Annotated in this window: 54 protein-coding genes (2 of these 54 only partly in view); 22 read left to right on the plus strand and 32 right to left on the minus strand. The window is 30.9% G+C overall.

Annotated features, from left to right (window positions below; translation table 11 throughout):
• The 3 genes from tsaB to HUW60_RS05035 form a co-directional block, all read right to left on the minus strand.
• A protein-coding gene (gene tsaB, locus HUW60_RS03060; protein WP_190600078.1) for a tRNA (adenosine(37)-N6)-threonylcarbamoyltransferase complex dimerization subunit type 1 TsaB crosses the window boundary here: on the minus strand, positions 1-273 show its start. Its footprint begins 387 nt before the window's first position; only the first 273 of its 660 coding nucleotides appear in the window; the start codon lies at positions 271-273; the stop codon falls past the left edge of the window.
• Positions 274-430: 157 nt separating this feature from the next.
• Complete coding sequence (locus tag HUW60_RS03065) at positions 431-574, minus strand: hypothetical protein (protein WP_190600079.1); 144 nt, start codon at positions 572-574, stop codon at positions 431-433.
• A gap of 347 nt (positions 575-921) precedes the next feature.
• Complete coding sequence (locus HUW60_RS05035; RefSeq protein WP_255501573.1) at positions 922-1,044, minus strand: hypothetical protein; 123 nt, start codon at positions 1,042-1,044, stop codon at positions 922-924.
• 480 nt (positions 1,045-1,524) lie between these two features.
• On the opposite strand from HUW60_RS05035, the gene rpsF reads away from it, so the two are divergent.
• From rpsF to HUW60_RS03105, 8 genes are all read left to right on the plus strand, one after another.
• Complete coding sequence (rpsF, locus tag HUW60_RS03070; RefSeq protein WP_190600080.1) at positions 1,525-1,884, plus strand: 30S ribosomal protein S6; 360 nt, start codon at positions 1,525-1,527, stop codon at positions 1,882-1,884.
• Positions 1,884-2,138 (plus strand): 30S ribosomal protein S18, encoded by a 255-nt coding sequence (gene rpsR, locus HUW60_RS03075; RefSeq protein WP_011929993.1) that lies wholly within the window; start codon positions 1,884-1,886, stop codon positions 2,136-2,138. The genes rpsF and rpsR overlap by 1 nt, the downstream gene beginning before the upstream one ends.
• Before the next feature lie 9 nt (positions 2,139-2,147).
• On the plus strand, positions 2,148-2,600 hold the full coding sequence (gene rplI / locus HUW60_RS03080; RefSeq protein ID WP_190600081.1) for a 50S ribosomal protein L9: 453 nt from the start codon (positions 2,148-2,150) through the stop codon (positions 2,598-2,600).
• A gap of 85 nt (positions 2,601-2,685) precedes the next feature.
• Entirely contained in the window at positions 2,686-4,131 is a 1,446-nt protein-coding gene (dnaB, locus tag HUW60_RS03085) for a replicative DNA helicase (protein ID WP_190600082.1), read from the plus strand.
• 14 nt (positions 4,132-4,145) lie between these two features.
• Positions 4,146-5,195, plus strand: a complete 1,050-nt coding sequence (gene alr, locus HUW60_RS03090) for an alanine racemase (RefSeq protein ID WP_238924437.1) — start codon at positions 4,146-4,148, stop codon at positions 5,193-5,195.
• Positions 5,192-5,893: a metallophosphoesterase family protein gene (locus tag HUW60_RS03095; protein ID WP_190600084.1), complete on the plus strand. Its 702-nt coding sequence runs from the start codon at positions 5,192-5,194 to the stop codon at positions 5,891-5,893. The genes alr and HUW60_RS03095 overlap by 4 nt, the downstream gene beginning before the upstream one ends.
• A gap of 195 nt (positions 5,894-6,088) precedes the next feature.
• On the plus strand, positions 6,089-7,006 hold the full coding sequence (locus HUW60_RS03100) for a 5'-nucleotidase (RefSeq protein WP_190600085.1): 918 nt from the start codon (positions 6,089-6,091) through the stop codon (positions 7,004-7,006).
• A gap of 147 nt (positions 7,007-7,153) precedes the next feature.
• The gene (locus HUW60_RS03105; RefSeq protein ID WP_190600086.1) at positions 7,154-8,092 is read left to right on the plus strand and encodes a TPR end-of-group domain-containing protein; all 939 of its coding nucleotides are present in this window, start codon (positions 7,154-7,156) and stop codon (positions 8,090-8,092) included.
• 383 nt (positions 8,093-8,475) lie between these two features.
• Here HUW60_RS03105 and HUW60_RS03110 read toward each other — a convergent pair whose 3' ends face one another.
• Positions 8,476-8,835, minus strand: coding sequence for a gamma-butyrobetaine hydroxylase family protein (locus HUW60_RS03110; protein ID WP_190600087.1), 360 nt, complete (start codon positions 8,833-8,835; stop codon positions 8,476-8,478).
• A gap of 481 nt (positions 8,836-9,316) precedes the next feature.
• Between HUW60_RS03110 and hisS the strand changes: the two genes are divergently transcribed.
• The 3 genes from hisS to der are packed head-to-tail and all read left to right on the plus strand — an operon-like array spanning position 9,317 to position 12,594.
• On the plus strand, positions 9,317-10,585 hold the full coding sequence (gene hisS / locus HUW60_RS03115; protein ID WP_190600088.1) for a histidine--tRNA ligase: 1,269 nt from the start codon (positions 9,317-9,319) through the stop codon (positions 10,583-10,585).
• Positions 10,582-11,190 carry a YfgM family protein gene (locus HUW60_RS03120; RefSeq protein WP_190600089.1) on the plus strand — a complete coding sequence of 203 codons (609 nt, stop codon included), beginning with the start codon at positions 10,582-10,584 and terminating at the stop codon, positions 11,188-11,190. The genes hisS and HUW60_RS03120 overlap by 4 nt, the downstream gene beginning before the upstream one ends.
• 6 nt (positions 11,191-11,196) lie before the next feature.
• Positions 11,197-12,594, plus strand: coding sequence for a ribosome biogenesis GTPase Der (gene der / locus HUW60_RS03125; RefSeq protein ID WP_190600090.1), 1,398 nt, complete (start codon positions 11,197-11,199; stop codon positions 12,592-12,594).
• Between the two features lie 705 nt (positions 12,595-13,299).
• On the opposite strand, the gene HUW60_RS03130 is transcribed toward der, so the two are convergent.
• Complete coding sequence (locus HUW60_RS03130) at positions 13,300-14,937, minus strand: CTP synthase (protein ID WP_190600091.1); 1,638 nt, start codon at positions 14,935-14,937, stop codon at positions 13,300-13,302.
• 80 nt (positions 14,938-15,017) lie between these two features.
• On the opposite strand from HUW60_RS03130, the gene HUW60_RS03135 reads away from it, so the two are divergent.
• Positions 15,018-16,739 carry an ABC transporter ATP-binding protein gene (locus HUW60_RS03135; RefSeq protein WP_190600092.1) on the plus strand — a complete coding sequence of 574 codons (1,722 nt, stop codon included), beginning with the start codon at positions 15,018-15,020 and terminating at the stop codon, positions 16,737-16,739.
• Positions 16,740-17,775: 1,036 nt separating this feature from the next.
• Here HUW60_RS03135 and HUW60_RS03140 read toward each other — a convergent pair.
• The 10 genes from HUW60_RS03140 to HUW60_RS03185 all read right to left on the minus strand — a co-directional run bounded on the left by HUW60_RS03140 (position 17,776) and on the right by HUW60_RS03185 (position 24,692).
• Positions 17,776-18,165 (minus strand): VTT domain-containing protein, encoded by a 390-nt coding sequence (locus HUW60_RS03140; protein ID WP_238924438.1) that lies wholly within the window; start codon positions 18,163-18,165, stop codon positions 17,776-17,778.
• 166 nt (positions 18,166-18,331) lie between these two features.
• Positions 18,332-19,231 (minus strand): cyanophycin synthetase, encoded by a 900-nt coding sequence (locus HUW60_RS03145; protein ID WP_190600094.1) that lies wholly within the window; start codon positions 19,229-19,231, stop codon positions 18,332-18,334.
• Positions 19,228-20,037 (minus strand): ATP-grasp domain-containing protein, encoded by an 810-nt coding sequence (locus tag HUW60_RS03150; protein ID WP_190600095.1) that lies wholly within the window; start codon positions 20,035-20,037, stop codon positions 19,228-19,230. Before HUW60_RS03150 ends, HUW60_RS03145 begins: the two co-directional genes overlap by 4 nt.
• On the minus strand, positions 20,027-20,515 hold the full coding sequence (locus HUW60_RS03155) for a cupin domain-containing protein (protein WP_190600096.1): 489 nt from the start codon (positions 20,513-20,515) through the stop codon (positions 20,027-20,029). The genes HUW60_RS03150 and HUW60_RS03155 overlap by 11 nt, the downstream gene beginning before the upstream one ends.
• On the minus strand, positions 20,508-21,896 hold the full coding sequence (locus HUW60_RS03160; RefSeq protein ID WP_190600097.1) for a pyridoxal phosphate-dependent decarboxylase family protein: 1,389 nt from the start codon (positions 21,894-21,896) through the stop codon (positions 20,508-20,510). Before HUW60_RS03160 ends, HUW60_RS03155 begins: the two co-directional genes overlap by 8 nt.
• A 4-nt stretch (positions 21,897-21,900) precedes the next feature.
• Complete coding sequence (locus tag HUW60_RS03165) at positions 21,901-22,365, minus strand: hypothetical protein (protein WP_190600098.1); 465 nt, start codon at positions 22,363-22,365, stop codon at positions 21,901-21,903.
• A 44-nt stretch (positions 22,366-22,409) separates the two neighbouring features.
• Positions 22,410-23,474 (minus strand): anthranilate phosphoribosyltransferase, encoded by a 1,065-nt coding sequence (locus HUW60_RS03170; protein ID WP_190600099.1) that lies wholly within the window; start codon positions 23,472-23,474, stop codon positions 22,410-22,412.
• A complete protein-coding gene (locus HUW60_RS03175; protein ID WP_190600100.1) occupies positions 23,471-23,767 on the minus strand; it encodes a Rieske (2Fe-2S) protein in 297 nt (98 codons plus the stop codon). Before HUW60_RS03175 ends, HUW60_RS03170 begins: the two co-directional genes overlap by 4 nt.
• A gap of 5 nt (positions 23,768-23,772) precedes the next feature.
• Complete coding sequence (locus tag HUW60_RS03180; protein WP_238924439.1) at positions 23,773-24,378, minus strand: transglycosylase SLT domain-containing protein; 606 nt, start codon at positions 24,376-24,378, stop codon at positions 23,773-23,775.
• Positions 24,375-24,692, minus strand: coding sequence for a cold-shock protein (locus HUW60_RS03185; RefSeq protein WP_190600102.1), 318 nt, complete (start codon positions 24,690-24,692; stop codon positions 24,375-24,377). The genes HUW60_RS03180 and HUW60_RS03185 overlap by 4 nt, the downstream gene beginning before the upstream one ends.
• 538 nt (positions 24,693-25,230) lie before the next feature.
• On the opposite strand from HUW60_RS03185, the gene HUW60_RS03190 reads away from it, so the two are divergent.
• Genes HUW60_RS03190 through HUW60_RS03200 form a run of 3 tightly spaced genes read left to right on the plus strand, consistent with a single transcriptional unit; the run spans position 25,231 to position 27,415 of the window.
• Complete coding sequence (locus HUW60_RS03190) at positions 25,231-25,722, plus strand: redoxin family protein (protein ID WP_190600103.1); 492 nt, start codon at positions 25,231-25,233, stop codon at positions 25,720-25,722.
• The gene (gene ung / locus HUW60_RS03195) at positions 25,719-26,378 is read left to right on the plus strand and encodes a uracil-DNA glycosylase (RefSeq protein ID WP_238924440.1); all 660 of its coding nucleotides are present in this window, start codon (positions 25,719-25,721) and stop codon (positions 26,376-26,378) included. Before HUW60_RS03190 ends, ung begins: the two co-directional genes overlap by 4 nt.
• Entirely contained in the window at positions 26,378-27,415 is a 1,038-nt protein-coding gene (locus HUW60_RS03200) for a 4-phosphoerythronate dehydrogenase (protein ID WP_190600105.1), read from the plus strand. Before ung ends, HUW60_RS03200 begins: the two co-directional genes overlap by 1 nt.
• 304 nt (positions 27,416-27,719) lie before the next feature.
• Here the strand turns inward: HUW60_RS03200 and HUW60_RS03205 are convergent, their stop codons facing one another.
• Genes HUW60_RS03205 through nirB form a run of 3 tightly spaced genes read right to left on the minus strand, consistent with a single transcriptional unit; the run spans position 27,720 to position 33,252 of the window.
• Positions 27,720-29,420, minus strand: a complete 1,701-nt coding sequence (locus HUW60_RS03205; protein ID WP_190600106.1) for a bifunctional protein-serine/threonine kinase/phosphatase — start codon at positions 29,418-29,420, stop codon at positions 27,720-27,722.
• Between the two features lie 2 nt (positions 29,421-29,422).
• Complete coding sequence (locus HUW60_RS03210; protein ID WP_190600107.1) at positions 29,423-30,889, minus strand: MFS transporter; 1,467 nt, start codon at positions 30,887-30,889, stop codon at positions 29,423-29,425.
• A gap of 8 nt (positions 30,890-30,897) precedes the next feature.
• A complete protein-coding gene (gene nirB, locus HUW60_RS03215; RefSeq protein ID WP_190600108.1) occupies positions 30,898-33,252 on the minus strand; it encodes a nitrite reductase large subunit NirB in 2,355 nt (784 codons plus the stop codon).
• Positions 33,253-33,554: 302 nt separating this feature from the next.
• On the opposite strand from nirB, the gene HUW60_RS03220 reads away from it, so the two are divergent.
• Complete coding sequence (locus tag HUW60_RS03220) at positions 33,555-34,004, plus strand: molybdenum cofactor biosynthesis protein MoaE (protein ID WP_190600109.1); 450 nt, start codon at positions 33,555-33,557, stop codon at positions 34,002-34,004.
• 2 nt (positions 34,005-34,006) lie between these two features.
• Here HUW60_RS03220 and mobA read toward each other — a convergent pair whose 3' ends face one another.
• Complete coding sequence (gene mobA, locus HUW60_RS03225; RefSeq protein WP_190600110.1) at positions 34,007-34,591, minus strand: molybdenum cofactor guanylyltransferase MobA; 585 nt, start codon at positions 34,589-34,591, stop codon at positions 34,007-34,009.
• Between the two features lie 78 nt (positions 34,592-34,669).
• Between mobA and HUW60_RS03230 the strand changes: the two genes are divergently transcribed.
• The 4 genes from HUW60_RS03230 to moaD are packed head-to-tail and all read left to right on the plus strand — an operon-like array spanning position 34,670 to position 37,687.
• Positions 34,670-35,941 (plus strand): molybdopterin molybdotransferase MoeA, encoded by a 1,272-nt coding sequence (locus HUW60_RS03230; protein WP_190600111.1) that lies wholly within the window; start codon positions 34,670-34,672, stop codon positions 35,939-35,941.
• On the plus strand, positions 35,938-36,444 hold the full coding sequence (moaC, locus tag HUW60_RS03235; RefSeq protein WP_190600112.1) for a cyclic pyranopterin monophosphate synthase MoaC: 507 nt from the start codon (positions 35,938-35,940) through the stop codon (positions 36,442-36,444). The genes HUW60_RS03230 and moaC overlap by 4 nt, the downstream gene beginning before the upstream one ends.
• Positions 36,437-37,432 carry a GTP 3',8-cyclase MoaA gene (gene moaA, locus HUW60_RS03240; RefSeq protein ID WP_190600113.1) on the plus strand — a complete coding sequence of 332 codons (996 nt, stop codon included), beginning with the start codon at positions 36,437-36,439 and terminating at the stop codon, positions 37,430-37,432. Before moaC ends, moaA begins: the two co-directional genes overlap by 8 nt.
• Positions 37,433-37,450: 18 nt before the next feature.
• Positions 37,451-37,687, plus strand: coding sequence for a molybdopterin converting factor subunit 1 (gene moaD / locus HUW60_RS03245; RefSeq protein ID WP_190600114.1), 237 nt, complete (start codon positions 37,451-37,453; stop codon positions 37,685-37,687).
• A 711-nt stretch (positions 37,688-38,398) separates the two neighbouring features.
• On the opposite strand, the gene HUW60_RS03250 is transcribed toward moaD, so the two are convergent.
• Genes HUW60_RS03250 through HUW60_RS03270 form a run of 5 tightly spaced genes read right to left on the minus strand, consistent with a single transcriptional unit; the run spans position 38,399 to position 45,480 of the window.
• Entirely contained in the window at positions 38,399-38,851 is a 453-nt protein-coding gene (locus HUW60_RS03250) for a hypothetical protein (protein ID WP_190600115.1), read from the minus strand.
• A gap of 6 nt (positions 38,852-38,857) precedes the next feature.
• Positions 38,858-39,538, minus strand: coding sequence for a respiratory nitrate reductase subunit gamma (narI, locus tag HUW60_RS03255; protein ID WP_190600116.1), 681 nt, complete (start codon positions 39,536-39,538; stop codon positions 38,858-38,860).
• A gap of 15 nt (positions 39,539-39,553) precedes the next feature.
• The gene (gene narJ, locus HUW60_RS03260; RefSeq protein WP_190600117.1) at positions 39,554-40,210 is read right to left on the minus strand and encodes a nitrate reductase molybdenum cofactor assembly chaperone; all 657 of its coding nucleotides are present in this window, start codon (positions 40,208-40,210) and stop codon (positions 39,554-39,556) included.
• Positions 40,207-41,748, minus strand: a complete 1,542-nt coding sequence (narH, locus tag HUW60_RS03265; protein ID WP_190600118.1) for a nitrate reductase subunit beta — start codon at positions 41,746-41,748, stop codon at positions 40,207-40,209. The genes narJ and narH overlap by 4 nt, the downstream gene beginning before the upstream one ends.
• Before the next feature lie 3 nt (positions 41,749-41,751).
• On the minus strand, positions 41,752-45,480 hold the full coding sequence (locus HUW60_RS03270; protein ID WP_190600119.1) for a nitrate reductase subunit alpha: 3,729 nt from the start codon (positions 45,478-45,480) through the stop codon (positions 41,752-41,754).
• A gap of 774 nt (positions 45,481-46,254) precedes the next feature.
• On the opposite strand from HUW60_RS03270, the gene mog reads away from it, so the two are divergent.
• The gene (mog, locus tag HUW60_RS03275; protein ID WP_190600120.1) at positions 46,255-46,773 is read left to right on the plus strand and encodes a molybdopterin adenylyltransferase; all 519 of its coding nucleotides are present in this window, start codon (positions 46,255-46,257) and stop codon (positions 46,771-46,773) included.
• 16 nt (positions 46,774-46,789) lie between these two features.
• Here mog and HUW60_RS03280 read toward each other — a convergent pair whose 3' ends face one another.
• The 4 genes from HUW60_RS03280 to HUW60_RS03295 all read right to left on the minus strand — a co-directional run bounded on the left by HUW60_RS03280 (position 46,790) and on the right by HUW60_RS03295 (position 51,721).
• Entirely contained in the window at positions 46,790-47,182 is a 393-nt protein-coding gene (locus tag HUW60_RS03280; protein ID WP_190600121.1) for a hypothetical protein, read from the minus strand.
• Positions 47,182-49,428 (minus strand): nitric oxide reductase activation protein NorD, encoded by a 2,247-nt coding sequence (locus HUW60_RS03285; protein ID WP_190600122.1) that lies wholly within the window; start codon positions 49,426-49,428, stop codon positions 47,182-47,184. The genes HUW60_RS03280 and HUW60_RS03285 overlap by 1 nt, the downstream gene beginning before the upstream one ends.
• A gap of 14 nt (positions 49,429-49,442) precedes the next feature.
• Complete coding sequence (locus HUW60_RS03290; protein ID WP_190600123.1) at positions 49,443-50,252, minus strand: CbbQ/NirQ/NorQ/GpvN family protein; 810 nt, start codon at positions 50,250-50,252, stop codon at positions 49,443-49,445.
• A gap of 86 nt (positions 50,253-50,338) precedes the next feature.
• Positions 50,339-51,721 carry a ribulose-bisphosphate carboxylase gene (locus tag HUW60_RS03295; RefSeq protein WP_190600124.1) on the minus strand — a complete coding sequence of 461 codons (1,383 nt, stop codon included), beginning with the start codon at positions 51,719-51,721 and terminating at the stop codon, positions 50,339-50,341.
• A gap of 101 nt (positions 51,722-51,822) precedes the next feature.
• Here HUW60_RS03295 and HUW60_RS03300 point away from each other — a divergent pair, with 101 nt between their 5' ends.
• On the plus strand, positions 51,823-52,113 hold the full coding sequence (locus HUW60_RS03300) for a LysR family transcriptional regulator (RefSeq protein ID WP_190600125.1): 291 nt from the start codon (positions 51,823-51,825) through the stop codon (positions 52,111-52,113).
• Between the two features lie 892 nt (positions 52,114-53,005).
• Here the strand turns inward: HUW60_RS03300 and argJ are convergent.
• The 4 genes from argJ to HUW60_RS03320 all read right to left on the minus strand — a co-directional run.
• The gene (gene argJ, locus HUW60_RS03305) at positions 53,006-54,223 is read right to left on the minus strand and encodes a bifunctional glutamate N-acetyltransferase/amino-acid acetyltransferase ArgJ (RefSeq protein ID WP_190600126.1); all 1,218 of its coding nucleotides are present in this window, start codon (positions 54,221-54,223) and stop codon (positions 53,006-53,008) included.
• Between the two features lie 102 nt (positions 54,224-54,325).
• Positions 54,326-55,921: an ABC transporter permease gene (locus tag HUW60_RS03310; RefSeq protein WP_190600127.1), complete on the minus strand. Its 1,596-nt coding sequence runs from the start codon at positions 55,919-55,921 to the stop codon at positions 54,326-54,328.
• Between the two features lie 89 nt (positions 55,922-56,010).
• On the minus strand, positions 56,011-57,021 hold the full coding sequence (locus tag HUW60_RS03315; RefSeq protein ID WP_190600128.1) for an extracellular solute-binding protein: 1,011 nt from the start codon (positions 57,019-57,021) through the stop codon (positions 56,011-56,013).
• A 56-nt stretch (positions 57,022-57,077) separates the two neighbouring features.
• Positions 57,078-57,671 carry the 3' portion of an ABC transporter ATP-binding protein gene (locus HUW60_RS03320; RefSeq protein ID WP_190600129.1) on the minus strand. 57 nt of this gene lie beyond the right edge of the window, so the window shows 594 of its 651 coding nt (coding positions 58-651); its start codon lies beyond the right edge, outside the window; the stop codon is at positions 57,078-57,080.

A 57,671-nucleotide genomic window follows, 5' to 3' on the forward strand; every position in this document is an offset into this window, starting at 1 on the left:
TACTGTAGGAATATTATATGCCAACGATATACCTTGAACTACACTAACACACATTCTAACACCTGTAAAAGATCCAGGACCTTTAGTGTAGATAATACCATCTAAGGCAGAAGGTAGCAATTGACCAGCTTTAAAAATCTCATCGCAAAGTGATAATATTAAACCTGAACTTTTATTCACATCTTGAACAAAACGAGAAAAGATTTCACCTTGAGTATAAAGACTTACCGAACACGTATTAGTACAAGTATCAATTGCTAATAAATTTATCATTTTCTTAAACTTATTATATATAAAACAAAATATTTGTATTTAAATAGTTTTAATAAATAACTAGTTGAATCATAATAATCAAGGACTTTCACTACAGCTATAAGCTTAGCCATTTCTTTTAAATTACAATCATACCATGATCTCTATTAAAGTAAAATCAAATAGGTAACTGGTCTTTTACTTCTTCAGGCGCATCAGAAGTCTCATTTTTATCCAAATTTTCTTCATAATTTAGTATGTTGTCTTCATTATTTTCTGTATCAAGCTCCCTATGCAAGAAATAATCTTTATAATCATTCATAACCTTACCTCTTTCAGAAGACGGCAGATTTTCCCATTAAGATTTAAAATCTGCAACAATATTAAGAGATTTTTGAAAATTGACTTTATCCAAAGATCTATTTTCAGGAAGATTTTCAGAATTATAAGTAAGAGTTAAAAAAGAATTATCTGTATGCAGAATTGACTCATGAAAACATCGAACGGGGCCCACTGCCGGGAGCGGCTCTAGACGGCACCCGAAACATTAGACCACATGGAAGGGTTAAAGGAACAGTTTCACCACTTTCACCACGTTCATCAAAGATTACAGAATTTGTAATAAGATCCCTGTAAGCTTGTAAAGGATGATAACAGGACATTAAAGTCTTATACCACCCCTAGGGGGAAAATAGAAGCCACACTAAAGTTGTTTTTACGGTGTGTTTTCTTAGCATTTTTAGAAGAAATACGTTTAGAATATCTTTTCCGTAATTTAAAAGGTTTTCTCATATTATTTTTCCTTTTTTAGTCTTAATTTTATTAATTGGTATCACCTAGCCCAGTTACATCAAGTAACTTTTTGGTAAAGTCATTAATTACTCGTATTGTTTAACCCCAAATACAAAATATTTATATACACAAAAATTACAGAACTATTAAGCATGCATTCTTTAATTAAACGAATATACCAATAATAACCCCTCATCAATGCTTCTTTAACTTTTTATCTCAAAACTTCTCTTTCTATTTGATAAGGTATTTTTAATTAAATACATCTTATGATATTAGTCATAAGAAATGACTTGTTATAGAATATGTAATATAATAAATTATCTAAATTTTAACAAAATCTATCCCCAAAATATTTTTTTATACAATATATAGAATTAAGTGATTGTTAAAAACAAATAATTAGTATAAAATTCTTTCTTCCTTGCTTGAGAGCACTATTTCCAAGCTATTTAAAACATAACCATAAGGAGAAAACTCATGAGACATTATGAGATTACACTTATTGTCCATCCTGATCAATCAGCTCAGGTAGGTACAATGATGGACAAATACAAAGAAATCATTACTGCTGATGGTGGTAAGATTCATAAAGAAGAGGATTGGGGGCGTAAGCATTTAGCCTATCCAATCAAGAAAATTTATAAAGCACATTACTTGATGATGAATATTGAGTGTGACCAAGAGATGCTTGATAAACTCAATTATAATTTTCGCTTTAATGATGCTATTCTTAGAAATTTAATTATTTCTAAGAATAAGGCAATTACCACACCATCAATCATGATGGTTAATAAAGATAAAGATAAAGAAAAAGAAAAAGAAAAAGGGAAGTCATAATGGCTAAGCAAATAAAAAGAAAACGTAGACCTCAAATTAAAATTAACACTTTTTGCCGTTTTACAGCAGCAGGAGTAACAAAAATTGATTATAAAGATATTGATATATTACTTAAAAATATTGATGAAAGTGGAAAAATTACACCATCAAGAATGACTGGAACCAGTGCTAAATTTCAGCGTAAACTGACAACTGCCATTAAAAGAGCTAGATTCTTAGCCCTTATTCCTTATACTGACAAACACAAGAAATAGGAGTATATCATGCAAGTAATTTTATTAGAAAATATTCAAAAATTAGGAAATTTGGGTGATGTAATTAATGTTAAGGCTGGCTATACTCGTAACTTTTTAATTCCCAAAGGTAAAGCCAAACTTGCAACTAAAACAAACTTAGCTGAATTTGAATTGATTAGAGCTAAACTACAAGTTGCTGAAGCTAAAACACTTAAAAATGCAAAAGCTATTGAAACTAAGATGACTAATACTATTTGTATTATCCAAGCTAATGCAAGTGAAGAAGGTAAATTATTTGGTTCCATCAACACCACTGATATTCAAACAAGTCTTATAAAAAATGGTTTTAAAATTGAAAAACGTAATATTAATATACCTGAAACAATTCGTCATACAGGTGAATATAAAATTAACATTAATTTACATACAAATATTACAGCAAGTGTTAAAATTGTTATTAAATCCTTCCAAAAAGCATAAAAAACTAATTCATTGTACGTTAAAATTAAAAACCCTATAATTAGGGTTTTTAATTTTTTAAAAGGTTCTTTAAAAAGAAAAGCCAATGAATATCAAAAACACCAAAATACCACCAAATTCAATCGAATCAGAACAATCTGTTTTAGGTGGTTTATTATTACATAATGAAGCATGGGATCGTGTTGCAGATATCTTAACTCAAGTAGACTTTTACAATGCCTCACATAAAATTATTTTTAATGCTATTAGCACTCTATTGCAGCACGACCAGCCTGCTGATATTCTCACTGTAAAAGAACAAGTTAAAAAAACAGATTCTGAAGAAGTTATTGGTGGCTTTTTCTATTTAGCCCAAATTGCTGAAAATACCCCTAGTATTTCTAACATTGAATCTTATGCTAAACATGTAAGAGAACTATCAGTTTATCGTCAACTAATTATTGTTAGTCACCAAATTGCCGATGCTGCATACCACCCAAAAGAAGTTGAAGTTCAAGAATTAATTGATCTTTCTGAGAAAAAAATATTTGAAATTGCCGAACAAATGACTAGGGGAAAACAAGATATTACTAATATAAAAGATATTATTAAAGATGTTGTTAATCGTGTACAAGAAATGCAAGAATATAGTGGTATAAATGGTTTAGAGACTGGCTTTATTGAATTAGATAAGTTAACTTCTGGCTTACAAAATGGCGATCTAATTATTATTGCCGGACGCCCATCTATGGGTAAAACCGCTTTTTCAATGAATATTATTGAACACATTGCTATTACTGCTAAAGAACCCAAACCAGTTGTAATATTTAGTTTAGAAATGCCAACTGAACAATTAGTAATGCGTATGATTTCATCATTTGGTCATATTGAAGGCTCAAAATTACGCAACACCATGACTGAAACTGACTGGAATAGTTTTAATCATGCTGTATTAGCTCTGGAAAAATCTACCGTTCTTATTGACGAAACCCCTTCTATTACCCCAATAGAAATTCGTGCAAAATGTCGACGATTAAAACGTCAATACCCTGACTTAGCACTAATTATGGTAGACTACTTGCAACTCATGACTGTACACGGAAAGAATGAAAACAGGGTCCAAGAAATCTCTGAAATTTCCCGTTCACTAAAAGCACTAGCTAAAGAAATTAACGTACCAGTTCTTGCCTTATCGCAACTTAATCGTGGAGTTGAATCACGCCTTAAAGCTAACAAAGGTCGTATGCCACAAATGGTTGATTTACGAGAATCTGGCTCAATTGAACAAGATGCTGATATTATTGGCTTTATCTATCGAGACCAACAATATCATGATGATACCTATTCAAACCCAGAAGAAATTGGTAAGGCAGATTTAAAGATTGTCAAACATAGAAATGGCCCCACTGGGATAATCAAACTTGCCTTTATCGGAGAATATGCACGATTTGAAGACTTGGCTAACGAGGACCAATTCCACGATATGAACGATGAACAAATAGATACAACTTATGCACATACTATAGCTAATTTTAACCAAGAACCTTTTTAATAAAAACCTTGTCTATGTGTACCATTGTTTCAATTTCACAATCAGCATTAAAGCACAATCTCTTAATTGTAAAAAAAAATTCGCCTAATTCCAAAATAGTTTCTATGGTAAAGGCAAATGCTTATGGGCACCAGATTAATTTAATCAATCCAATTATTAACCATTCTGATTTATTAGCTGTCAGCGAAATCTCGGAAGCAAGAAAGTTACGTAAAATAACAAAAAAGCCAATTTTACTTCTATCAGGTGTTATTGAAGACCAAGAACTACAACAAGCCATTAAATTAAATTGCCAAATTGTTGTACATGATAAAACCCAAATTACCACTATCAACAACACCAAACAACCAATCAATATTTGGATAAAAATTAACACAGGCATGCACCGACTAGGCTTGTCTACCCATGAATACCTTGATTTCGTAAAATTATTAGAGAACAACCCATTAATTAATACCCAATGCGTTATGAGTCATTTTGCTTGTGCTGATGAAATTAACCACCCAATGAACCAGTCTCAACTATTTGAATTTAAAAAATCAACATATCACACCACTAAACGTTCAATGGCAAATTCTGCTGCGATTTTGTCAAATCCAGCCTCACACTTTGATTATGTTCGTCCTGGTATTATGTTATACGGGGTTTCTCCTTTTGAAATTATTAATAATAATCTTAAGCCTGTTATGCAACTATCAGCACCAATTATGTCAATTAAAACCATCAAAACTGGTGATTCAGTAGGTTATGGCGCTACTTGGATAGCTAAAAAATCAACAACCATAGCGACTATCGGTATCGGTTATGGTGATGGCTATCCACGCCATGCTAAAAATGGTACTCCTGTGCTAATTAATAACAATTTATGTCCACTTGTTGGACGTGTATCTATGGATTTAATTTGCGTTGATATAAGTAATGTTAAAGCCTCTGTCGGAGATAATGTCATTCTTTGGGGGACTCAGAAATTACGCATTGAAACTATTGCAAAACACAGCAATACCATTGCTTATGAACTACTTACAGGTGTTAGTTCTCGGGTTGCTTTTATTAGTACTATATGAACCATAGTCTTATTCAGATTAGTGATTGTCACATTGATGATAATGAGTACTCTATGGGTGTTAATACACATATTAATCTAAAAAAAATTATTAGCAGAATTAGCCATATTAATATTGATGTACTATTAATTACTGGTGATCTTACTCACAAAGGCTCAATTACTTCTTACAAAACTTTACAACAGATACTATACCCCATTCAAACAAAACTACTGATCATACCTGGTAATCATGATAACAAAAACAATTTGAGCACTACTTTTTCTAAAAATTTATTTAGCCAATACACGCTTGGAAAGTGGGAAATTATTAATATAAATTCAGTGCAAGTATCAAAAATCAGTGGGTTCCTAACAAAAGATGAACTAATAAAACTAGAGCTTAATTTAGCGAAATCAATTGTTCAATATATACTCATTGCATTACACCACCCCACTGTACCAATGAACAGTACTTGGGATGATTCATTGTCTTTAAAAAACCCAGAAGCATTGTTTAACGTACTTGATAAATACCATAAAATACAAGCTATACTATTTGGTCATGCACATCAAGCGGCTGAATTTAGAAGATTAGGGGTAAAAATTATTTCATGTCCATCAACTGCCTTACAATTTAACAATGAAACTAGAATTGGCTTTAACTATTACACACTGTATGATAATGGACAACTAACAATTAACACAAAATGGATATAGAGCAATACTTATTAACATTTTTATATAATCAAAAAAGTCAAAAACTTACAGTAAAATTTCTCAAATATTTGAAATTTATTCCACTGTTAAAAGCAAATTACTCACTATTTGTACTAATTAAATACAAATAGTTAAAATTAAATACCTTTATCAAAAAATAGTTGAATTATTTCTTAAGTAAATATCAAGGAAATCATGGAAAATACTGTAAAAAAAAATCAAGAAAAAAATAAATTGGTCATTACCATTTCATCAAGAGCCTTATTTAATCTTGATGAATCTCACAAAATCTTTAAAGAACAAGGAGTTAAAGCTTATACTAAACATCAAGAAGAAAACGAAAAAGTTATTTTACAACCAGGAGTTGGTTTTTCACTAGTCAAAAAATTACTAGCACTAAATACTTCACAAAACCCCATTGATGTTATTTTACTTTCACGCAATAGCGCTGATACAAGCTTGCGTATTTTTAATTCTATTGAAAATTATGGCTTAAATATTTCAAAAGCAGCATTTACCCGTGGCGAAAGTACGCATAATCTTGTAGGTGCGTTTGGAGCAGATTTATTCTTATCAAGTAATTACCTAGATGTACAAAAAGCCTTAGAATTAGGTTTTGCAGCAGCATCAATTGTCGGTTCTGGCTCACAAAAACAACACAAAACCCAATTACGAATTGCTTTTGATGGTGATGCAGTTATTTTCTCAGATGAATCAGAACGAATTTTTCAAGAAAAAGGCTTAAAAGCCTTTATAGAAAACGAAAAAAATTCAGCTAATATTGCATTAAAAGCTGGTCCATTTAAATACTTTATAATGTCGTTACAAAAAATACAATCTTCTTTTCCGACGACAAATAACCCAATCAGAACCGCTCTAATAACCGCACGTTCTGCACCATCACATAAACGCGTTATTCACACCATGCGTAAATGGGGTATTCGTATTGATGAATCTTTCTTCCTAGGCGGGTTAGAAAAAGGTATATTTTTAAAAGAATTTAGTGCTGACATCTTTTTTGACGATCAACATCACCACTGCCAATCAGCCTCTAAATACGTACCTACAGGGCATGTTCCTAATAACATTAGCAGTCAAAAAAATCATGCTTGATAAATAATTATAACTTAACCTAATTTACGAAGAAAATAACTATCAAAAATATCTATCTAAATTAAAAACGTTAATAGTTAAAAAATTTAATATTAATTTCTTTTTTTAATCCTCCTCTGCTTTAATTTATCTTTCAGAAGTGAACTCATGGGCTTACAAAGTGTTAGAATAATACTTTTACAAATGCTTAAAATCCAAGTGAAAATATATATTTTAATACTTTCTATTATAATTTTAAATATCTTAAATCCTGTAAAAGCTGAATATACATACAATAAAAATCTAGATTTAACAGAAATACCTATTAAAAAAGCATTATACAAACCTTTTATAGAACGATATATTTTAGATGAACTTAAACTATTGCGCCAAGAACAACAACAATTAAAGGTTGATTTTGCCGAAAAAGTCGCAAACGCAAGATTAGATGTTTCTGATAGAGCAATCAGATATACAGCAGATACTACCACTAATATTTTCTACATCATTACCATTGCTGCTACCTTACTTGTATTATTAGGATGGCGTTCATTACAAGATGTTAGAGATAACATTAAAACCATTACTTCGAAACAAGTATCAGAGTTAACACAAAAATATGAGAAAAGACTAAGTATAATAGAAGATAAAGCTAGAATACGCTCTGAACAAATTATCAGTACACAACAAGATATTGCCAATACCAACCTAATTCATTCATTATGGGTACGCTCAGGCATTGCCAAAAGTGAACAAGAAAAAATTAATATTTTTGATGAAATCTTAGATCTAGCGCCAGATGATATTGAAGCATTAACCTATAAAGCCGATACTTTATTAGATATTGATGAAGACACTTGGTCACTATCTTTATCCAATCGTGCTATAGAAATAGACGATAAATATGCACTAGCTTACTGGCAAAGAGCTTGTGCAAAAGCTAAATTAAAACAACATGATGATGCAGTAGCAGACATAAAATTAGCCACTGATTTAACAGAATCACTAAAAACAGAAGTTATGAATGAAGTCTATTTCGAGAATTTAAAGGATAACAAGAAATACCAAATTTTAATTGGTAAATTTGGTAACATTAAAAATAATTAAGATATTATTAATTTTTTATAAATAATATCTTAACGAGTATCAATATAATTAACACTTGATCTAAAAAGTCTAATATTATAAATTTAAACTAATTAATACTTATAAATTTCAATATATACACTAGTTGCATAAATTTTCTTCCTAATGAATCAAGAACTAATACTTAACTAAAATTGACTTTTAGTGTAATACTTCTTTGTAGAAATCGATTTTATTAAACTATAATAAAAGACTTGCTATATATATGACCTAATTTTGTAATAATAGCACTTATTACAAAAACTACAACTGCTATAAAGTTGAAGATAATATATCCGCTTGATATATTTATTGATACTCTTAACTCTATCCGTTAACAAAACCAATAACATCATCTAATATTTTTATATATTTAACCGTGAATGAGTATGTCCAATATCTTTGAGTTTTTGTAAATATTCATGCCAAAGCTTATCGTGATTAGAAGCAAGTTTATACAAGTGTGACCAAGAATAAATACCGCTATCGTGTTTATCACTAAAAAATAAAATTACAGCGTAATTTCCTGTTGGCTGAATACGTAAAATAGTAACATTTTCTTTATTGAGTTGCAATATTTCTTGTCCTGAAGCATGACCAACTACTTCAGCTGAAGGTGAATAAATTCTTAAATATTCAGCACTAAGCAAATAATTGATCTCATCAAAGGTAATAGTTAATAAAGTTTTTTCTTTGTTTAGGCTAATATTAGTTGGTGTTTGCATTAGTTATCTTTGATATATACCATCCAATAATATTCTATCATAAATAAATTAATCAAACCTTGATAATTATAAGTGAGCAATATCATAAGATATGTTGATTTATTTTAATAAATACATAAGATTTAATAACGACTTCATGGTAATTAATCATCTTTCTAGTTTTAGTCAATATATGATACTCAATTTCTAATATTGAAATAAAATACGCATTAATCAAATTAAATTGAGATATATAACAAGAAAACTAATGAAGCTAATACTATTATCTTGAAAGATTATTTCAGTAAGAAAATGATAATAACAATAGCAAAAATAGTAATACTAAAGGATAGATGACAAACAGGTATGAATATTTCTAAATATATTGGACAAACTCCAATGATTTCATCATATAAATAAATACTGTATTTTGTTTCTTATTCTTCTAACTCTTAAGAGATAAATTGGTAAAATCTTTAGAACTTCTAACATTTATAAAAAAATGAGTAAAAAAATCCAAGCTATTCGTGGTATGAACGACTTATTGCCGAAAAACTCTGCACTCTGGTTATCGTTAGAAAAAACAATTTTTGATTTATTTATTACTTATGGGTATCAAAATATTCGCACTCCAATCGTTGAGAAAACAGATACTTTTTGTCGTGCCATTGGTGGTGATACAGATATTGTTGAAAAAGAAATGTATTCATGGAAGGAAGCAAGTGGTGAATCATTAAGCTTAAGACCAGAAGGCACAGCTGGTTGTGCACGTATGATGATTGAGCATAATTTACCTAGAGAAAACATCCAAAAAGTCTTTTACCAAGGAGCAATGTTTCGGCATGAACGTCCGCAAAAAGGACGTTATCGTCAATTTCATCAAGTAGGACTTGAGATATTTGGTGTATTTAATGCCAAAGCAGATGCTGAGCTTATAATGATAATACATGCTTTGTGGCAGATTATTGGTTTAAAAAATATTGTATTAGAGGTTAACACTTTAGGATCTAATGAGGTGAGAAGTGCTTATAGAAAAATATTAGTTGCATATTTTAATCAGTATAGAAACCAGCTAAATGAAGACGGTTTAAACCAATTAAAAACTAACCCATTCCGCATCTTGGATAGTAAAAATAAAGCAATGTATTCTTTAATTAGCAATGCACCTAAGTTAATAGATTACTTAGATAAAAAATCTACACAGCATTTTGAACAGTTTAAATCTTATTTAGACGCTTTAAATATTACTTATGTAATTAATACTAGCTTGGTTCGTGGGTTAGATTATTACAACCGTACTGTCTTTGAGTGGACAACAACTGATTTAGGTACCCAAAGTACAATTTGTGCTGGTGGCAGATATGATGGTTTAATTGAGAAGATGGGTGGTACACCCACACCAGCAGTTGGTTTAGCAATTGGCTTAGAACGTCTAGTATTATTATTAGAAGCACAAAGCTTAATATCAACTAAATCTACTTTATCTATTTATTTAATCGCATTCGGCAAAAAGGAACAAATTAAATCAATGCAAATAGCAAATGTTTTACATGATGAATTACCTAGTTTAATCCTTTATAATGACTTAACTTTAGGTAGTTTTAAGAGTCAATTTAAAAAAGCAAACAAAGCAAAAGCTCATTTTGCATTAATCTTAGGTGAACAAGAGCTAAATAATAATCAAATTAGTATCAAACCTCTAAGAAATCAAGGAACGCAACAAACTATGAATTTAGAAGAAGCCGTGAAATATTTTAAGGAAAACCAATGAGAAGTTTTATTGAAGTAAGTAGAACTGAAGAAGAACAAATTCAACAGTGGATTAAAAAAAATACACTACAAATTGTTATTGCTATTACTGTGAGTTTGAGTGGTATTTGGGGTTTTAATGCTTATAAAAAATATCAACACTCACAAACTATTAAGGCACGAAGTATTTACTTAACATTTAGATCTGAGCCTCACAATATACAAGTCTATGAACAACTAAAAAATAACCATAAAAATAGTATCTACCTTGATCATGCAATATTAATTCTAGCTAAAAACGCAGTAACTAATAAAAATTATATGCAAGCACTTGAATATCTTATTCCATTAAATAATACAAGCAATCCTTCCATTGCTAAAGTTATTAATATGAGAATAGCTAGCTTACATTTAGAAATGGGTAATTATAAAAAAGCACTTGATGCATTAAATACTGTTCCTAACAGTACATTTAATGGGTTGTATAATCAACTTAAAGGGGATATTTATTTAGCTAATAACCACATTGATAATGCTAAAAAACATTATAAATTAGCCTTAAATCAAATCTCTAAAAATTCTGAGTTACAAAATTTGATTAAAATTAAATTAAACGATCTTAACTAATAACCTATGGAGTTACCTATTATTTGCCTTGTTGGACGACCTAATGTTGGTAAATCAACGTTATTTAATCGCCTAAGTCATTCACGACAAGCATTAGTGTCTGATTTTGCAGGACTGACTCGCGATCGTCAATACGCAAAAGTGCTTTTAGATAATGAAACACAAACTTTTACCACAATTATTGACACAGGTGGATTTACCAATAAAGACAATCTAGTTGACAGCGGCATACAGGATCAAATACTAAATGCACTAGAAGAATCAGATGTTATTTATTTTATGCTTAATAGCCGAGACGGTGTAATCAGTCTTGATTTAGAAATAGCTTCACAGCTTAGAAAGCTTAAAAAAAATATCATACTAGTTTGTAATAAAGCTGAAGGTTTAAACCCAACCTTAACCACTGAATTCTTTGAACTTGGACTTGGAAAACCTATTCTTATTTCAGCTGAACATGGTCAAGGTATTGATAATTTAATTAATACTACCCTACCTTTACTACCTAAAGTAACTGTTAATGAGGAAGTAATAGAAGGCATTACTATAGCTGTACTTGGTAAACCTAATGTAGGTAAATCAACTTTAATTAACCATATTTTAGGGGAAGAACGAGTAATAGCAATTAATTTATCAGGCACTACACGCGATAGTATTTACATTCCTTTTAAACGTAAAGGACAGCAATATACACTTGTCGACACAGCAGGCATTCGTCGTAAACATTTAACCCATGAAAAAATTGAAATATTTTCTATTATTAAAACCATTAATGCTCTGGAAAGAGCTCATGTTGTTATTCTTGTATTAGACGCACAAACTGGAGTAACTAAACAAGATGCAAGCCTATTAGGCATGATTCTAGATAAAGGTAAGGCACTGCTAATTGTTATTAACAAATGGGATGGTTTAGATGACTATCAAAAACAAGAAGTTAAACGCAAGTTGGAAGTTAAACTTTCTTTTATAAATTATACTAGCATACATTATATTTCTGCGCTACATGGATCTGGTGTGGGTAAATTATTTACACCTATTAACCAATCTTATCAAGATGCTTGTAAACAACATTCAACTTCAATATTGAATAAAATTTTAGAGAAAGCCAATAAAGGTCATCAACCACCGCTTGTTAAAGGTAGAAGATTAAAAATTAAATATGTTAATCAAACTAATATATTTCCTCTAACTCTTGCTTTTCATGGAAATCATTTACAAAATGTACCAAATGCCTATGAACGTTATTTAAAAAATTTTTTTATTAACTCTTTAAAACTAACCAACATCCCTATCAAAATTGAATACAAAAGTGGTAATAACCCTTTTAAAAATAAAAAAAATATATTAAATGCCAATCAAATTGCTAAAAAACGTCGTCTAATGAAATTTATTAAAAAAAAACATTAAGACGTTACAAACATTGAACTAAATACTACAATCATACTGTTTTTATCATGCTTTTAGGGCATTAAAAAAAATTCCAAATAGAAATAAACGACTATTCTAGATTGTTTTAAGAGTTATCAATCCTTGATAAAAATATAACATTATTTACTGATAGCGTTTTATAGTTCTTATGTGTCTTACAATCTATAAGATTACCTAACTAACTTTACGCTTTTCACTAGTAGCACTAAGTTGATTGTCATATAATCTGTCTTTTGAATCTTTACACAGTTGCTTATATATACTCGCTCATATTTTATGAATCTCCATTTAAGTTACAACCTGCCAATACTAAATAAATAACTGAATATTTATTTAGTAAACTGTTAACTTCATAGACTACAATTATAAACTTCTTATTAATTTATTTTATTTTTTATTGTTGTTATATTTAGAATTTATATATGTAATAGTAGATACTACACCCCTATCATTACGATACACTAATAACTTTCCATCAAACAAAAAAATTTACTTTGCATATGTACACGTTAAATCTGTTGCACTTGAGATCCAAATTTTATTTCACTTTTTCTTATAATTAGATAAATAAAACTAATGATGTTATTAACTGATATAAGTTCCTTATCAATCAATTAATAGACATAAAATTAACAATAATTCACAAAATAAAGGAACGATTTAGTCAATATTTTTGTAAATAAATTAAAACAAAATAAGGTTATTAGCTTTATTGGAAGCTTTGATAAAACTTTCGAATAATGGATGTCCATCACGTGGATTTGAAGTAAATTCTGGATGAAATTGGCAAGCTACAAACCAAGGATGGTCTCTAATTTCAATCATTTCAATTAAAGTACCATCAATAGATCGCCCAGAAACTATCAAGCCCGCTACCTCTAGTTGTTTAATTAATAAATTATTGACTTCATAACGATGTCTATGTCTCTCAATAATAACCGACTTGCTATAAATTTCTTGTGAATTAGTTCCTTCAACTAGAACACATTTTTGTCCTCCAAGACGCATAGTGCCTCCTAAATATGAATCTTTATTTAGAGAGTGTTTATATCCATCAACATCTTTCCACTTTGTTATTAAGTGAATAACAGGGTAAGCTGTTTTTTTATTAAATTCTGTACTATTAGCATTAATCATATTTGCCATATTACGTGCGCATTCAATCACAGCAACTTGCATACCAAGGCAAATACCTAAATAAGGTACATTGTTTTCACGAGCAAATTTAACTGTAGCAATTTTACCCTCAACACCACGATTACCAAAACCACCTGGTACTAAAATTGCACTCATCTCAGATAAGCAATCAGTACCGTTTTCTTCAATCTTCTCAGAATCAAAATAATGGATATTAACTTTAGTCTGTGTGTGTATACTAGCATGAATTAAAGCTTCAGATAAAGACTTATAAGACTCTGTCAAATCTATATATTTTCCCACCATCGCAATATCAACACTAGATTTAGGATGTTGTAATCTTTTAATCACATTATCCCATTCACACAAATCAGTTGGATTACAATTTAATGATAGTTTTTTCACTACTACATTATCCAACCCTTGTTCATGCAAAGCTCTTGGTACTTTATAAATCGTATCAACATCTAATGAAGTAAATACAGAGTCTTGAGAAACATTGGTAAACAATGCAATTTTAGCTCTCTCAATATCTGACATCGGGTATTCAGATCGACAAATTAATATATCAGGTTGAATACCAATACCTCTTAATTCCTTAACAGAATGTTGAGTTGGCTTAGTTTTTAATTCACCCACAACTTTAATATAAGGCAATAAAGTGAGATGAATAAACAGAACATTATCACGACCTAGCTCAAGGCTCATTTGCCTAATAGCCTCCATAAATGGAAGCGATTCAATATCACCTGCTGTTCCTCCAATTTCAACTAAAGTAACATCAGCCCCTTTCGCACCTATATGAGTTAAACGCTTAATTTCATTCGTAATATGTGGAATAACTTGTACAGTATCACCCAAATACTTACCAAGACGTTCACGCTCAATGACATTCTTATATACACGACCTGCTGTAAAATTATTTTCCTTACCTAGTTGAATACGAATAAAACGCTCATAATGTCCCAAGTCAAGATCTGTTTCAGCACCATCATTAGTTACAAAAACCTCACCATGCTGAAATGGGCTCATAGTACCAGGATCAACATTGATATAAGGATCAAGTTTAAGCATAGTAATGTTTAAACCACGTGATTCTAAAATTGAAGCTAAGGATGCACTAACAATACCTTTTCCTAGAGAAGAAACCACACCACCAGTAATAAAAATATATTTTGTTGACACAGAAAAAGTAACAAAGTTGAAAGGGCTATGATACCCAAAACTGGGTAGAATATGAGGTTACTAAGATTAGTTATTTACAAATGCAATACAAACAATTTATTTCTCATTTATTTATTCATTTAAAGCCACACATTGGAAAATTTATTTTTATTTCAACTATGATGATAATAGCAACAGTGCTGGAAAGTTCTGTACCAGAAATCACAGGTAGAATTGTTGATGAATTATTTGCAACTGAGCGTCAATCAGGAACTGCATTTATTTATGCCCTTATTTTATTAGGTGCTATTGTTCTTAGTTCATTGTTTGCACTTACTTCTACTGCAGTTAGTTCTTGGGTATCCAATAAAGTTATTATGGATTTGCGCGTTATTATGTTTACTAAATTGCTAAAATTACCTAAGTCTTATCTTGATCAACACCCTACAGGAAAAACACTATCTATACTAACCTTTGATGTTGAACAAATTGCAGGTAGTGCTTCAACTATTTGGTTGGATTTTATTAAGTCGTCAATTACTGTTGTTATTCTAATTGGATATTTATTTTATAAAAACTGGCAGTTGAGTTTAACTCTTTTAATACTTTTACCACTAGTATATCTAGCGGTAAAATTTTCCTCTAATCGTATGCGTCATTCGAATGTTAATGTACAAAAATCAATGGGTGATATGACACATTTACTTAATGAAAATATCTCTGGTAATACCTTAGTTAAAATTTATCATGCCCAATCTCAAATAAATGATAAATTTAATAGTTTGATTAAAAATATCCGTCAACAACGTTTTAAAGTTGATATGACCAGTAGTTTTAATACCGCTTTTGTTAATATTTTAATTGGTTTGTCTTTAAGTAGTGTAGTGTATTTTTCCTCTACTTTACTACAAATGAGTGCAGGTGAATTTTTGTCCTTTTTTACTGCAATGGGTATGTTACTTAAACCTGCTAAAAGTTTAGTTAATATTAACAAGCCTTTACAAAATGCAATTGCAGCAGGTGAAAGTGTATTCGGACTTATTAACGAAAAAGAAGAATCTAATATTGGAACCAAGGAACTAATAAATCCAAAAGGTTTTGTTCAATTTAATGATGTGTCATTTAGTTATAACAACAATACAACCATACTTAAACATATTAATCTAGATATTAAAGCAGGTGAAACTATTGCATTTGTTGGTGCAACAGGTAGTGGTAAGACTACTATTATCCAATTATTAATGCGTTTTTATTCCCCTAAACAAGGAGTCATTACTATCGATGGGGTGGATATTAACCACTTTGAAATTGATTCATTACGCTCAAATATTTCCTTTGTTGATCAAAATATACAACTATTTAACGACTCTATTAAAGGTAATATTGCCTTAGGTCAACTAGACACTATATCAGATAAACAAATCAAACAATCAGCAATTATTGCCAACGCTGATGAATTTATTCAACAACTAGAATATAAATTTGATACACAAATTGGTGAAAATGGTATATCACTATCAGGAGGGCAACGTCAACGACTTGCTATTGCAAGAGCAATTGCCAAAGATAGTCCTATTTTAATTTTAGATGAAGCCACTTCAGCATTAGACAGTGCGACCGAAAAAAAAGTACAAAATGCCATTCATAAAATGCAAAAAAACAGAACAACCATTATTATTGCCCATCGACTAAGTACTATTCAAAAAGCTAATCGAATTATTGTACTACGCCATGGCTATATCATTGAACAAGGAACACATCAAGAATTACTAGATTATCAAGGTGAATATGCTCAATTGTATAAGCACCAATTTAAGTATTAATACTAAAAGAATAAGCGTGTATAGCATGGGTTAATATTACCAATACTAGTAATACTGAAGTATGTAGATTAGATGGATGAATTTCAAATATGATTAAAGATAGGTATTTATATTAGTACAACAACTATTTACACCTATGGTATATGTCTATAGTTTTCATAACATTAGTGAAAAGATTTAAATGGTTAACCATTTTAGAGAGTTCCGTATTAAGTATTATTTTAGCGATTATATCTATATAATATTTATAATAGATTGAAATCCCTTCTTTTACCATACCCATATTAAAAATAATCTAGATAATACTACTTGCTAGTTTTCTAACAAACATAGTATATTTGTTAGAAGCTGGGATTTAAGTATTCAACCTACTTGTACAAAACTAATAAAAAATACTATTCTTGAATCAGTAATTAATTTTCACTATTAATCACTATCACTTAAAAATACTCTTCTAATAAACCTACCATAATTACCAATTAAGCAAAACGCAATATTTGTTATTCCTAACTTATTGTTCAGTAATATACTTAGTAAATTCTAAATATAGTGCAATAAAATGTTATAATAACCGAAGTTTGCCAACCATATATGATTTAATTAAAATTTTTAGTCAGTATAGGTATTTTATACACACATATATTAATAATTTAGAACTTGCATTAATAAGTTTTTATTCTGTAATGAATGCCATTATCTAATTAGACATAAACATCAGCAATAACTAATCTAGTTATTGCTGAATTTAGCGTCACTAACTATATTTACTGTAAAATTAGTAGCTTATTCGTGTCGAATAAATACAAATATTTTTAAGCGATTATACAAATAAATCAAGTATCCTAATCTTTTTATTTTCCTATTCTGATTGAAATTAATAAATATAATTTATAGCAACAAAGAGACTACTATTTAGAAAAAATCTAACATAATATTTGTTAAGCCGATCATAGCTTTTTGTGCTATAAAAATGGATAATAATACCAGTAATACAAGTATTTTTATAATTCAAACCTTACTTTTATGGAAACCTATTTTATTTAAAAGAACTATAAAAATAATAACTTGAGTTAAAAATACCTGTAATAATTGAAATATAAATAATTGAAGTGATAGAGGTTCCAGCAATAACACCTATCAGAATATGTTTGAGTTTAATATCAATAACTGATAAAAAATAAATCAATATATTAATTGAAATACCAGGAATAAAACATAATATAAAAATAATGGAAATTTCTTTGCTTTTAATTTTCTGTTCAAACTGAAGTATTCTTTCTGGTACTTTGAAATTAAGTTTATGAGAAAAATTATAAATAATTAAACAATAACTTACAATCGCTATTTGAATAGCAAAAAATACCTGTATAAAAGAAAAAAGATAAATACCTGCTAATAAGAATATAGCTCCAGGTAAAAATGTCAAACCCCTAATAATCAATATTAAAATATACACTAAATAAGAAGTTAAAAAATTTTTTCCACTTAAAAAGTCTTTAAACATAGCTGGATTAATCTTATACTCACTTAAGTAAAAATAAACTACTAAAGAAACATTAAGCAAGATAAAACTGTAAAAGAGATATTTTTTGTTAATACTCCCCATGATCAAAAATTTGTATTTTATCTAATTGATGATAAAAAATTGATAAATCTTCACTTTTTCCATATCTGGGCTTGTTATGCATTGCTAAAAATGGACGTGAATTAAGTTCTAAAAAAATACACGATTGTGCATTAAAGTCAATCTCAATCCCTTGCTTACAAATCACGTCAATACCTAAAATATTAGCATCAAAAAAATTGAGTATCTTTTCCAAGTCTTGTCTATTTTTTTCGGTTAATATTTTCTTATCAATAATTTCAACACTAGAACCTAATTTTAATGATATCTTATGATGTAAATACACCTTCTGTGCAACATTGGGAATACTAGATAAATTCATTTGTTGTTTCTTTAAATATTGTTTAATGGCTAAATTTTTAGGGATAGGCTTAATAATTGGCGATAAATCCATCTTTTTTCTAACAAGATTCTCGTTATCAATCAACTTGGCTATATCACTCACATCATCACCAATAACAAAAGGAGGGTAACGTCTAAGTATCGACATTACCCCAAACTTAGTCATAACTATACGATAATTTTTACCCAGTAAATATTTCTCAACAATACTCACTAACCACCATTTTTTAACGCTTAAACTAGCTTTTGCTAATTGTATATAAGTGTTAATAGGAAAATACGCTCCTCTGGAAAACCCACCAACATTAGGTTTAACAACTAAAGGAAAACCATTTTTTTTAGCAAATTCAAATACACTAATAGGATTAATAAATATTTTACCCTGGGCATAAGGAAAATTATTTTCCTTAAAAGCCATTCTAGCTTGTGCCTTAGAACGACAAGCACGGCGTACTTTAAGTGGGTTATAATCACTACATCCTGATAAAAAAAATCGTGACAAAAATCGATGCAACCAATGCTTCATAATTCAACTTTTGATTGATAATGTTTAATAACTTTTTTGAAAAATACAAAACGATTAAAATGTTCCTTAGGTGTTGTGTTACTAATTCTAACAAGGTGATACATATTATCTTTAATAAACTGATGTTTATTTTTTTTTGAAATACTATTATCTAGTAAATTAATCGGAAATGGTGCAAATAAATTAACCTCAATAATATGAAACATACCTTTCAATAAATCTTGTTTAGAATTAGATCTAAGCCCCACTCTGGCAATTCGAAAATATGGTAATTCTTGCAAATGATTGTGCAATTTTTTAAGTTCATGGAGTGAGAAATCTAATGTACAGTCTTGATAAATTACCTGTTTATTATTAATACTATTCACAGGATAAGACTCACCTGAATGGTTGATTACTTGAGTAATTGTTAGTGTAATACAATGTGTTTCATTATCAGAATCTCGAATATAGAAAATCTCATATTCTTGCATTTCTATTGCCACTTCTTGAACAATGTAAGGAATTTTACTTTTTTTATGGTTAAAGGCTAAAAATTCATCTCTTGAATCAATTCTTTTGATACCATTAGAATTCTGTCCCCACTCTGGCTTTAAAAACACAGGAAATTTACAAGGTGGATTGTTTTTATCAAGATAAGATTGTTTTAATCTCCATTTTAAAGGAATGCGTTTATCCATATCAATTTTAGAATAAAACCCTTTTTTTTTGTTATACCATTCAGCATTAATTTGAAAATAATACCAAGGTGGAATACCAAGTCTTAATGACCAATAAATATAGTAAAAAATTAACCTAAAAGTCAAAAATTTCTCCTTTGATAGGGTTATCGGAATAAAAATGTAAACTTAAGCTTAACTCGATAGCACTAATTTGATGAATATCATTATCCATTTTTCCTTTCACACTATTACTATATCTACACGTTCCATTAACAAGCGTACTACTACTAATCTTAGTCAATGGATTCTTATCAAAATCTTTACACATTAACTGACCCTTAATTACATAAATAAAAGCACGGTCTGGATGCCCATGAATACGTGTTATTGCTCCTTTATCCCAATTTAATAGACCTAACCAATAACTTTTATTGTTAATAATAATATTTCTTGTGTAATTATACTGATCAAATAATAAAGCCTCTAAATCTATTTCTAAAGTTAGTGTTTTTATTTTCTCAACAGCTAAAGCATATTTTTCCTCATGAAGTAATACACATAACATCTTAAAATCAAAATTAGTTGAATGCGTATAATACGTATTTTGAACTTCTTTAAACATTATTTAATGCTCTTCCTCTCTTAATCAAACGATTAAGTAAACTAACTAATTTCACTTTATTCATATTAATATTACTAATTAACAATCTAAACACTAATTTCTTTTCCACGTATGCTAAAGCTAGTAATGCTTGTTGTCCCTGATATAAACTATCACGCAAGCATTGATTAAAATTATTATTATTATTATTATTATTACTTTTAAAGCGAAAACATACATTAAAGGAAGTACGTTTAAGTACCATTTCTAAATCAACATTAGCGTTAATAAAATCTTCAGCAAATTTTGCCAGTTGATAGTAATTCTCAACTCTATCAGAAAACCCTTTCCTAGTATAGAATTTCCAATCCAAAAACCATTTTAAACTATCAACACGACGACCACATTGCAATGAAGTAATGCCCAAATCAGCCTCATTATCTCTAAAAATATAGCTACCATCTCCATCTGTACAAGTGTATGATAATAAATGTTTATGATTTAACAACAAAAAATTACACATTAAATTACTACCCAACATTTTGTGAAAATCCATAGTAAAAGAATCTAGAGACTCAATGTTTGTTAAAAATTTCTTTTTTAATTTTAAACTCATAATTGCTGCCCCGCCCCATGCACCATCACCATGTAACCAAAAATTGTATTTCTTTTTTAGCATAGTTAACGCTTCAATATTGTCATAAGCACCTCGTACTGTTGTACCTAATGTTGCACAAACAAAAAATACTAAGCCACCTTGTTGTTTAATTTGCTTGATTTTCTCATTAAGCAATGTTGTATTTATTGAGCCATCTTCAAGGGTAGCTACCTTAATTAAATGATTGGTACCAATACCTAATATATTGCTTGCTTTATCTAATGAATAATGCGCATCCTCACTAACAAAAGCAAACAAATATTTCTGGTTAAATAATCCTTGTTTTTTTACCTTTTTCAATGATTGATTACGTGCAACCATCATAGCAATCATATTGGCATTACTAGATCCTGTGGTCATCTGTCCTTCACCATTTTTGAAACCTACTATGTCAAGCATTTGTTTAATCATGTATTTTTCCATTAACGTCGCAACAGGTGCAGACTCAAAAGTGCAATTTGAAGTATTACTTAGCGCAGTTACAATTTCACCTACAATAGAAGGTTGATTAGCACCAGACCACATACGATTAGCAAAATTAGGATGACTAGTATTAGCAGAATATTCTAGATATTGTTCTACCCATGTAAATATCTCATCCCAACACTGTGGATTTTGTTTATTTAAATTTAAATTTTTTTCCAACTTATTAATGGTTTGATAATTAATGAGTTGATTAGATTTTTTAAAATTTGAAGTAGCTAAGACTTGGGTTATTTTTTGTAAAACATCCTGATCTTGCATCAAATTAAGCTCGTTTATTAAAAAGAAACATTACAATACCTAAAACTAAAATAGAAAAAACTACATTATCCGAGCCTGAATCAGTTTGTATTTGTCTATTCTGATTCCATTTAACTATCCAGTCAAATGGAATAAATAAATAAAATAATACTGAATATATCATCGCCACTAATACCATTAAGCTACTGACAAAACGTAAATCTTTTCTTAAATACCAAAAAATAATAGGAGATAACACAACTAAAAAAGTAAATAACTTAGAACCTTTGATAACATAAGAGCTATTTTGAATAAATAATTCACTTATCATACTGCCTATAAAATCACTCATCCAAGTGCTAAAAGCAAAAAAGATATATAAATATTCTATTGCATAACTAGTTAATGTATAAGGTAATGAGCTTAAAAAAACATACGATATCCATAAGACAGCCAACCAACCAGTAACAACTTTAATGGCATTATTCATGTTTTTACTCCCTTTTTTGTTTTATGATGATTTTTATTATTTAATTATAAACGACTCAATACTTTACCAGAATCTAAGGCTGCTCTTGTTATACAGGCAGCCTCAACCAATGAGCTAGCCTTTCTAGTATGCCAAAGAATTAAACTAGCAGCTAAAACTAAGCCATCATAAAACAAACCTTTTTCACCTGATAAGGCTGATTTTCCTAATTTAACTGTATAATCTGCTAGGGCTTTTATATCACTATATACATTTAGTCCACTAGGAAATGAAATAGCACGAGTATCTTGATAGATGTCCAACAACTTAGGGTCGATATCTACTTTATCTTGCTCAACTAAACCTTGGTAAGAAATCATTAACCCTTTTTGGCGAAGTGAAGGAATCACACCTCCTTCAACACCTCGAACTAACAACGATGTATCCATACCTGAAGCGGTTACTAAATGCGCATAAATAGGAGGATAAGGCTTATGTACATAGCCTAAAATAGAATGTGTTTTTTTTCCGCGCATTGGACCAATTAAAGTTTCTACAGTATTAATTACACTACGCTTAATAATTTGATTACGCAAAGGTACAAGATTATGCAAACCTTGGCAATAGTTTTCTTGATCAATATACGACCAACCAATACTGTTATCTTCAAGACGGGCTTTGGCTTGCTTAGTTGAGTTATTGATATTCAAACCCAAAGCCTCATTAATATGTCGATGAGTAAGTCCATACTTTGGCGATACACTATCTAAACCATGAATAATAGTAGGTAAACCAAGCTCAGCTAATAATGGCGGTAAAAATGATGATATTGGAATTGAACGACTGTACCCACTATAAGGATCACCTAAATCTACCAAATTATCAACAATAACTTGTTGTTGATCAGATTCGCAAAGAATAGCAGCAAGAATGCCCTTACTTTCTTCACGTGTTTCACGTTTCATACGTAGTGCAATTAAAAAAATAGCTGTTTGTACCTCATTAATTTCTCCACGAAGAATACTTAGCATACATGCCTTTGCCTCTTCAAAATCAATATTTTTACTCAAATCAGGACCTGTTGCTATGCGTTGAATAATTGAATGTATAAGTGGTTGAGATATTTTCATAATTTTAAATAAATTTTATTATTTTCTTGCTTGATAGGATAAATACGTAAATTATCTACACTTTTATGTGTACTATTTCCTGTAATTAAATCAAAACTGAATCCATGTAACGAACATTTAATTCTATTATCTTTTAAACAACCTAACGTTAATTTAATATCTTCATGTGGACAACGATTATCTGCACAATACAAATTACCTTGGTTAAGTGTAACAAATAAATCCTTACCTTCTATAACAACTTCAACCATTTCTCCTTCTTTTGGTTCTTTATCTAGAATTTTTACCCACATAAAGCTTAGAATAATCTCCAGATATTGTTGTTATCCAATCGCTGGATGCATTGTTTAAGTTGATGTTTATAACGTTTTGCATTATCATCAACACCAGTTGCGATTTTTATCAACCACGGCTTAGTAAGATAACTTTGTTTATTGAAACCGCTATGTCCCTCATGATAAGCAAGATATTGATTGTATGTATCTGATTTATCAATACCAGAACGTTTATTGGACTGGTTAGCATACCAACCAATAAAATTTATAGCATCATTAAAATTATCACGATTGATATTTTGATTTCCTGTTTTTAACTGATACCACTCCCAAGTTATGTCTCTAATTTGCGCAAAACCATAAGCACTGCTCTGTCTAAACCATGGCACAACACCAAATAACTTATCTCTTGGTGGTCTTGCATTTGATGCAAAATGCGACTCTTGATACATAATAGCTAATTGCACATACATAGGTATACCATACTTTTTCTCACTAGCTTTAACTGCTTGATACCAACTAACTTTCTCATCCATTAAATGACAAATATTATTTACTTGTATTGCTGGTGTTGAAAAACACCCGCTAAGTACTAATGAGATTAATACAATATGTAAAAGTTTACTCACCACCCAAATATTTTATAAACAATAATCGCTTGAATAATAAATAAAATAACAAACATGCTCTTAATAGCGCCATATGATAACATCTTAGATTCAAGATTAGGTTTTTTAACGTCTTTTTCCAAATTAACATCCATTGCTACCCAACCTTTTTCAGAATTCTGAGTATTAAAAACAACGCGTGTATTAACTTTCAGGCGAGATTTATTAAAAATATTTTTTTGATGAACAAAATATTTTTCACCATCATCACCCATAATAAAACCATACCCCTTAGTGCCAAATTGGGCAACTATTCCCTGTACTTTCTTTACCATTTATTCCTCTTATTTTTTTACACAAACAATACATTGATTTTTAATAAAATTAATGTATTCACGTTGAAATTTAAACTCATTTTTAATATCATCGAAATATTGTAACCGCTGACGCTCAAACCCTTTAAAAGGTTACCTCTGTATATACGTTAATTACATAAGATGGATCACTTATTCGTAAGTGAGATAAAGGTTAACCACAGTATTCTACAATCAGTAGATATTATATCGTATAAATAGGATATATATTTTGCTCTTAAAACTAAAGACAATGCAATTCAAACTCTTTATCATATATAGTACTAACATGGTTTAAAATATTAGAATTAAGATAAATGATTATTATCATGATAGATATCAATATCTTAAAATCCTTTCTTAAGAAATACAACATATCAATACTTTAACCACATAATGACATAAACACATAATTACTCAAATTTAATTCTAGATAATTAACTAATTCTGTTTTGAGCTAATTTGTATAATGGTCTATGTTTATCTTCTACCAAATGTATTATTTAATCACTCATATATAATGATAACCCATGAAAAAAGAAAAACATTTTTACAATGGCTACTAGTTATTATTGCTGTTTTTAGTTTTCGTGTTTATCAGCAACGTAACTTAAGTAGTGGTGTCATACCCAGTTTTAATAGCAAGACTCTAAGCAATGTAGTTGTCTCATCACGCTCAAATAAGACAACTTTGATACATTTTTGGGCAACTTGGTGTAGAATCTGTCAACTTGAAAATGATAATATACAAACCATAAGCAATGATTATAGAGTGCTTAATATTGCCATGCAATCTGGTTCTGATACCGATTTAAAAGCATATGCAAAAGAGCATGACATGAATATAAATAATATTATTAATGATAAATCTAGCTCTTTAGCAAAACTACTTGGCATTAAAGCCACGCCAACCAGTCTTTTCATCTCAAAGGATAATCAAATTAAATTTAGCGAAGTTGGTTATGTGAGTATGTTAGGTTATCGCTTAAGATTATGGTGGACAAGTTTATGAACATACAAAATTGGCACCCAAGTATTAAAACATTACTGAAAACACAATCAATAATAAATTTAAAACTTTTCTTGATACGACAAAGACAAGCTAAAAAAGTTATCCTACCTAATTCTAACAACTGGTTCAAAGCGTTTGAACTAACTGCGTTTGATAAAGTTAAAGTTGTCATTCTTGGACAAGACCCTTATCACGGGGTAGGACAGGCGCATGGTTTGAGTTTTTCAGTAGTTCATGGCGTAAAAAAGCCACCATCGCTTAATAATATCTTTAAAGAAATACATAATGATTTAAATATTAACCCTAAACAAAATAGCAATCTAACTCGTTGGGCAATACAAGGTGTTTTACTGCTTAATAGTGTTTTAACTGTTGAAGTAAATCAAGCGGCTTCTCATTCCAATCAAGGTTGGGAAATATTTACTGATAGTGTTATTGAAACCCTAAGTAAAGAACAGCAACATTTAGTGTTTATGCTTTGGGGCGCCCATGCAAAAAGAAAATCTCTATTGATTGATAAAAATAAGCATTTAATTCTCACTAGCACACATCCTTCTCCTTTGTCAGCATATCGTGGTTTTTTAGGTTGTCGACATTTCTCAAAGACCAATAATTATCTTAAAATACATAAACAACAAGTGATCAACTGGCAATAATGAAATTAGTCATTGACGATGCTTGCTATGCTCATAAAGAAATATTTAGCCATTTTGGTAATATCTCTACCATCGCTGGTAGAGATATTACCTCCAACTCAGTTAAGAATGCAGATATATTAATTGTACGTTCGCGTACTAAAGTTAATCATGTATTATTAGAGGGCAGCCAAGTTAAATTTGTTGGCTCAGCAGTTACTGGGCTAGATCACATTGATCAAAACTATTTAAAAGCTAAAGGTATTAAATTTTTCTCAGCCCAAGGCTGTAATTCAATGGCAGTAGCAGAATTTGTAATAAGTGCTATTGTTAATTTAGCAGATGAATTGGATTTTGACTATCAAAAGAAAACATTAGGGATTATTGGAATAGGAAATGTAGGCGCAAGACTAGCAAAAAAAGCTAAATTAATGGGTATTAAAACCTTGCTTAACGATCCACCACGACAAATGTATGAACACTTGCCAAACTTTGTGGATTTAAAAACAACATTAAGCGCTGATATTGTCACCTTTCATACACCGTTAACTGTTAATGGTAGACACCCATCCTATCAACTTCTAAATGAGAACAATTTTCATTATATCTTGGATAAAACTATTCTTTTTAACGTAGCACGTGGTGGTATAATAAAAGAGTCAATATGGCAAGAATATAAAACACTTGCTAATATTATTGACTGCTGGGAAGATGAGCCACACATCAACCTAAAATTACAAAATACTGCTTATCTAGCTACTCCACACATCGCTGGACACTCAATTGATGCGAAATTTATAGGAAGTTTTATGGTATATGAAGCACTGTGTGATTTTTTAGGTAAAAAACAAGATAACAATATCAAAAATTTAATTAATCTTGATAAGTTATTCATCAATAAAAATAACTTAAAAAATACATTAAATAAAATTTACGATTTTAGACAAGATGCAAAAGCTATTCAAGATATTAATAATTTTGAAAACTATCGCAGAAATTACCCTACTCGTTATGAATGGCATCATTTTAAAAGTAAAATTACCTTGCCAATTGCTTAACCTTTAAAATATTTGTCTAATTCAACTTTATTTATCTTTAAATCAAAATTTTCCTGCAGTTTTTTATATAACATCAACACAAATCACAAAAAGCTTTAAATATTTTGATATGACATAAATACAATATTACTACCAATAATAAAAATAGTTTGTGTTTGATAAATATCATCAAATAACATATAACGCAAAGTATTCCTTTATTGACAGGAAAATTTTTATCTCCTATCAATTTTAAGATAAATTCAATACCAAACCAAATTCCACCATAAGGATAGGTTGTTTTAAAACTTATCATTCTTTCATTTTACTTAATTAATAAAATTAACAATAGAATAAGATTTAATACAAGCAACAATACACTTAATAGTCGATATTTTATTGGTCTTGATTTTGACCGCTTGTTCTTTTTAGGTAGTAAAAATATTGAATTTGGATGTTCCAAGTCATATAAAAAATCTGACAAAACTTCATACCTTTTCATATAATCCAGATAACACGCCTTACGTATAGCACCATCAATCCATATAGGTAAATTCGTATTGTATACTAACACTGATTCATAAGTTAATTTAGATAATATTTTAACATTTAAATGTTTATCTAATTTATTCTGATAAGGTAAATGAGATGAAAACATCTCATATACAATCACACCTAAACTAAATTGATCAGAAGCTTGTGAAACAATTTCATTTAAAATTACTTCTGGCGCAATATAACCCTGTGTACCTTGATTACCTATAAAATTAATAGGGTTAACTAATTCTGACACCCCAGCAATTCTAACTGAACCAAAATCAATGATTTTTATTTGACCAAATTCGTCAATCATGATATTTTCTGGTTTTAAATCACAGTGCAACATTTCTTGACGATGAAATGCTCTAATACCTTGAATAATTTGTTTTACAAAACTAACAACTACTTCGATATTAGGCTGTTTATTTTCATTCATCCACGATCGTAAAGTTTGCCCCTTAACATATACCATGGCATAAGCTAGAAAGTTAGCTTTTTTATAACTATTATAAATTTTAACGACATTGGGACTTTTAACGCGTTGCCCTACCCACTTTTCATACATAAAATGTTGCAAATATTCTGGATCATCTTCAAAATTAACAGAAGGGGTTTTAAGAGCAACTAACTGTTTAGTCGTAATATCTTTGGCCAGGTATAGTTGCATTTTTGCACTTGAAATAATTAAAGATTCTATCTCGAAACCATTAATTTTCATTCCTTTAGTTAATTCAGGTGGTACAGGTTTTTGAGTTAATTCATCAAATGCTTCACCTAGATTTTTATCTGGTAATTGCTCAATCATTATTATCATAGCTGAGATATTATCCTGGGAGTTTTTCTTAATTGCTTGTTCAACAATTTTATGAGCAGACGAGTCTTTATCCATTAGAGATGCCAAAGATGCATGTTGCAAATAATCATGTACTCCATCAGTTGTCATTAAAAACTGATCCCCCAGTTCAAGATCAAAAATTTGATAGTCAACATTAATACTTAAATCAAAACCCATTGCCCTTGATAGATAAGTTTTTTCCTTATTAAGGCTTAAAATATGATCTTTAGTCAATTGTCTTAATACTTTGTTTCTATAACGATAAACTCGTGAATCCCCCACATGAAAAACATGTATAGCGTTAGATTTAATAATCACTACACTAAGTGTGCATAGCATTGATGAAACTTCACCAAAACGCATTGATTGAGAATACAGCCAATTATTAAGTGCTGAAATAACTGTACTAGCTGAATGCTCAATACTCCAAGATTCAGGAGTTGAATAATAATCACTTAAAAAACCTTTAACACAACAGCCACTTGCTTCTTTAGCTCGTTCACAAGCACTCACACCATCAGCAATAACACCTACAATCCCTTTGAATTGTAAGGTTTGAAGATTGGGTACATAACAGGCACAAGCATCTTGATTTTCCATCTTTACACCTGCAATAGAATGTGAGCTAACAATAACCTTTAATTGTTTCATGGTTAATTTAGTTTGATTATCTCAACCGTACCATCATCTAAAATTTCAGTCATATGTTCTCTTGGTTCTTCTAAAAAAATAACAATCAATACTAATACTACAGCACTAGTCATGCTAATCAATATAAAAAACTCATCATAATCTACCAAAGAATTTGCAGTTAAAAACAAGACTGCACCTACATTTCCAAATGCACCTACCATGCCTGCAATTTGACCTGTTAGTCTTCTCTGAATTAAAGGCACCATAGAAAATACTGCTCCTGATCCTGCTTTAGAAAAAATACCACCAACAATTGTCAATGCCACTACTAAATACATAGACCAGCTTTTATCCACATTACCTAATACTAAAAAACTTAAAGTAATACCAGAAAAAAGTACAACTAACGTTAACTTTCTACCATATTTATCGCTCAAATAACCACCACCTGGTCTGGCAAATAAATTAATAAATGGATATACACCTGCTAATAATGCTGCTGTAATTTTAGGCAGCTCAAACCAATCGACATAAAACATAGCTAGAATTGAAACTACAGACAACTCAGTTCCAAAAGTAACCAAATAAGCCCAATCCAAAATCGCCACCTGTTTAAATTTATATTGATGTTGCTTGGGCGTCAAATGTTTTAAATATTGTGCATTAACAGCCCAGCTTTTAAATATTTGAAAAACAAATACTAATACTAATACTATATATATACCAAATTCCACACCTGATGAGATCATACCCATTCTTTCAGGAGATAACTTCCAAGTAAGTAGTAACAAAGCAAGATACAAAGGTATGTTCATTAGAACATACAACACCAAATCTGAATAACTACTTACTTCTATTGCGCCTATTTTTTTAGGCTTAAAATAAGTTGAACCCTTAGGGGTATTGGTTACATTAAAATAATAAAAAATACCATAACTTATTGCTAACATACTAGCGATAGTAATAGCATATCGCCAGCCATTAACCTCACCAAAACTGCTTGCGATAAAGGGTAATGATATGGCCGCACCTGCTGAACCAAAATTACCCCAGCCACCATAAATACCTTGTGCAGTACCTGTTTGCTTAGCCGGGAACCACTCAGAAATCATACGAATACCAACTACAAATCCAGCTCCAATAAAACCTGATAAAAATCTAACAAGCGCAAGTTGTTCATAAGAGTGCATCCAACTAAATGCAATTGAAACCAACCCACCTAAAACTAAAATAGAGGAGAACATAATCTTAGGACCCAGTTTATCAACTAGCATACCAACTACAATTCTTGCTGGGATCGTCATAGCCACATTAAGAATTAATAGTACTTTTGCTTGCTGTTCGCTCAATAATAATGCTTGTTGAATAAATGGCATCATCGGTCCCAAGCTAAGCCATACAACAAATGTCATAAAAAAAGCAAACCAAGTTAAATGCAAAATATAGTATTTACCTTTAAATGAAAATAAGTTTAATTTATCTTCCATAATTATGCCTAACCTCTATGAGTTGTTATTCCCCATGGATTTTTAATAGTTTTAGGTAGTAAATTTGCATAATATTTAATCATTGAAGACGTATCTAGTTTAGATTGAATATAATCTAAGCCTACACGCTCTTCAAAATGCATTACTCTTTCAAGATAGTTAGCTTCAATACGATATAATTGCACAAAAGCTTTGAGATACTCAATAACTTCTTCTTCAGTTTCAAAAAATCTGTCTCTTAAACAAGTCTTAGTACGAATACCACAAGCACCTGCTACATGGATTTCATAACCTTTTTCAGTACAAATAACTCCAAAATCTTTAATCGTAACTTCTGCACAATTACGTGGACAACCACTCACGCCCATTTTAAATTTATGTGGCATAAAGTGTGACCAAACTGCATCTTCCATTTTAATTGCAAGACCCATAGAATCTTGCGTACCCATCATACAATGATCTTTACCAACACAGGATTTACATGTTCTAGTGGCTTTAGCATAAGCGTAACCAGCCTCCATACCTGCTCCAGTAACTTCATTCCAAATATCGTTTAAATTTTCCTTGGGGATACCTAATAAATCGATACGTTGTCCTCCAGTTACTTTAACCGTTGGAACCTCATATTTAATAGCAATCTCAGCTAATGCTTTAAGTTCTTTAGGTGTTGTCAGTCCACCTTGCATTTGTGGTACAACAGAGTAGGTGCCATCTCTTTGTTTATTAGCATGCATTTTCTCATTGTGAGGTCGTTCATCATCATTATGAACATATGTTTCATTAAACTGTGAAGATAAATAATAATTAATAGCAGCACCACAAATCTCACAAGTGTTATCAAAATCAAGTGCGTCTCTAACATTATCAACACTAACAACTTTGTTTAAAATTCTAATATATTGACGTACCTCTTCTGTTGAGTGTTTTGTACAATCACACAAAGTATTTTTACTTAATATTTTAGTACCAGAAACAGAGCTAAATACTTGTTTAGCAACTGAAGTACAACCCCCACAACCTGTTGAACAGCCAGTTTCCCCCTGTAATGCCTCAAAAGTATTACAACCACCTGCCACTGCACTTACAATATCACCTTTATCAACACCCATACAACCACATACTTGCTCATCATTAGCCATCTTTTCAACACCCTTAGTTCCTTCATTAGTATTGCCAAATAATAAAGTTTTGCGGATACCACTAATATCTGTTTCTTTTTTAATTAAGTTAAAATAAAATAATCCATCTGTTGAATCACCAAATAAAACTGCACCAACTAATTTATTATCTCTAATAGATAATCTTTTACGAGTGTTAAATGCATTGTCTTTAGAACACATAATCTCATCTTTAGGATTGTCAAACTCTCCTGCTGAAAAGACATCAACACCTGATATTTTTAGCTTAGTAGAAATATTTGAACCTGTGTATATATGATGAGATACCTCACATATCTGTTCAGCACACACACGCGCCTGTTCAAATAATGGTGCTACTAAACCATACGATATACCTCGGTGTTTAATACATTCACCCACTGAGTAAATAGCAGGATCTGAAGTCATCATTGTATCACCTACAATAATTCCTCGATCTATTTGTAGCCCTGCAGCTTTAGCTAAAGAATCTTCAGGAATAATACCTACTGACATAATAACCATATCAGCATCCATTACTAACCCACCCTTAAATTCCAAAGCTTTCACTTTATTGAATCCAATAATTTTATTGATAATCATACCTAGCTTGAATTTAATATTCTTCTGTTCTAATACTTTTTGCAATAAGTCACCAGATGAAGCGTCTAGTTGCATATTCATAATAGAATCCATATTACCAATAACAGTTACATCAAATCCTAACTCATTAAGTCCGTTAGCAGCTTCAAGTCCTAATAATCCTGTTCCAATTACTACTACTTTTTTAACCTGATTAACCTTTGATTGCATATATTCAACATCATAAATATCTCTAAACGATACCACGCCATCTAGCATTTTACCTGGCAATGGTAAAATAACAGGCCTTGAACCAGTACAAATAACTAATCTATCATATTTTATTGAATAGGACTCTTTTTCATTGGTTAATAAAATATTTTTATTAAATCTATCAATAGATGACACCAAGCAACCCGGCTTAAAAATAATATTATTTTGAGAAAAATAAGATTCGTTATGCGTTTTTATATCTTCAAACTTTTTCTCTCCTGCCAAAACAAGTGAGAGCATAATTCTATTATATGGCAATACCTTTTCCTCTCCAATAATGATAATTTGATACATCATTGGATTAATATTTAACACCTCGTCAACCACCTTCATGGCACTCATCCCTGATCCAACTATGACTAAATTTTTCATTATATTTTCCTATCTTGTTTTAATATTTTATGCTTTTATATGAAGCAAAAAGCCAGTTACTACATTTGTATGCTATGCATACACATAAAATACAATAACTGGCTTCAATACCAAATTATCAACCCTATCTTAGAACTGACGAAAAAAAACGTTTACTTAATAGTTTTTTGAAAAAACTATTAAGTAAACGTCTACGTTCATAGTTTCCCTTCATTAGGAAACTAAACAATAATTATATCAATAAATTAAGTTATAATAACTTAATTTATTGATATAATTATTGTTTATTCAAAAACACTTTTATGGATAAAATAATTATCCAACAACAAGATTTTGACTTATCAACAGAAGTGGCATTAATAAAAAATACGCACTCTAATATTGGTGCAATAGTTAGTTTTGTTGGTTTTGTACGTGAGTTAAAAAACAATCAAATTCAAAAAATGACGTTAGAATACTATCCTGGGATGACTGAAAAAACCCTAAAATTTATTGTTAATAAAGCCAATAAACTTTGGCATATAAGCAATACAACTATTATTCATCGTGTGGGTGATTTAAATATTAAAGATCAAATTGTATTGGTTATTACAAGTAGCAAACACCGTAAATCTGCCTTTGAATCTTGTGAATTTATTATGGACTTTCTAAAAACCCAGGCGCCTTTTTGGAAAAAAGAACATACTAAAAATAAAAGTACATGGGTTGAAGCTAAAAGTAGTGATAAAAATCAAAAAAAACGTTGGGAATAATTTTACTGCTTAATTTTCAAATCTTGAGGTGAATTTAAGTTCGTAAACATATTTACTTGATCTGAAAAATTGACTTTTTGTGCATGATTATTCTCAAACCACACACTCATCTTACGGTTACCTTGTTCTAAAAATTTACTCAAATTATCTTTTAAATTGACACTAACTAATGAAAAAGTAGGATGCATTTTTTGCCCTTGCATTGCTACACAAATATTAACACCAGGTTGCTTCATATTTTTTAATAATCTAGCTACAAGACTTTGATTAATAAAGGGTCCATCACATGGTACAATCAACAAATATTTTGTCTTAACCTTATTCAGAGCAGATAAAATACCAGCAAGTGGCCCCTGAAACCCAGGGAAACTATCGGTAACAACCTCACCAAATCTTTGATACTCACTAATATTTCTATTAGCACTTATTAATATACTACACACATCTTGATGAACAATATCAACCACATAACTAATCAAAGGTTTACCGTTAAATAAAATTAAACCCTTATCCTTATGATCCATACGTATGGATTGACCCCCTGCAAGTATAACAACAGTTATATCACTTTTAACAATGTTTTTCATATGAGTTGTATTAGTGTCAAATGTATAAGCTATATGATACAATCAAAAAATTAACTTTAATTATGAACTATAAAATTTATGATAGATAACCAACAACAAATTAATTATGAAAATAATCAAACACCAGAATTTTTACCTTCTATTAATAATGCTTTAGAAAAATTAATAAGCTTTGCCAAAGTTATTGATAGTACTCAACTAATAGAACTCGATGACGCATTAAATAGAATTCTAGCTGTTGATATACACGCCAATATTTCTGTCCCTAGTTTTGATAATTCTGCTATGGACGGTTACGCTATTAATCTTAAAGAAAGTCAAATAAACACACCTGGTAAGTTTGTATTTGAAATTACCGATTGTATTTCTGCAGGTAATACAGGAAGTGTACTAAAAACAGGCTGTGCAGCACGTATATTTACAGGTGCACCTATACCAAATGGCGCTAATACAGTACTCGTGCAAGAGGAGTGTAAGGTAATTAAAAACAAATTAAAAATTAAAGTTGATCGACCTATTCTACTTAATGAAAATATTAGACCTATAGGTAATGACATTCAGTCAGGTCATGTTATTCTATCCAAAGGAAAACAACTACAACCACAAGATATTGCACTAATTTCCTCCATAGGAATAGGAAATTTTGAAGTATTTAATAAAATTAAAGTCGGTGTTTTTTTTACAGGTGATGAGTTAATCAAGCCTGGAAATACATTACAACAAGGACAAATTTTTAACTCTAATCGTTATTTATTAGTAGCACTATTAAACAAGCTTAGTTGTAACATTATCAACTTAGGCAATATTAAAGATACTCTTAATGCCACTTGTGATGCATTAGAAACATTAAAATCTGATTGTGATTTAATTATAACTACAGGTGGAGTGTCTATTGGAGATAAAGATTATATTAAACCTGCTATAGAAAAACTAGGACAATTAAAACTTTGGCGTATTAAGATAAAACCAGGAAAACCAATTGCTTTTGGCAATATAGGACATTGCACTTTTATTGGACTACCAGGCAATCCAGTCTCCGCCATGGTAACTTTTTTACTCTTTGCTCGGCCTTTTATTAAAAAAATTCAAGGTGCAAATCACTATTTAAACACCGCTTTGAAAACTAAAACAAACTTTGATTGGCATAAACCTAAACCAAGATGTGAATTTATACGTGTATGCCTTGACCGTACAACATTTCCTGCCAAAGCAAATATATATACAAAACAAGGATCCAACATACTTAGTTCCATGGTATGGGCAGATGGACTAATGGAAATTCCAGAAAAAACTACTTTTAAAAAAGGGAAGATATTAAATTTTTATCCACTTAATGAGATGTTGTCATGAATAACAAACAACACATAGTAATCCAAACAGATAAATTATCTCATATAAACAATAAAGGAGAAAGCAATATGGTGGATATTTCCAACAAAAATACCACCAAACGTATTGCTAAAGCAACTGCAAAAGTAATAATGAAATTAAAAACCTTGCAAAAAATAAAAGATAATGATTTTAAAAAAGGTGATGTATTATCAGTTGCAAGAATTGCTGGTATCATGGCAGCAAAACAAACCCATCATCTTATTCCAATGTGTCATAGTCTTAATCTTTCAAAAATTAATATTGATTTTAGGTTTGTTAAAAATGGTATACAAATTATTACATTAGCTAAACTAAACGCTAAAACTGGCGTAGAAATGGAAGCACTTACCGCAGCAAGTATAGCAGCACTAACTATTTATGATATGTGTAAATCAGTTGATCGTTTTATCAAAATTCAAGATATTCAATTATTAGAAAAACAAGGTGGAAAATCTGGTTATTGGAAACTTGAATATGTTTAAATTAATTGACAAATTTGGTAGAAAAATTAACTACCTAAGACTTTCAGTAACTGAGCACTGTAACTACCGATGTTTCTATTGTCGTGATAATAAATATACACCATACTGTAAACGTGAAGATATTCTAAGTTATAGAGATATTGAAAGAATCGTTCAACTTTTTGCACAATTGGGAATTACTAAAGTTAGATTAACAGGTGGTGAGCCTCTACTACGAAAAGACCTCTATAAAATAGCTAGAATTATCAGCCATATTGATGGTATTAATGATGTACCTTTATCAACTAATGCACATCTTTTAAAAAAGTTCGCTAAAAAGCTTTACCAAAATGGCATTAATAGAGTGAATATTTCTATTGATTCACTCATTCCTAAAAAGTTCGAAGAAATCACTCGTGGCGGGGATTTAATAGAAGTTATTAAAGGTATTGATACAGCAATACAAGTAAATATGAGACCAATCAAAATTAATATGGTAACCATGCGTGGAGTTAATGATAATGAAATAGAATCAATGATTGATTTTGCCATTAATAAGGGGATTGATATTCGCTTTATTGAAACCATGCCAATTGGATTAACAGGTATAAAAATACTTACTAACCACATTAGTGAAAAAAACATTCTTACTAAAATAAATAATCACCTAAACAATAAGTTAGTTCCAATTGCATCTAGTGATATCGATGGCCCTGCCCATAATTTTAAAATTATGGGAACGAACTCTACAATAGGGACAATTAGCGCCATGTCAAACCATTTTTGCCAAACTTGCAATCGTGTTAGACTTACTGCTAAGGGGGATTTAATCCTATGCTTAGGACAAAAAGATTCAATTTCTTTAAGAGATACACTACACTCAAACTTAACAGATGATCAAATTAAAAACATAATTATAAATGCAATTAATAAAAAACCTGAAAAACATGAGTTCAATTCTATTGTTGACAATATTAGCAACCGACAAATGGTAGAAATTGGCGGATAAAATAATACTTAAAAATTTATGAAAATTTTATATTTTGCCTCACTTAAAGAATCACTAAATCTATCTAGTGATAAGATTATTCTTGCTGATAACACTACAATAACACAACTAAGAACACAACTCATTAACAAATATGGAAAACATAACTTTCCAAGTAACACCATTTGTGCGGTTAATCAAGAAATTGCCAATGATGCAGTTATTATTAACAAAACAGATGAAGTAGCTTTTTATCCCCCAGTTACTGGTGGATAAAATAATATCTTTAATTTCTTACAGATTAACCTGACTAAAAATAATCTTCAAACAGGTTTTTATTTCTAAAACAGCCTACTTTAATAGCAAATAATATGAAATAATTAAAAATAGACATAACAACAAAGACATAATTTAATGGATATAATACTTTATTATCAATATACCCTTACATTGTAAAAACATACATAGTAGCGAATATAAAGCGAAAAAGTATAGCGTATTAATAACCAACTAAAGATAATTATATGTACTAATGTAGTTACACAGATAAAAAGCTACAGTTTGTAACTAGCTCAACAACTAATATAGATAAAAAAATACAGCTATAGCAATTACTATAAATTATCTGATAACCGATATTAATAATTCTTTATTACTTCAACTTTGTTAGTAGTTCAAATAATCACAATATAATTAAATTCAACATTAAAGCCTTTATTCAGCACTTCAACCACTTGAAAATTTCACAAGTTTATTTTACATATCCATAAGAAAATAAGTTAAATAATTCAGCTTTAGAAAAGTTTCTATTTAAACTAAAATAAATCGATATTTATTTTAGTTGTATGAAGGAATATCAGGAACAACGCTATGTGTATTATAATCACTCTTAATAGAATTAAATATATTCCAAATAACCATACATTAGTATTATATTTTCTAACTTAATCAACTCTAAGCTATTTCTTTATGATTAATGTTAATATATTATATTTTGATATTAATAACACTAGGATCTTTGAAGTCAAACCCTTGTATATTTGCATCTATAGCAAGCATCTTAATGTATTCATTAATACCAGAAACTGTTGATTGATTTTGTAAATATTCTTTGATATACACCTTTACCATTTCAAATGGTAGTGTTTCACCTCTTTCTTTATCTAAAAATTTAATTTTATTATTATCATAATAACGCTTACAGAATTCTACATTTGCTGTAGGAATAACTATATTATCACTTAACAGTTGATTAATTTTCTCCTCCTCATTAGGAGTATTTTTTTTAATACCAACTGCCTGCAATAATAATTGTTGAACAACTAAGGCTTGTGCTGCTTTAAAAATAACTTCTTTTACATTTATAGCATCTGTTTGATATTGCATTTCTTGAAATACATCATCATCACTAATTCGCACGTGGTTGACTTTAATAGACATAATTACCTATCTTCTTCTTACTATTTGATAATTTGTACGAGTTAAATATTGTATAGGCACACTCCAAATATGCACTAATCGAGTAAATGGGAAAATAGCAAAAAGAGTCATACCTAAAACTAAATGTAACTTAAATACCCAAGCCTCAGAAACAATAAAATCAGCAGCCCCCATTCTAAAAGAAGTGATATATTGTGCCCAATTTGCTAAAGCAATCATTGAACTACCATCTAAATGTTGTGCTGAATAAGGAACAGTTAACAAGCCTAGTAATAATTGTGTAAATAAATAGATCAAAATAAAGGTATCACTAAACTTACTGGTTTTTCTAATACGTTTATCAAACAAGCGTCTATTTAATAAAATTAACATACCAACTAAGCACATTGTGCCAAAAACACTACCAGCGATCATTGCTATTATCTGCTTAGTACCAGCACTCATAAATGGATGATACACCCATTCTGGGGTTAATAAACCAACAAAATGACCAAAGAATAATAAGATTATTCCAATATGGAATAAATTACTGCCCCATAACATTCCTTTTTTTCGTAATAATTGTGACGAATCTGCTTTCCAAGTATATTGATCTCTGTCATAACGTAGTGCACTGCCTACAATAAACATAGTCATAGCAACATAAGGATAGTAACCAAAAAAAAACTGATCTAAAAAAGTATTCATAATATACCTCCGTGTTTAATTTATTGTTACATTAGTTTCACAAGCACTACACTCTGACGAATCACCACTAAACGCTTCTTGTTCTTGCCATAACTCATCTAATTCATCCAATGTTTCTGGCTCTTTTGGGCTATTTTCTATCGCCTCTGCTACTTTAAATTGATTTGCTTTAATGTTAGATAATTCTTCTAATGCAGAAAAGATAATTTGATAAGGAGATTTATTCTTTTTAAGATGACCACCGATCAAAGCAATAATATCAACCGTATCCCCTAATGAGGTTATCGCCTCTTGAACATCACATAAAGACAAATACTCTAAAAATAATGGCAAATAATCAGGCAATTCTTTCTTGTCAATAAATAAATTCTTCTTTGCATACATATCAATCAAGTCAACCATAGCCTGACCACGATCACGTGATTCACCATGAATATGCTCAAATAAATTTAAACAATGAATACGACTTCTATCAAAAGTTACCACAAAACGCTCTTGCAACTCTAAAAGATCTTTATTTTTATAATCCTCTATAAAAGACAATAATTCTTTAATCTTCTTTTTAGATAACAAAGATTCTTGCTTTAAAACCTCAGCAAGCTCATCAATATTTTTATAAACATTAATATTCGGATAAGACAATAAAACAGCTAAAACTTTAAGTGTTTTCATGGAATGTTTCCATTCATTGTATTAGAATGTGTTTTACCCCCAAATAAAGTAGCTGTTGTAGAACCTTCAGAACAACCATTGCCAAAGCTAAATCCACAAGAAGATCTAGTATCAAAAGCAATTTCATTATCAAAAGGCATCTCTCCTGCATATTCTTTATGGTTAGTAGGAATTACAAATCTATCTTCATAAGCAGCCAGTGCCATAGTTCTATACATATCATCAACCATATCTTCTGTCAAATCTACCTCATCCAATACCTCAGTTAAAATAACGTTATCAACACGCTTTGCGCGCATAAAGTTACGCATAGCAATCATTCTCTTTAAAGCAAATATAATAGGCTTATCATCACCTGCTGTAAGCATATTTGCCAAATAACGAATTGGGATACGCAACTCTTCAACATTTGGAATAGGGCCTCGATTGTTAATTACACCCTTTTCAATTGCGTTCTGAATTGGAGATAATGGTGGTATATACCAAACCATAGGTAATGTTCTATATTCAGGATGTAACGGAAAAGCCACTTTCCAGTCAATTGCCATTTTATAAACAGGAGAGTTTTGAGCAGCCTCCATCCAACTGTCAGGTATACCGTCTTTTTTAGCTTCTGCTTGAATGAATTCATCGTTTGGATCTAAGAACATCTTTAACTGAGCTTCATATAAATCTTTTTCATCGCTCATGTTAGCCATTTCTTCAATTTTATCCGCATCATAAAGAATAACTCCTAATGAACGAATTCTACCAACACAGGTTTCAGAACAAACTGTTGGCTCTCCAGATTCTATTCTTGGGTAACAAAATGTACATTTTTCTGACTTACCAGACTGCCAATTGTAATAAATCTTTTTGTAAGGACAAGCGCTAACACACATTCTCCAACCACGACATTTATCTTGGTCAATTAGGACAATACCATCTTCTTCACGTTTATAAATAGCGCCAGATGGACATGCAGCCACGCAAGATGGATTAAGACAATGTTCACACAAGCGTGGTAAATACATCATAAATGTATTTTCAAATTGACCATAAATCTCTTTTTCTATAGTTTTAAAATTATAATCTTTTGAACGTTTTTTAAACTCACCACCTAAAATTTCCTCCCAGTTAGGACCCCATTCTGGTTTTTCCATAACTTCACCAGTAATCATAGAGTGTGGCCTTGCCACAGGTGGTGTAATCATTTCAGGTGCATTTTGCAAATGAGCATAATTAAACGTAAACGGCTCGTAGTAATCATCAATTTCAGGTAAATCAGGATTAGCAAATATTTTTGCTAATAATCTAAATTTACCCCCAATTTTAGGTTGTAATTTACCATTTTTAGAAACCCATCCACCATTCCATTTATCTTGATTTTCCCAATCTACAGGGTAACCAATACCAGGTTTTGTTTCTACATTATTAAACCAAGCATACTCAACACCTTGACGTGAAGTCCATACATTTTTACAAGTAACTGAGCACGTATGACAACCAATACACTTGTCCAAATTTAAAACCATTCCTATTTGTGCTCTTATTCTCATGAGTTATATTCTTTTTGCTGGTTCATCTTTCCAATCTACCTTATTCATTTTACGCACAACTACAAATTCATCACGATTAGAACCTACTGTACCATAATAGTTAAATCCATAAGATAATTGTGCATAACCACCAATCATATGGGTGGGTTTAGTAATCGTTCTAGTAACAGAATTATGAATACCCCCCCTAAATCCTGATTTTTCTGCTATAGGCGTAGTAGTAATTTTTTCTTGAGCATGATACATAAGCGCCATACCTTCTGGCACTCTTTGTGATACAACCGCTCTAGCAGCAATCGTACCATTAGAATTATACAACTCAATCCAATCATTATCTTCAACATTAATTTTTTGAGCATCGACTTCACTTATCCATACTACTGGACCACCACGATTAAGTGTGAGCATTAATAAGTTATCAGAATAAGTTGAATGAATACCCCATTTCTGATGTGGTGTAATCCAGTTTAATACAACTTGAGAACGTCCATCGTTCTTTTCATTGATAATAGGTTCAACTGTTCTAGTATTAATAGGCGGCTTATAAGTGCATAAATTCTCACCAAAATCTATCATCCATTTATGGTCTTGGTAAAACTGCTGTCTACCCGTTAATGTCCTCCAAGGAATATATTCGTGCACATTAATATAACCTGCATTATAACTAACATGTTCATCTTCAAGACCAGACCAAATAGGTGATGAAATAATTTTTCTAGGTTGTGCTTGAATATCTCTATAACGAATCTGCTCATCTTCTTTTGATTTCGCTAGATGCGTATGATCTTTACCTGTTATTTTACCTAATGATTTCCAAGCTTTAACAGCAACTTTACCATTAGTTTCAGGAGCTAAAGATAAAATTACTTCGGTTGCATCAATATCAGTTTCTATTTTAGGAAGACCTTTAGACACTCCTTCTTCTTTAACAATTTTATTTAAATCACCTAAAGAAGTAACTTCATCTTCAGTATTCCATTCAATACCTTTACCACCATTACCCATCTTAGACATTAGTGGTCCTAATGAGGTAAACTTTTTGTAAGTATCTGGATAATTCCTTTCAACTTCAATAAAATTTGGCATTGTTTTACCAGGAATAGCCTCACACTCACCATCAAACCAAGCTTTAACATCAGTTGCCTGAGCCATTTCTTCCGACGTATCATGCAAAATAGGTACAGCAACAATATCCTTTTCTTTTCCTAAATGTCCAGGACAAAGTTCTGAGAATTTTTTAGCTAACCCTTTATAAATTTCCCAATCACTTCTTGATTCCCACGCAGGATCTACTGCTTTAGACAACGGATGAATAAATGGATGCATATCTGAAGTATTTAGATCGTTCTTTTCATACCATGTTGCTGATGGTAAAACAATATCTGAATACAAACAAGTAGTTGACATCCTAAAATCTAATGTTACAAGTAAATCAACCTTACCTTCTACGCCTTCACGCCACTTAACCTCAGATGGTTTTTTATCTGTCTCTTTGCCTAAAACTGCATTTTGTGCACCTAATAAATATTTTAATAAATACTCATGTCCTTTACCACTAGAACCTAGTATATTAGAACGCCATATAAACATATTATGAGGAAAATTTTTTGGATTATCAGGATCTTCACAAGAAAATTTTAAGTCCTTAGACTTAAGTTTCTGAACAATATAATCTTTAACATTTATGCCTGCTTCTTCTGCTTGCTTAGTAATTTCTAATGGATTATCTTCGAACTGTGGCGCCGAAGGTAACCAACCCATTTTTTCACTGCGAACATTGCAATCTATTATAGAATAGTTTTTCCATTCTGTCTTATCAGTTAGTGGAGATAAAATCTCATCAACCTCTAATTTTTCATATCTCCATTGACTAGAATGGTTATAAAAGAATGAAGTTCCGTTCATTTGGCGAGGTGGACGATGCCAATCTAGAGCGAATGCTAATGGTAACCATCCTGTTTGTGGACGTAGTTTTTCTTGACCTACATAATGAGACCAACCACCACCAGATTTACCAATACAGCCACACATCATTAACATATTAATAATACCACGATAGATCATATCCATATGGTACCAATGATTAATAGCAGCACCTAAAATAACCATCGACTTGCCTTGTGTTTTATCTGCATTTTCTGAAAATTCTCTAGCAATACGCACAGTTTGCTCTCTTGGAACTCCTGTTACTTTTTCATTCCAAGCTGGCGTATAAGGCACATCATCATCAAATGAAGCAGCAACATTGTCACCACCTAATCCTTGGTCAACACTATAATTTGCCATCATTAAATCAAACACTGTTGAAACTTTAACTTCATTACCATTAACCAAAGTTAACTGTCTAATTGGAACATTTCTCATTAAAATAGGATTATGAGCTGTATTTGTAAATATTTCTTGATCATGGGCTTTGTTATTAAAATATGGAAATCCAACGGATATAATCTCATCATTATTATCTTTTAAAGTAATTTTTGGATCAATATCCGCACCATTCATAGCATTTTTATTTTCAATATTCCACTTACCAGAACCATCCCAACGAAATCCTATCGTTCCTGTTGGAGTAACAATTTCATTAGTATTTTGATCAATCAGTAGTGGTTTCCATTCGGTGTTATCTTTTTCGCCTAAAGCGCCATGAATATCCGAAGCTCGAAGAGTTCTTCCAGGTACAAATACCTCTTTTTTTTCTTCCAATATTACCAAAAATGGCATATCTGTATATTGCTTGATATAATTAGTAAAATATTTACTTTTATTGGTTAAATGATACTCTTTTAGGATAACATGTCCCATTGTCATAGCAAGCGCTGCATCTGTACCTTGAGTTGGACTCATCCACTCATCAGAAAGCTTAGCAACTTCACTAAAATCAGGTGTTACTGCAATAGTTTTAGTACCATTGTACCGAGATTCCGTAAAAAAATGAGCATCTGGAGTACGAGTTTGAGGAATATTAGAGCCCCATGCTATAATATAAGATGAATTATACCAATCAGCACTTTCTGGCACATCAGTTTGCTCACCCCAGGTTTGAGGTGAGGATGGTGGCAAATCACAATACCAGTCATAAAAACTTAAAGAAGTACCGCCAATTAATGACAAATAACGAGAACCAGCTGCATAAGACACCATTGACATAGCTGGAATAGGTGAAAAACCGACAACTCTATCTGGTCCATAGGTTTGAGTTGTATAAATATTGGAGGCTACAATAATCTCATTCACTTCATCCCAATTAACACGAACCATCCCACCTAAACCACGAACTTGTTTGTATTCTTTTGTTTTAGCTTTATCATTCATAATTGACTTCCATGCATCAACAGGATCAATATTTTGCTTTTTAGCTTCACGCCAGATTCTTAATAATCTAGAACGAATTAGAGGATACTTAAGACGAGTGGCGCTATACAAATACCATGAATATGTTGCACCTCTTTGACAACCTCTAGGCTCATGATCTGGCAAGTCTGGACGAGTTCTAGGATAATTAGTTTGTTGTGTTTCCCAAGTTACTAAGCCATTTTTTACATAAATTTTCCAACTACATGATCCTGTACAATTAACACCATGAGTCGAACGAACAACTTTATCATGTCCCCAGCGATTACGATAAGCTTTTTCCCAACTTCTATTTTCATGTACTAATTTTCCATGACCATTAGAGAAATATTCAGGCTTTGACTGGGTAAAAAATGTTATTCTATCTAATAAATAACTCATTTTTACCTCCTATTATCATTACATTTTTATTCGATGATTTTAATAAGAACTTTAATGTAAAACAATCAATCCAATTACTAAATAAGTATACTTATTATTTATTTAATAAAAAGAAATAATTCAAATTACTTTAATTAATTTTTAAAATTAATATCTGTGTATTATAATTAAAAAAAATCAAAAAACTTTTTTTACATAGAACCTCTGTAAACTTACTTCATTAAATAAACTATGCTTAATAGCATAATCATTATTATTATAGAATAATACAGTATAAAAATCATTTATACTGCTTTCTGACAAAACCTATTAAACTTATCATATAATAGATCAAATAAGTACATCAATAAAACATTAATCCATGTATAAATTAATGCTGACGAGTTATGTAAATTTATAGTTTTACTTTAGTATAATGTCATTATTAACATAATTATGTTGAAAGTTAAATATAACCTTAATAGATAAAATTAAACAAGTAGTAGTAACTTAAGTATCCATATAATTAATAAATAGTTTTAATAAAAAATACTCATAAATTGAAGATATGCAACACCAATACAAATAATTAGGAAATATCATCCACACAGTAAACACGTTATAAATACAATAGTATTAATCGCTAAAACTTAATTAGCTTATAATTTTAACTACTAAGCAGTAATTATCCTATAATTGATTTAATTTAGTAAAAATTAGCTATTTAGACTGTTTTTACCATTCAAGAGAATGGTAAAATTAATCGTTTAAAGTAACTAACTGGTCTTTAAATATATGAGAAAAATAAACATTAAAATTGGTTTTATTACTATATCTGATCGTGCTGCTAGAGGTGAATATGAGGATATCAGCGGGCCTGCTATGCAAAATTGGATTAAAAATGCTGTACTATCTCCCTACACAGTAGAAGATATAATTATTGAAGATAGTCAACCTTTAATTGAAAAAACCATGATTGATTTTGCTGATAACAAGCATTGCAACTTAATTCTAACTACTGGAGGTACTGGAGTCACAACACGTGATATAACACCAGAAGCAACATATACCGTATGTGAACGTATACTTGATGGATTTGCTCAACAAATGCGTAATATATCATTACGCACGGTTCCCACAGCGATTTTATCCCGCCAAACAGCAGGTACACGTGGTAGTAGCTTAATTATCAATCTACCAGGAAAGCCCGATGCAATTGCAATATGTTTAGGTGCAGTATTTTTAGCAGTGCCTAAATGTTTAGAATTACTTGACCAATCTAATATTCAAATTGATTTAGATTTTATCGAATAAAATTTAGAATAAAAATTTAACTAGACTTTTTACCTAATAGGTACGCTTCTAATAATGCGGTAGTGATGTTGTCGTGAATTTTAAATTGCTCAGCAATGACTTTAATCTTAGACAAATATTCTGTTTGTTGATAATTTTCTCTTAACAAGATTAAATCTAGCTTACCGTTATTCAAACAACCTTCTACACAACCTTTTGCATTAGAAAATATAATAGTTTGATCTAAAATAACATCTAGCTGATAAGAATACAAGTCAATATTGTTTGCTCGAGCAATTGATAAATATACAGCATTAAAAAAATCATCATGATAAATAATATTCTCAATATCAATCACATTACTTAACTCATAATGTTGGGCTTGATAATCAAATCCAACACTTGCTGTAACCGTAGTATTAGTAGACATTATTTAGTCAGTGATAAAAATAATTTTGGTAACTCTTGAGGTAAAGATTCAATACGATCAATTACCGAGTAATGGGAGCCGAAAATATCAACAATATATTCATCTGCTTTTTTATCTAAGCTAATACAATAAGGATATATACCTTTTTGTTGAACTTCTTGCACAGCTTTATGCGCATCCTGAATTAAAATTTTTGGGTCATAAATATCAATATCAGAAGGTTCTCCATCAGTTAAAACAAGCATTAATTTTTTATCACTTTGCTGTAAGTCTAAATAATGTGCGCCATGGCGAATAGCAGCACCCATTCTAGTAGAAAATTCAGCCTTTAAATCAGCTAAACGTGCCTTTACTGTATCATCCCAATGCTCACCATAACCTTTGATATGATAATACATAACTTTCTGTCTGGTATTAGAATTAAACCCAGAAATAGAAAAATTATCACCTAACTGCTCTACTGCCCAAGCCAACAAAGACACTGCTTCTTGTGATAGTTCTAAAATAGTTTGTCCAAATTTACCAACAACTTTATTTAATGACTCCGATAAATCTAACAACAATAATACTGACACACTGCGAGAATCATGTTCAAAATCAACATTAATTCTAGTATCAGGCTGAGAACCATTTTTAATATCAATCACACTGCGTAATGCAATATCAAGGTCTAACTCAGCACCCTCTTCTTGATAACGAAGACGTTTCTTATTTTGTGGTTTAAGCAAATCTAATATTTTTTTAAGCTGTTTAACCAAAGCTGAGTGCTTGTCAAGAATTCTATCAATCTTTGATGCATCACTGTGCGAATGTAATCGTTCATATACAGCTACCCAATCTGGCTTATAAGCTTCATAAGAATAATCCCATTCGTCATAATAATGCGGAGGTATTACTTCAACTTTATCCTCGTCTTCCTCTTCAGATTTTTTTTGATATTCAAAAATATTATCTTCTTCATCAAATTTTTCAATAAACAACCACATTGAACGGTTATCATCTCGATAAGTCACTTCAGTATTTTCAAAATACATATTAGCTAACGCATCTGAGGCACTTCTTGTTTTAATTAAATATTTTAAAGCAAGTTTTAAACTATCTGATGTACTTGTTTTCCCTGTGTTCATTAATGTCTTAAATTTTTCAACATAATCTAAGAGAATTTTATTCTTATAATGGTGATTATCATCAAGTAAAGCGTATGTAAGCATAATAGCACGATGTCGTAAGCAAGATTGATGCTTATCATCACAATCAAATTCATCTACTATTGGAATTAAATTTAACCATAAATTTTTTAAACCAGGATACTCTTGCATAGCTAAATATTCAACACGAGCATCTTCAAAAATTTCAGTAAAAAATCGTTGCTGCGGTGAAACATTATCAGCAACGATCTTAGTGGTAAATTGATGATGTGCAATCAAATGTGCTATTAAAGCCATATAACGCTTGCAAGCATTAACACCATTAAATAATTCATAAACATCTGGCAGACGAATAATATTACCTTCTAAATAAGGACGAAAGTGTTCTAGTTTTTCAAAGTCTGGAGAATACGGTGCATACATGAATTCTGTTTTCCAAAGTGCACGCTGAAATAAATTAATTTTCCGCTCAACATCAATAAACAACAAACCCTTTCTTTGCCGTTGAAATACAGCTTTTGAATCAGCACTTAATAATGAAAAATATTCCTCTTGTCGTTTAGGATGGTATTGAAAATATCTTAAACCATAATTAATCCACTTATAAATACCTTCAAATTCTAATTGTTCCAATAACAAATGCATATTAGAAAGCATGGCTAATAATGATGGAGAAGCGTGCGTATCATGAATGCCATGTATTGAAAATGTAGTTTTATTCAGATGATATTCAATTAGATTCAAGTACTCATCAAGTTGATCATTATTTGTATGTTCAATAACATCAATAAAACTGTGTAAAAATGGTTTAACTGCATCTTTATTAGGTGTCCTAGATATCTTTTGATAAGCAAAATTTACAATTTTTTGAATACTACCATCACCATAAAATTCACCTACCCAAGGCATTGTTTTTAAAAAAACAATAGACAAAGTATCGCCTTGACCAATTTTTGCTAAAAATTCAGTGCCTTTATAATACTCAATTAAACCTTGTTCTGAAAGTCTTCTGGCAGCTTGTTCAATATTTTCAATAAATACTCTTTGAATCGTATTAAAAGCACAATTTAAGGGTTTATATTGACTTACTTCAGGCATACTGTTAAGTAATTTTAGTCAAAAATAGCATCAATTGCACTACTCATAGTGGTACGAATTTCTACATCATCAGTAATTGGGCATACTAATGCCATATTACAAGCATCTTTTACTGCAACACCTGAAGCAATCAATGTACCTGCATAATTAAGCAAACGAGTTGATGCACCTTCATCAATACCATGTCCTACTAAATTACGAGTAGCCTGTGCAAGTTTTACTAATTTAGTTGCAATATCGCTATCAACACCAGACTCTCTAACAACAATACTGGTTTCTAATTCAGCCGATACATAATCAAAATCCATACCAGTAAAACGTTGCTTAGTTGATTGTTTAAGGTCTTTCATAAGTGATTGATAAGCTGGGTTATATGAAATCACCAATTGGAAATCCGAATGTGCTTTTACAAGCTCACCTTTTTTATCTAACATTAACTCACGTCTATGGTCAGTAAGAGAATGGATAACAACCATAGTATCTTGGCGTGCTTCTACAATTTCATCAAGATAACAAATTGCACCATGACGTGCTGCTAATGTTAACGGACCATCTACCCAACGGGTACCATTGGTATCTAGTAAAAAACGACCAATCAAGTCTGACGCAGTAATATCTTCATTACAGGATACCGTAATAATAGGCTTGTCTAATTTATAGGCCATATATTCAATAAAACGAGACTTTCCACAACCTGTTGGTCCTTTAATCATCACTGGTAATCCTGAATTATATGCTGCAGTATATAATTCTACTTCAGTTGATTGAGCTTTATAAAAAGGCTCTAATTCAATTTTAAATTGGTTGATATCGAAATTTGACATAACTCTATCCTAAATGTATCTTTTTTAAATTTTATAAAAAACCTCTGTTTGCAGCAGAGGCTTTCATTAACTATTTACTACAAATTTTACTTGTGAACGCCTAATTTATCTCTCCAACCAGGATATAAAGAATCAGCATCTCCTGGAAAAGATTCAAATGCACGAGCAAATTCATTATTATCTCTAGCAAACTCAATTGGATCAGCTTTAGCCATCCAACAATCATATGCTTGACGTAATGACTTAGCTCCCGCTGAAGGCGAATCAATATGACCATAAGAACCGCCACCAGAAGTGTTAATTACATTACCATGACCAAGGTTTTCAAAGAAGCCAGGAAGACGCAACGCATTCATACCACCAGAAATAATTGGTGTTGTTGGCTTCATACCAAACCATTCTTGATGATAAACTGGACCATCAGCACTATCTCGCTCGATCATATATGCAATGTTTCTATCATCAGCACCACCTTCCATCTTGCCATAACCCATTGTACCCACATGGATACCAGAAGCACCCATAAGGCGAGAAAGTTTAGCAAGAACCAGTGCCGTATAACCACGAACTGAACTTGGAGATGTAATTGCACCATGACCAGCTCTATGATAATGTAGATACTGACTAGGGAAGTTACGACGTGCAGTAGTAACCATACCACAACCACCAACATAACCATCAACTAAAAAAGCAACATGATGCGCATTCTCGCCAAAAGCTTCTAAAATATATTCACCACGAGCAATCATTTCATGATAGTCATCAGCAGTAATATTAGCAGAGAAAATTTTAGCTTCACCGGTTTCGTCTTGTGCACGCTTCATGGCATCAGAAACTAAAGGCATTACATCCTTCATACGGGCATACACTTGGTTACCTTGAGGTTCATCATTCTTAATAAAGTCACCACCTAACCAGAATTGATATGCTGCTTCAGCAAAAGGCTTAGGACGTAAGCCCAACTTAGGCTTAATAATCGTACCAGCGATATACCCCCCATTTTTACGATCACGGCCCAATAGATTCCATAAATCTGTAATATCAACAGAGGGACCATCAAAAATATCTAACATTTGCTTAGGAACGTGGAAATCAATCATTTGCGCGCATTTCACATCACCCATACCTTGATTATTACCAATGGCAAGTGTTAAGAAAGATACAACCATTGCACGACCGTCAATTAAATTACGATCGAATAAGCCACATGGATAAGCAATCTTCATAATACCTTTAACTTCATCAATCTCATAAACCATAGCATCTAAATCTTTAGTAAAATCATCTGTAGTTGATACTTCAACATTTGTACCAGTAGATGATTCCGCTGCAAAGTGAGCAGCAGTTTCTAAATAACCACCAAAATTAGGCATTAGGGTCATTGTGTAGGCAACAAGAATATGCCCGCCTTCAGCTAATAGCGTATCTTCGTCTAATGACAAATCTGCATATCTATTTGATTGATCCATAATGGACTCCTATTTATTAAATAAACGTTCATGATACAAGACACTATCAATAATGTAAAATAATATTTATTTATGATTTTATACAAATATATCTTAACGATATGATCAACTTCACATTAAAACAGCTGTACAGTTTTGAAGCAGTAATCCGTCTATCTAGTTTTACCAAGGCCAGCAAAGAACTTAATATTACTCAACCTGCTGTGTATATGCAAATTCAACAACTACAAAAAAATATTGGCTCTGATTTAGTTAATATTAAAGGCAAGAGTATTCATCCTACTTTTATTGGAAATAAACTATACCAAACTTGCTTAAAGGTTATTAACAAACTAGAACGAACCAAATCTGATATTGAGAAAACACTAAATATAAACTCTAGACACCTATAAATTGGGTTTATCAGCACAACCAAACTCATTCATTAGTCATATCTTGGTAAGATTTAAACAGAAACATCCCAAAAGAACCCTTCACTATAGAAGTAACTAATCGTGAATTACTACTTGAAAAACTAAGTAAAATTAGAATTAATTTAATCGTTATAGAAAGACATCAAGATATATAACTAACAACAAAACTCTTTATGGATAATCCACATCTCTATTGCTTATCCTAGATATTTAATACTTACCAATAATTATAAGAGTATCAATACAATTATACGTGAAACTTTAATTACCTACGAATAAAATTCAAACACACACGTTACTATTAGTAATGTAATAACAGATACACAATTTAATTCCAATTAAGTAACCATTAAATCAGTTTAAACAAGCTTAAATATTGAGTTTATCTATAAAAATACGGTTAGGTTAGAATTATAGAGTGGTATTATTAAATATCTTAATATTAAAAATATTCCCTCATTATTAGTTACTGGTATATGGTACAAAATAATAATGACACTCTCTCTCGCCTATTGTAAAATATTTTAAAGCGTTTATCATTAAAAATAATTAAAACAATAATTTTTTAAAAGAATCGCTACTACAGTAAGAGACATCAACAATACCTATACAAATACAATAGTTTTATTATGAACAATTAATACCCAGATATTCTATGTGATATTGCAAGCCTTTTACTAGCATAATTTTTTCAATTTATTGTCATACATAGAAAATATGTTGCTCTAAAGTAAAGTATTATTCAATAATTGAATTTTCGTCTAACACGCTAGTAACATCAATAGCAAATTACACCAGTTAACTTAACACCAAATTATTTAGCTTATACATATAGAAATGAAATTAAAAGTCTATAAACACTCATACTAATTTAGGTTCGATATGCTGAGTTAATTTTTATATAATCATAAGAAAGATCAGTTGTCCATACACTTTCTGTTAATTCACCTTTGCCAATCTCAATAGTAATAACAATTTCAGATTTCTTCATTTGTGCCTCACCTTGAGCTTCAGTGTAATAAACATTCAACTCTCCAGCTTTAATTAAACAAACCTTACCTAAATAAATACTCACATCCTCAATTCTCAAATACTTGATATTAGCACGCCCTACTGCTGCTAAAATTCTCCCCCAATTTGCATCAGAAGCAAATAAAGCGGTTTTAACCAAAAGTGAATGCGCAACCGTATAGGCCACTTTAAGACAATCCTTAACACTTATTCCACCCTTAACACACACTTCAACGAACTTGGTTGCACCTTCACCATCCTTAATAATTTTATGTGCTAATATCTTGGTTACAGTATTTAGAGATTGTTGAAACTTTTCCATACAATCATTAATTTTAATACTAGACACACCAGTAGCACTTAATGTGCACGCATCATTAGTAGAAGTATCGCCATCTATAGTAATACGATTAAAAGATTGATTCACTGCCTTTGTTAAACAATTTTGTAGCTCAGATTGCGTAGCTTTAATATCGGTAAAAATAAAACTAAGCATGGTTGCCATATCAGGACGAATCATGCCAGAACCCTTAGCAAAACCAGTAATAGTAATCAAATTATCGCCTATTTTAAATTGTTCAGAATACACCTTGTCAACTGAATCAGTCGTCATAATAGCTTGCGCTACTTGGGGCAAATTATCTATTGCTAAGTTAGAAACTAATGTAGATATATTATTCTCAAAACAAGCCATAGGCAATAACTGACCAATTACACCTGTTGAAAATGGCAACACTTGTTCAGCCTTAATACCTAGCTCTTTTGCCACCAAGTCACAAACTTTATAAGCATTTTTAAGTCCTACCAAACCAGTACCTGCATTAGCATTACCACTATTAATAACCAATGCTTTAATAGCATGATTAAGATGATTCTTTGCTACTAATATAGGTGCAGCGCAAAATATATTTTTTGTAAAAACAGCGGCAGTTTGTGTGCCTCTTTTCAAAAAAATAATAGACAAATCTAACTTTTTAGTATCTTTACTACTTAAATTTTCTGAAAAATTTTGCACATACTTAATGCCAGAATTAATTGCTGCACAAGTAATACCGTTAATGTTTAACATATTATCCATATCATAATAGAAATCCTAATCGATTAAAACTTGTTTCTTAGTACTATTAAAATAGGTAAGTAACATAATAAATTATTTCTTAATACTCCATTTTAGAAATTTTTAAAACTTTTTGTCTAGATATTGAAAAATAATCATTAGTACGGAACCAAATAAAACCATTATAAGCGCTGGTATAGCGGCTCGTTCAAATAAACCTTCAGCACTTAATTCATACACTTGAATTGCCAATGTATCCCAACCAAATGGGCGTAATAAATAGGTAGCTGGCAATTCTTTCATTACATCAACTGCAACTAACAAACTACCTGCCAAAATACCTGGAGTCATCATTGGTAAGTATATTTGCCAAATAAGTCGCAAGCGTGACACGCCAAGTAAGCGTGCACTTTGAGTAAACATAGGCTTAATCTGCTCAGCATTGGCTTTAATTGAATTATAGCCAATTGCCATAAAACGAGATATATAAGCAAATAATAATAAAGTAATAGAACCAAAAATAACCTGATTAATACTTTGTCCACCAAAATATATACTAACTGCTGACACTTGATTAATACCATATAATAATCCAACTGCCATAATTGAACCTGGTAATGCATAACCTAATGTCGCTATATTTATCACACCTTTAAGCCAAGAACTATTTTTTTTACAATGATTTGGTAATGCTAATATAGTAGCAATACCAACCGTTATTAAAGTAGCTGATACAGTTAGAATTAAAGTTGAAATAATCAAATCAGTATACTTAACACTCCATTCATTACCTGAGTACGTCCAACCCCAAATTATCAATTGTAACATAGGCATGGCAAAAGCAAGCATAAATACGCTAAATATAAAAATACTAATTAACCAGCCCATAACACCAAAAGCACGATAAGGCTTTTTATTAGCCACATCGTTTGAATAATATTTTGCTTGTCCCCGTGCTTTTTTCTCAAAATAAATCAAAAAAAATGCTACTAACACTAATAATGATGCCAATTGCGCTGCCAATTCAATAGAACGAAAATCACCCCAGGCAGAATAAATTGCCGTAGTAAACGTATCAAAATTAAACAAACTAACCACACCAAAATCAGCTAATATTTCCATCATTGTTACTAGTAATCCAGCTGCTGCTGCTGGACGTGCTAAAGGCAAAGATATCTTAAAAAACGTACGCAAAGGACCAGTGCCTAACAAGCGACCAGCTTCGATTATATTAACCTTTTGACGTTTAAATGAGGCTCGTGCCATCATGTATACATAAGGATAAAACACCAGTACAAAAGTTAGAATAATTGCCCAGGATCCGGTACGGATATCAAACCCTGATAAACCTAGCACTTCACGCATCCAAACTTGTACATAACCAGAATAGTCAAATACACCTAAATATACAAAAGCTAATACATATGCAGGAACAGCAAAAGGCAAAAATAACGCCCATTCTAACCACTGTCTACCAGGAAATTCAACCATTACCACTAAATATGCTAAAATTGTACCTAAAAAAGTAACACCTACACCTACCCCAATAAGTAAAACTACAGTAGCACTGATTAAATTTGGCAATAAGATAGTAGAAAAATGCGCCCACAGTTCACGTTCTGGAAATAACCACGACACAGCCACAACAAGAATTGGCATAGCTACCAATAGCGCTAAACCACTGATCCAAACTTTTGATTTAAGGCAATTTTTTTCCAAAATACTCTTTTTTAATCTTTAATAACTATTTTAAAAATAAAAAACTCAAGACTGTTTAAGTCTAGCTTTCTTGCTACTAAAATAGAAACTTATCTATAGCCTTTTGTTTGCATGAGCTTTACTGCATCAGCTTGTAATATACCTGTTTGTTCTAAATTCATTTTATCTTGCTTGAACGATCCCCAACTCGATACCACTTCATCTGAAACAACGTTCTGATTAGCTGGATATTCTTTATTAAGCGATGCATAAATAGCTTGTGCTTTAGCATTTGACAACCATTCTAATAATTTAATAGCGCCCTTAACATTAGTAGCATATTTTGTCACACCAGCACCTGATATATTTACATGTACACCTGTGGTGTCTTGATTTGCCCAAAATAACTTCAATGGTACATTAGGATTTTTAGTAATTAAACGAGCAAAATAATAAGTATTTATCAAACCAATATCACATTGTCCTGAAATAATTGCATTCATGATATGAGAATCTTTAGCATTAGGTGTAGCTGCCAAATTATTCACCCAACCACTAATAATATCACTCGCTTTATTTATTCCATGATGATAAATCATGGATGCCACTAATGACTTAGTGTAAATTTTTTTACTAGTTCTTAAACACAATCTACCTGCCCATTTTATATCTGCCAAATTCTCATAAGTGGATAGATCGACTGGATTAACACGCTCAGTACTATAAACAATGGTTCTTGCACGCACTGATAGTCCTGTCCACAAGCCTTTAGAATCTCTTAAATGGCTTGGAATATTATTTTCTAACGTTTGTGTTTGTACCTCTTGAAATAAATCTTGCGTAGCAGCGTACCAAAGATTACCTGCATCTACAGTCATAAACATATCAGCGTTAGTGTTTTTACCTTCTAATTTCAAACGCTCAATCAATGCACCACCTTTACCTGTTAAATACGTAACTTGAATGCCTGTATCTTTTGTAAAAGATTCAAATAAAGGTTTAATTAAATGTTCTTTTCTAGAACTATATACGGTTACTAAATCTTCACTTCTTGCTCGGGCTATACCAACACTAGTTACTATCAGTACCAATGCTGATAGTAACCATATTTTTATATTCATCCTTATTTTTCTCCTTATAAAAAAACTGACTAAGGTTATATAATTGATGCATATTATCAATTAATAGTCAATTTCTTATTTTTAATTACTCCTACTTTATCAGCAAAAATAGTCGCTTCATATTTGTCATGTGTTACTAGAATTGAAGTGATATTAGTTTTCTTTAAAATGCCTCTGACCTGCAATACTAATTGTTCTTGATGGTTCTTATCTAGACTAGAAAATGGTTCATCTAATAATAATAATTTTGGTGATGGGGCTAATGCACGAGCTAAGGCAACACGCTGTTGCTCTCCACCTGAAAGCTGGTGTGGATATTTTCTCTCGATACCTTTCAAACCAATCATCGAAAGCAATTCTTCAACCTTAATTTTCTGTTCACTGTTTGATAAATTATAAATACCAAAAGAAATATTTTTTTTTACATTCATATGCGGAAATAACGCATAATCTTGAAAAACCATTCCTATTTCTCTTAATTCTGGTACTACATTATGTGTACCATTATTAGATAATTGTTTACCATTTAAAACTACCTGGCCACTTTGCGCCTCATCAAGTCCAGAAATAAACCTAAGTGCTGAACTTTTTCCACTACCACTATCACCTAATAAGGCAAAAATATCGCCTGTAGCAAGACTTAAATCAAA

This window comes from Candidatus Vesicomyosocius sp. SY067_SCS001, assembly GCF_014706615.1.
In the GTDB taxonomy this organism is placed as follows: domain Bacteria; phylum Pseudomonadota; class Gammaproteobacteria; order PS1; family Pseudothioglobaceae; genus Ruthia.

Bases quoted from the DNA above. Each gene is read 5' to 3' on its own strand.
- HUW60_RS03230 (WP_190600111.1), top strand. From the start codon at position 34,670: ATGATAGATAACCAACAACAAATTAATTATGAAAATAATCAAACACCA.
- HUW60_RS03295 (WP_190600124.1), bottom strand. From the start codon at position 51,721: ATGGATCAATCAAATAGATATGCAGATTTGTCATTAGACGAAGATACG.
- HUW60_RS03270 (WP_190600119.1), bottom strand. From the start codon at position 45,480: ATGAGTTATTTATTAGATAGAATAACATTTTTTACCCAGTCAAAGCCT.
- HUW60_RS03165 (WP_190600098.1), bottom strand. From the start codon at position 22,365: ATGAATAATGCCATTAAAGTTGTTACTGGTTGGTTGGCTGTCTTATGG.
- HUW60_RS05035 (WP_255501573.1), bottom strand. From the start codon at position 1,044: ATGAGAAAACCTTTTAAATTACGGAAAAGATATTCTAAACGTATTTCT.
- argJ (WP_190600126.1), bottom strand. From the start codon at position 54,223: ATGGATAATATGTTAAACATTAACGGTATTACTTGTGCAGCAATTAAT.
- HUW60_RS03135 (WP_190600092.1), top strand. From the start codon at position 15,018: ATGCAATACAAACAATTTATTTCTCATTTATTTATTCATTTAAAGCCA.
- moaC (WP_190600112.1), top strand. From the start codon at position 35,938: ATGAATAACAAACAACACATAGTAATCCAAACAGATAAATTATCTCAT.
- mog (WP_190600120.1), top strand. From the start codon at position 46,255: ATGAGAAAAATAAACATTAAAATTGGTTTTATTACTATATCTGATCGT.
- HUW60_RS03110 (WP_190600087.1), bottom strand. From the start codon at position 8,835: ATGCAAACACCAACTAATATTAGCCTAAACAAAGAAAAAACTTTATTA.
- HUW60_RS03145 (WP_190600094.1), bottom strand. From the start codon at position 19,231: ATGAAGCATTGGTTGCATCGATTTTTGTCACGATTTTTTTTATCAGGA.
- nirB (WP_190600108.1), bottom strand. From the start codon at position 33,252: ATGAAAAATTTAGTCATAGTTGGATCAGGGATGAGTGCCATGAAGGTG.
- narH (WP_190600118.1), bottom strand. From the start codon at position 41,748: ATGAGAATAAGAGCACAAATAGGAATGGTTTTAAATTTGGACAAGTGT.
- mobA (WP_190600110.1), bottom strand. From the start codon at position 34,591: ATGAAAAACATTGTTAAAAGTGATATAACTGTTGTTATACTTGCAGGG.
- HUW60_RS03160 (WP_190600097.1), bottom strand. From the start codon at position 21,896: ATGCAAGATCAGGATGTTTTACAAAAAATAACCCAAGTCTTAGCTACT.
- dnaB (WP_190600082.1), top strand. From the start codon at position 2,686: ATGAATATCAAAAACACCAAAATACCACCAAATTCAATCGAATCAGAA.
- moaA (WP_190600113.1), top strand. From the start codon at position 36,437: ATGTTTAAATTAATTGACAAATTTGGTAGAAAAATTAACTACCTAAGA.
- HUW60_RS03175 (WP_190600100.1), bottom strand. From the start codon at position 23,767: ATGTGGGTAAAAATTCTAGATAAAGAACCAAAAGAAGGAGAAATGGTT.
- HUW60_RS03170 (WP_190600099.1), bottom strand. From the start codon at position 23,474: ATGAAAATATCTCAACCACTTATACATTCAATTATTCAACGCATAGCA.
- der (WP_190600090.1), top strand. From the start codon at position 11,197: ATGGAGTTACCTATTATTTGCCTTGTTGGACGACCTAATGTTGGTAAA.
- HUW60_RS03095 (WP_190600084.1), top strand. From the start codon at position 5,192: ATGAACCATAGTCTTATTCAGATTAGTGATTGTCACATTGATGATAAT.
- HUW60_RS03250 (WP_190600115.1), bottom strand. From the start codon at position 38,851: ATGTCTATTAAAGTCAACCACGTGCGAATTAGTGATGATGATGTATTT.
- HUW60_RS03210 (WP_190600107.1), bottom strand. From the start codon at position 30,889: ATGGAAGATAAATTAAACTTATTTTCATTTAAAGGTAAATACTATATT.
- rplI (WP_190600081.1), top strand. From the start codon at position 2,148: ATGCAAGTAATTTTATTAGAAAATATTCAAAAATTAGGAAATTTGGGT.
- moaD (WP_190600114.1), top strand. From the start codon at position 37,451: ATGAAAATTTTATATTTTGCCTCACTTAAAGAATCACTAAATCTATCT.
- narI (WP_190600116.1), bottom strand. From the start codon at position 39,538: ATGAATACTTTTTTAGATCAGTTTTTTTTTGGTTACTATCCTTATGTT.
- HUW60_RS03285 (WP_190600122.1), bottom strand. From the start codon at position 49,428: ATGCCTGAAGTAAGTCAATATAAACCCTTAAATTGTGCTTTTAATACG.
- HUW60_RS03185 (WP_190600102.1), bottom strand. From the start codon at position 24,692: ATGGTAAAGAAAGTACAGGGAATAGTTGCCCAATTTGGCACTAAGGGG.
- HUW60_RS03290 (WP_190600123.1), bottom strand. From the start codon at position 50,252: ATGTCAAATTTCGATATCAACCAATTTAAAATTGAATTAGAGCCTTTT.
- HUW60_RS03220 (WP_190600109.1), top strand. From the start codon at position 33,555: ATGGATAAAATAATTATCCAACAACAAGATTTTGACTTATCAACAGAA.
- HUW60_RS03100 (WP_190600085.1), top strand. From the start codon at position 6,089: ATGGAAAATACTGTAAAAAAAAATCAAGAAAAAAATAAATTGGTCATT.
- HUW60_RS03300 (WP_190600125.1), top strand. From the start codon at position 51,823: ATGATCAACTTCACATTAAAACAGCTGTACAGTTTTGAAGCAGTAATC.
- HUW60_RS03200 (WP_190600105.1), top strand. From the start codon at position 26,378: ATGAAATTAGTCATTGACGATGCTTGCTATGCTCATAAAGAAATATTT.
- HUW60_RS03205 (WP_190600106.1), bottom strand. From the start codon at position 29,420: ATGAAACAATTAAAGGTTATTGTTAGCTCACATTCTATTGCAGGTGTA.
- alr (WP_238924437.1), top strand. From the start codon at position 4,146: ATGTGTACCATTGTTTCAATTTCACAATCAGCATTAAAGCACAATCTC.
- hisS (WP_190600088.1), top strand. From the start codon at position 9,317: ATGAGTAAAAAAATCCAAGCTATTCGTGGTATGAACGACTTATTGCCG.
- HUW60_RS03280 (WP_190600121.1), bottom strand. From the start codon at position 47,182: ATGTCTACTAATACTACGGTTACAGCAAGTGTTGGATTTGATTATCAA.
- HUW60_RS03155 (WP_190600096.1), bottom strand. From the start codon at position 20,515: ATGTTTAAAGAAGTTCAAAATACGTATTATACGCATTCAACTAATTTT.
- rpsF (WP_190600080.1), top strand. From the start codon at position 1,525: ATGAGACATTATGAGATTACACTTATTGTCCATCCTGATCAATCAGCT.
- HUW60_RS03315 (WP_190600128.1), bottom strand. From the start codon at position 57,021: ATGAATATAAAAATATGGTTACTATCAGCATTGGTACTGATAGTAACT.
- ung (WP_238924440.1), top strand. From the start codon at position 25,719: ATGAACATACAAAATTGGCACCCAAGTATTAAAACATTACTGAAAACA.
- rpsR (WP_011929993.1), top strand. From the start codon at position 1,884: ATGGCTAAGCAAATAAAAAGAAAACGTAGACCTCAAATTAAAATTAAC.
- HUW60_RS03190 (WP_190600103.1), top strand. From the start codon at position 25,231: ATGATAACCCATGAAAAAAGAAAAACATTTTTACAATGGCTACTAGTT.
- narJ (WP_190600117.1), bottom strand. From the start codon at position 40,210: ATGAAAACACTTAAAGTTTTAGCTGTTTTATTGTCTTATCCGAATATT.
- HUW60_RS03065 (WP_190600079.1), bottom strand. From the start codon at position 574: ATGAATGATTATAAAGATTATTTCTTGCATAGGGAGCTTGATACAGAA.
- HUW60_RS03105 (WP_190600086.1), top strand. From the start codon at position 7,154: ATGGGCTTACAAAGTGTTAGAATAATACTTTTACAAATGCTTAAAATC.
- HUW60_RS03120 (WP_190600089.1), top strand. From the start codon at position 10,582: ATGAGAAGTTTTATTGAAGTAAGTAGAACTGAAGAAGAACAAATTCAA.